Source organism: Geodermatophilus pulveris (assembly GCF_900188375.1).
Lineage (GTDB): Bacteria > Actinomycetota > Actinomycetes > Mycobacteriales > Geodermatophilaceae > Geodermatophilus > Geodermatophilus pulveris.
The window spans coordinates 112,748-168,323 of record NZ_FZOO01000008.1 but is presented as its reverse complement, the minus strand read 5'-3'; the positions used below and the strand labels follow the sequence as shown (position 1 = coordinate 168,323).

Annotated in this window: 58 protein-coding genes (2 of these 58 cut by a window edge); 27 read left to right on the top strand and 31 right to left on the bottom strand. The window is 77.2% G+C overall.

Features of this window, described 5'->3' with window-relative positions:
* Together CHB98_RS16390 and CHB98_RS16385 are read right to left on the bottom strand one after the other, a co-directional pair.
* Nucleotides 1-2,531, bottom strand: the 5' portion of a protein-coding gene (locus CHB98_RS16390) for a bifunctional acetate--CoA ligase family protein/GNAT family N-acetyltransferase (protein ID WP_089306663.1). 220 nt of this gene lie to the left of the window's left edge; the window shows 2,531 of its 2,751 coding nt (coding positions 1-2,531); its start codon is at nt 2,529-2,531; its stop codon lies off the left edge, out of view.
* The gene (locus CHB98_RS16385; RefSeq protein ID WP_089306662.1) at nt 2,524-3,705 is read right to left on the bottom strand and encodes an acetoin utilization protein AcuC; all 1,182 of its coding nucleotides are present in this window, start codon (nt 3,703-3,705) and stop codon (nt 2,524-2,526) included. Before CHB98_RS16385 ends, CHB98_RS16390 begins: the two co-directional genes overlap by 8 nt.
* A gap of 141 nt (nt 3,706-3,846) precedes the next feature.
* Here CHB98_RS16385 and CHB98_RS16380 point away from each other — a divergent pair, with 141 nt between their 5' ends.
* Both CHB98_RS16380 and CHB98_RS16375 read left to right on the top strand, forming a co-directional pair.
* A complete protein-coding gene (locus CHB98_RS16380; protein WP_089306661.1) occupies nt 3,847-4,554 on the top strand; it encodes an iron-dependent transcriptional repressor DtxR in 708 nt (235 codons plus the stop codon).
* A 31-nt stretch (nt 4,555-4,585) separates the two neighbouring features.
* Nucleotides 4,586-6,658, top strand: coding sequence for a S9 family peptidase (locus tag CHB98_RS16375; protein ID WP_245821258.1), 2,073 nt, complete (start codon nt 4,586-4,588; stop codon nt 6,656-6,658).
* Between the two features lie 7 nt (nt 6,659-6,665).
* On the opposite strand, the gene CHB98_RS16370 is transcribed toward CHB98_RS16375, so the two are convergent.
* From CHB98_RS16370 to CHB98_RS16360, 3 genes are all read right to left on the bottom strand, one after another.
* Nucleotides 6,666-7,736, bottom strand: coding sequence for a DUF4192 domain-containing protein (locus CHB98_RS16370; protein ID WP_089306659.1), 1,071 nt, complete (start codon nt 7,734-7,736; stop codon nt 6,666-6,668).
* Between the two features lie 92 nt (nt 7,737-7,828).
* Complete coding sequence (locus tag CHB98_RS16365; RefSeq protein WP_089306658.1) at nt 7,829-8,575, bottom strand: hypothetical protein; 747 nt, start codon at nt 8,573-8,575, stop codon at nt 7,829-7,831.
* Nucleotides 8,576-8,631: 56 nt separating this feature from the next.
* A complete protein-coding gene (locus CHB98_RS16360; RefSeq protein ID WP_089306657.1) occupies nt 8,632-8,925 on the bottom strand; it encodes a Dabb family protein in 294 nt (97 codons plus the stop codon).
* An 88-nt stretch (nt 8,926-9,013) separates the two neighbouring features.
* Between CHB98_RS16360 and CHB98_RS16355 the strand changes: the two genes are divergently transcribed.
* Genes CHB98_RS16355 through CHB98_RS16335 form a run of 5 tightly spaced genes read left to right on the top strand, consistent with a single transcriptional unit; the run spans nt 9,014 to nt 13,883 of the window.
* Nucleotides 9,014-10,267 carry a glycosyltransferase family 4 protein gene (locus tag CHB98_RS16355; RefSeq protein ID WP_179224596.1) on the top strand — a complete coding sequence of 418 codons (1,254 nt, stop codon included), beginning with the start codon at nt 9,014-9,016 and terminating at the stop codon, nt 10,265-10,267.
* Entirely contained in the window at nt 10,261-11,013 is a 753-nt protein-coding gene (locus tag CHB98_RS16350; RefSeq protein ID WP_089306655.1) for a class I SAM-dependent methyltransferase, read from the top strand. The genes CHB98_RS16355 and CHB98_RS16350 overlap by 7 nt, the downstream gene beginning before the upstream one ends.
* Nucleotides 11,014-11,035: 22 nt before the next feature.
* The gene (locus CHB98_RS16345) at nt 11,036-12,103 is read left to right on the top strand and encodes a prenyltransferase/squalene oxidase repeat-containing protein (protein ID WP_245821256.1); all 1,068 of its coding nucleotides are present in this window, start codon (nt 11,036-11,038) and stop codon (nt 12,101-12,103) included.
* Nucleotides 12,100-12,951 carry a glycosyltransferase family 2 protein gene (locus CHB98_RS16340; RefSeq protein WP_245821253.1) on the top strand — a complete coding sequence of 284 codons (852 nt, stop codon included), beginning with the start codon at nt 12,100-12,102 and terminating at the stop codon, nt 12,949-12,951. Before CHB98_RS16345 ends, CHB98_RS16340 begins: the two co-directional genes overlap by 4 nt.
* Nucleotides 12,948-13,883 carry a glycosyltransferase family 2 protein gene (locus tag CHB98_RS16335; protein ID WP_089306653.1) on the top strand — a complete coding sequence of 312 codons (936 nt, stop codon included), beginning with the start codon at nt 12,948-12,950 and terminating at the stop codon, nt 13,881-13,883. Before CHB98_RS16340 ends, CHB98_RS16335 begins: the two co-directional genes overlap by 4 nt.
* Nucleotides 13,884-14,054: 171 nt before the next feature.
* Here the strand turns inward: CHB98_RS16335 and CHB98_RS16330 are convergent, their stop codons facing one another.
* From CHB98_RS16330 to CHB98_RS16315, 4 genes are read right to left on the bottom strand one after another with little or no spacing between them, the layout of a single operon-like run.
* Nucleotides 14,055-14,387 (bottom strand): TraR/DksA family transcriptional regulator, encoded by a 333-nt coding sequence (locus CHB98_RS16330; protein WP_089306652.1) that lies wholly within the window; start codon nt 14,385-14,387, stop codon nt 14,055-14,057.
* A complete protein-coding gene (locus tag CHB98_RS16325) occupies nt 14,377-14,994 on the bottom strand; it encodes a class I SAM-dependent methyltransferase (protein WP_245821251.1) in 618 nt (205 codons plus the stop codon). Before CHB98_RS16325 ends, CHB98_RS16330 begins: the two co-directional genes overlap by 11 nt.
* Nucleotides 14,995-15,002: 8 nt before the next feature.
* Nucleotides 15,003-16,289, bottom strand: a complete 1,287-nt coding sequence (locus tag CHB98_RS16320; protein WP_089306650.1) for a YibE/F family protein — start codon at nt 16,287-16,289, stop codon at nt 15,003-15,005.
* A 50-nt stretch (nt 16,290-16,339) separates the two neighbouring features.
* Nucleotides 16,340-16,762 carry an STAS domain-containing protein gene (locus CHB98_RS16315; RefSeq protein WP_089306649.1) on the bottom strand — a complete coding sequence of 141 codons (423 nt, stop codon included), beginning with the start codon at nt 16,760-16,762 and terminating at the stop codon, nt 16,340-16,342.
* 180 nt (nt 16,763-16,942) lie between these two features.
* Between CHB98_RS16315 and CHB98_RS16310 the strand changes: the two genes are divergently transcribed.
* Both CHB98_RS16310 and CHB98_RS16305 read left to right on the top strand, forming a co-directional pair.
* A complete protein-coding gene (locus CHB98_RS16310) occupies nt 16,943-17,440 on the top strand; it encodes an Hsp20/alpha crystallin family protein (protein ID WP_089306648.1) in 498 nt (165 codons plus the stop codon).
* A 91-nt stretch (nt 17,441-17,531) separates the two neighbouring features.
* Entirely contained in the window at nt 17,532-17,894 is a 363-nt protein-coding gene (locus CHB98_RS16305) for a helix-turn-helix domain-containing protein (protein WP_089306647.1), read from the top strand.
* A gap of 9 nt (nt 17,895-17,903) precedes the next feature.
* Here CHB98_RS16305 and CHB98_RS16300 read toward each other — a convergent pair whose 3' ends face one another.
* From CHB98_RS16300 to CHB98_RS21770, 4 genes are all read right to left on the bottom strand, one after another.
* The gene (locus CHB98_RS16300; RefSeq protein ID WP_089306646.1) at nt 17,904-19,010 is read right to left on the bottom strand and encodes an epoxide hydrolase family protein; all 1,107 of its coding nucleotides are present in this window, start codon (nt 19,008-19,010) and stop codon (nt 17,904-17,906) included.
* 17 nt (nt 19,011-19,027) lie between these two features.
* The gene (locus tag CHB98_RS16295; protein WP_089306645.1) at nt 19,028-20,221 is read right to left on the bottom strand and encodes an acetate/propionate family kinase; all 1,194 of its coding nucleotides are present in this window, start codon (nt 20,219-20,221) and stop codon (nt 19,028-19,030) included.
* A complete protein-coding gene (gene pta, locus CHB98_RS16290) occupies nt 20,218-22,299 on the bottom strand; it encodes a phosphate acetyltransferase (protein ID WP_089306722.1) in 2,082 nt (693 codons plus the stop codon). Before pta ends, CHB98_RS16295 begins: the two co-directional genes overlap by 4 nt.
* A 203-nt stretch (nt 22,300-22,502) precedes the next feature.
* Nucleotides 22,503-22,652, bottom strand: a complete 150-nt coding sequence (locus CHB98_RS21770; protein WP_179224591.1) for a hypothetical protein — start codon at nt 22,650-22,652, stop codon at nt 22,503-22,505.
* 341 nt (nt 22,653-22,993) lie between these two features.
* Here CHB98_RS21770 and CHB98_RS16285 point away from each other — a divergent pair, with 341 nt between their 5' ends.
* Nucleotides 22,994-23,224, top strand: a complete 231-nt coding sequence (locus CHB98_RS16285) for a hypothetical protein (RefSeq protein ID WP_089306644.1) — start codon at nt 22,994-22,996, stop codon at nt 23,222-23,224.
* 204 nt (nt 23,225-23,428) lie between these two features.
* Here the strand turns inward: CHB98_RS16285 and CHB98_RS16280 are convergent, their stop codons facing one another.
* The gene (locus tag CHB98_RS16280) at nt 23,429-24,037 is read right to left on the bottom strand and encodes a TetR/AcrR family transcriptional regulator (protein ID WP_218822394.1); all 609 of its coding nucleotides are present in this window, start codon (nt 24,035-24,037) and stop codon (nt 23,429-23,431) included.
* A gap of 63 nt (nt 24,038-24,100) precedes the next feature.
* On the opposite strand from CHB98_RS16280, the gene CHB98_RS16275 reads away from it, so the two are divergent.
* Nucleotides 24,101-25,003: an oxidoreductase gene (locus CHB98_RS16275; protein ID WP_089306642.1), complete on the top strand. Its 903-nt coding sequence runs from the start codon at nt 24,101-24,103 to the stop codon at nt 25,001-25,003.
* Between the two features lie 9 nt (nt 25,004-25,012).
* On the opposite strand, the gene CHB98_RS16270 is transcribed toward CHB98_RS16275, so the two are convergent.
* Nucleotides 25,013-25,942 (bottom strand): M48 family metalloprotease, encoded by a 930-nt coding sequence (locus CHB98_RS16270; RefSeq protein ID WP_089306641.1) that lies wholly within the window; start codon nt 25,940-25,942, stop codon nt 25,013-25,015.
* A gap of 10 nt (nt 25,943-25,952) precedes the next feature.
* The gene (locus CHB98_RS16265) at nt 25,953-26,318 is read right to left on the bottom strand and encodes a BlaI/MecI/CopY family transcriptional regulator (protein ID WP_089306640.1); all 366 of its coding nucleotides are present in this window, start codon (nt 26,316-26,318) and stop codon (nt 25,953-25,955) included.
* A 115-nt stretch (nt 26,319-26,433) separates the two neighbouring features.
* On the opposite strand from CHB98_RS16265, the gene CHB98_RS16260 reads away from it, so the two are divergent.
* The 4 genes from CHB98_RS16260 to CHB98_RS16245 all read left to right on the top strand — a co-directional run bounded on the left by CHB98_RS16260 (nt 26,434) and on the right by CHB98_RS16245 (nt 33,018).
* Nucleotides 26,434-27,966: a cytochrome ubiquinol oxidase subunit I gene (locus CHB98_RS16260; protein WP_089306639.1), complete on the top strand. Its 1,533-nt coding sequence runs from the start codon at nt 26,434-26,436 to the stop codon at nt 27,964-27,966.
* 10 nt (nt 27,967-27,976) lie between these two features.
* A complete protein-coding gene (gene cydB, locus CHB98_RS16255) occupies nt 27,977-28,999 on the top strand; it encodes a cytochrome d ubiquinol oxidase subunit II (RefSeq protein WP_089306638.1) in 1,023 nt (340 codons plus the stop codon).
* Nucleotides 28,996-32,379, top strand: coding sequence for a thiol reductant ABC exporter subunit CydC (gene cydC, locus CHB98_RS16250; protein WP_089306637.1), 3,384 nt, complete (start codon nt 28,996-28,998; stop codon nt 32,377-32,379). The genes cydB and cydC overlap by 4 nt, the downstream gene beginning before the upstream one ends.
* A gap of 78 nt (nt 32,380-32,457) precedes the next feature.
* Nucleotides 32,458-33,018 carry a dihydrofolate reductase family protein gene (locus CHB98_RS16245; protein WP_089306636.1) on the top strand — a complete coding sequence of 187 codons (561 nt, stop codon included), beginning with the start codon at nt 32,458-32,460 and terminating at the stop codon, nt 33,016-33,018.
* On the opposite strand, the gene CHB98_RS16240 is transcribed toward CHB98_RS16245, so the two are convergent.
* Nucleotides 32,994-33,644: a hypothetical protein gene (locus CHB98_RS16240; RefSeq protein WP_089306635.1), complete on the bottom strand. Its 651-nt coding sequence runs from the start codon at nt 33,642-33,644 to the stop codon at nt 32,994-32,996. The genes CHB98_RS16245 and CHB98_RS16240 overlap by 25 nt on opposite strands.
* Nucleotides 33,645-33,661: 17 nt before the next feature.
* On the opposite strand from CHB98_RS16240, the gene CHB98_RS16235 reads away from it, so the two are divergent.
* A complete protein-coding gene (locus CHB98_RS16235) occupies nt 33,662-33,895 on the top strand; it encodes a hypothetical protein (protein WP_089306634.1) in 234 nt (77 codons plus the stop codon).
* 158 nt (nt 33,896-34,053) lie between these two features.
* Here CHB98_RS16235 and rraA read toward each other — a convergent pair whose 3' ends face one another.
* From rraA to CHB98_RS16215, 4 genes are read right to left on the bottom strand one after another with little or no spacing between them, the layout of a single operon-like run.
* Entirely contained in the window at nt 34,054-34,545 is a 492-nt protein-coding gene (gene rraA / locus CHB98_RS16230) for a ribonuclease E activity regulator RraA (protein ID WP_089306633.1), read from the bottom strand.
* Nucleotides 34,542-35,633 carry an isocitrate/isopropylmalate dehydrogenase family protein gene (locus CHB98_RS16225; protein WP_089306632.1) on the bottom strand — a complete coding sequence of 364 codons (1,092 nt, stop codon included), beginning with the start codon at nt 35,631-35,633 and terminating at the stop codon, nt 34,542-34,544. Before CHB98_RS16225 ends, rraA begins: the two co-directional genes overlap by 4 nt.
* Entirely contained in the window at nt 35,630-36,058 is a 429-nt protein-coding gene (locus CHB98_RS16220; protein WP_089306631.1) for a cupin domain-containing protein, read from the bottom strand. Before CHB98_RS16220 ends, CHB98_RS16225 begins: the two co-directional genes overlap by 4 nt.
* Nucleotides 36,055-36,366, bottom strand: coding sequence for a putative quinol monooxygenase (locus tag CHB98_RS16215; RefSeq protein WP_089306721.1), 312 nt, complete (start codon nt 36,364-36,366; stop codon nt 36,055-36,057). The genes CHB98_RS16220 and CHB98_RS16215 overlap by 4 nt, the downstream gene beginning before the upstream one ends.
* A 70-nt stretch (nt 36,367-36,436) precedes the next feature.
* Between CHB98_RS16215 and CHB98_RS16210 the strand changes: the two genes are divergently transcribed.
* Nucleotides 36,437-37,489 carry an Ldh family oxidoreductase gene (locus CHB98_RS16210; RefSeq protein WP_245821248.1) on the top strand — a complete coding sequence of 351 codons (1,053 nt, stop codon included), beginning with the start codon at nt 36,437-36,439 and terminating at the stop codon, nt 37,487-37,489.
* Entirely contained in the window at nt 37,486-38,187 is a 702-nt protein-coding gene (locus CHB98_RS16205; RefSeq protein ID WP_089306629.1) for a GntR family transcriptional regulator, read from the top strand. The genes CHB98_RS16210 and CHB98_RS16205 overlap by 4 nt, the downstream gene beginning before the upstream one ends.
* Before the next feature lie 67 nt (nt 38,188-38,254).
* On the opposite strand, the gene CHB98_RS16200 is transcribed toward CHB98_RS16205, so the two are convergent.
* From CHB98_RS16200 to CHB98_RS16190, 3 genes are read right to left on the bottom strand one after another with little or no spacing between them, the layout of a single operon-like run.
* On the bottom strand, nt 38,255-38,650 hold the full coding sequence (locus tag CHB98_RS16200; protein WP_089306628.1) for a universal stress protein: 396 nt from the start codon (nt 38,648-38,650) through the stop codon (nt 38,255-38,257).
* 10 nt (nt 38,651-38,660) lie between these two features.
* A complete protein-coding gene (locus CHB98_RS16195) occupies nt 38,661-39,368 on the bottom strand; it encodes a response regulator (RefSeq protein WP_245821246.1) in 708 nt (235 codons plus the stop codon).
* Nucleotides 39,365-40,954, bottom strand: coding sequence for a sensor histidine kinase (locus CHB98_RS16190; protein WP_089306627.1), 1,590 nt, complete (start codon nt 40,952-40,954; stop codon nt 39,365-39,367). Before CHB98_RS16190 ends, CHB98_RS16195 begins: the two co-directional genes overlap by 4 nt.
* Nucleotides 40,955-41,129: 175 nt before the next feature.
* Here CHB98_RS16190 and CHB98_RS16185 point away from each other — a divergent pair, with 175 nt between their 5' ends.
* From CHB98_RS16185 to CHB98_RS16170, 4 genes are all read left to right on the top strand, one after another.
* Entirely contained in the window at nt 41,130-42,134 is a 1,005-nt protein-coding gene (locus CHB98_RS16185) for a Bug family tripartite tricarboxylate transporter substrate binding protein (RefSeq protein WP_089306626.1), read from the top strand.
* Complete coding sequence (locus CHB98_RS16180) at nt 42,131-42,640, top strand: tripartite tricarboxylate transporter TctB family protein (protein ID WP_089306625.1); 510 nt, start codon at nt 42,131-42,133, stop codon at nt 42,638-42,640. The genes CHB98_RS16185 and CHB98_RS16180 overlap by 4 nt, the downstream gene beginning before the upstream one ends.
* The gene (locus tag CHB98_RS16175) at nt 42,640-44,244 is read left to right on the top strand and encodes a tripartite tricarboxylate transporter permease (RefSeq protein ID WP_089306624.1); all 1,605 of its coding nucleotides are present in this window, start codon (nt 42,640-42,642) and stop codon (nt 44,242-44,244) included. The genes CHB98_RS16180 and CHB98_RS16175 overlap by 1 nt, the downstream gene beginning before the upstream one ends.
* 117 nt (nt 44,245-44,361) lie before the next feature.
* Complete coding sequence (locus tag CHB98_RS16170; RefSeq protein WP_089306623.1) at nt 44,362-45,360, top strand: glycosyltransferase; 999 nt, start codon at nt 44,362-44,364, stop codon at nt 45,358-45,360.
* On the opposite strand, the gene eutC is transcribed toward CHB98_RS16170, so the two are convergent.
* From eutC to eat, 3 genes are all read right to left on the bottom strand, one after another.
* The gene (gene eutC / locus CHB98_RS16165; protein ID WP_089306622.1) at nt 45,320-46,075 is read right to left on the bottom strand and encodes an ethanolamine ammonia-lyase subunit EutC; all 756 of its coding nucleotides are present in this window, start codon (nt 46,073-46,075) and stop codon (nt 45,320-45,322) included. The two genes, CHB98_RS16170 and eutC, sit on opposite strands and share 41 nt — an antisense overlap.
* A gap of 73 nt (nt 46,076-46,148) precedes the next feature.
* Nucleotides 46,149-47,564: an ethanolamine ammonia-lyase subunit EutB gene (locus CHB98_RS16160; RefSeq protein ID WP_089306621.1), complete on the bottom strand. Its 1,416-nt coding sequence runs from the start codon at nt 47,562-47,564 to the stop codon at nt 46,149-46,151.
* Nucleotides 47,561-49,021, bottom strand: coding sequence for an ethanolamine permease (gene eat, locus CHB98_RS16155; protein ID WP_089306620.1), 1,461 nt, complete (start codon nt 49,019-49,021; stop codon nt 47,561-47,563). The genes CHB98_RS16160 and eat overlap by 4 nt, the downstream gene beginning before the upstream one ends.
* Before the next feature lie 222 nt (nt 49,022-49,243).
* Between eat and CHB98_RS16150 the strand changes: the two genes are divergently transcribed.
* Nucleotides 49,244-49,957: a GAF and ANTAR domain-containing protein gene (locus CHB98_RS16150; RefSeq protein WP_179224589.1), complete on the top strand. Its 714-nt coding sequence runs from the start codon at nt 49,244-49,246 to the stop codon at nt 49,955-49,957.
* A 4-nt stretch (nt 49,958-49,961) separates the two neighbouring features.
* Here the strand turns inward: CHB98_RS16150 and CHB98_RS16145 are convergent, their stop codons facing one another.
* Both CHB98_RS16145 and CHB98_RS16140 read right to left on the bottom strand, forming a co-directional pair.
* Nucleotides 49,962-50,861, bottom strand: a complete 900-nt coding sequence (locus CHB98_RS16145; RefSeq protein WP_089306618.1) for an SDR family NAD(P)-dependent oxidoreductase — start codon at nt 50,859-50,861, stop codon at nt 49,962-49,964.
* 88 nt (nt 50,862-50,949) lie between these two features.
* Nucleotides 50,950-51,363, bottom strand: coding sequence for a hypothetical protein (locus CHB98_RS16140; protein WP_089306617.1), 414 nt, complete (start codon nt 51,361-51,363; stop codon nt 50,950-50,952).
* A gap of 69 nt (nt 51,364-51,432) precedes the next feature.
* Between CHB98_RS16140 and CHB98_RS16135 the strand changes: the two genes are divergently transcribed.
* The 3 genes from CHB98_RS16135 to CHB98_RS16125 all read left to right on the top strand — a co-directional run bounded on the left by CHB98_RS16135 (nt 51,433) and on the right by CHB98_RS16125 (nt 52,831).
* The gene (locus CHB98_RS16135; RefSeq protein WP_089306616.1) at nt 51,433-51,702 is read left to right on the top strand and encodes a DUF2277 domain-containing protein; all 270 of its coding nucleotides are present in this window, start codon (nt 51,433-51,435) and stop codon (nt 51,700-51,702) included.
* 75 nt (nt 51,703-51,777) lie between these two features.
* Nucleotides 51,778-52,317 carry a hypothetical protein gene (locus CHB98_RS16130; RefSeq protein ID WP_089306615.1) on the top strand — a complete coding sequence of 180 codons (540 nt, stop codon included), beginning with the start codon at nt 51,778-51,780 and terminating at the stop codon, nt 52,315-52,317.
* A gap of 37 nt (nt 52,318-52,354) precedes the next feature.
* Nucleotides 52,355-52,831, top strand: coding sequence for a PGPGW domain-containing protein (locus tag CHB98_RS16125; protein WP_179224587.1), 477 nt, complete (start codon nt 52,355-52,357; stop codon nt 52,829-52,831).
* 72 nt (nt 52,832-52,903) lie between these two features.
* Here CHB98_RS16125 and CHB98_RS22510 read toward each other — a convergent pair whose 3' ends face one another.
* Nucleotides 52,904-53,665 carry a hypothetical protein gene (locus CHB98_RS22510; RefSeq protein ID WP_089306613.1) on the bottom strand — a complete coding sequence of 254 codons (762 nt, stop codon included), beginning with the start codon at nt 53,663-53,665 and terminating at the stop codon, nt 52,904-52,906.
* A gap of 89 nt (nt 53,666-53,754) precedes the next feature.
* Between CHB98_RS22510 and CHB98_RS16115 the strand changes: the two genes are divergently transcribed.
* Nucleotides 53,755-55,197 (top strand): glycosyltransferase family 39 protein, encoded by a 1,443-nt coding sequence (locus CHB98_RS16115; RefSeq protein WP_245821243.1) that lies wholly within the window; start codon nt 53,755-53,757, stop codon nt 55,195-55,197.
* An 88-nt stretch (nt 55,198-55,285) separates the two neighbouring features.
* On the opposite strand, the gene CHB98_RS16110 is transcribed toward CHB98_RS16115, so the two are convergent.
* Nucleotides 55,286-55,576, bottom strand: the end of a protein-coding gene (locus CHB98_RS16110; protein ID WP_089306611.1) for an HNH endonuclease. Its footprint extends 957 nt past the window's final position; only the last 291 of its 1,248 coding nucleotides appear in the window; its start codon lies off the right edge, out of view; its stop codon occupies nt 55,286-55,288.

Sequence of the window (55,576 nt, the reverse complement as noted above, 5' to 3'; positions counted from 1 at the left end):
GGCTCGGAGCCGCGGTAGCCGTCCAGCAGCGGCCAGGCCCGCGGGGCGCGCACCAGCTCGGCGGCGTCCCGGTCGGTCAGCGGCAGGGTGCGGTAGGCGCGGTCGCCGAGCAGGTCGGTGGCCACGCCGCCCAGCCCGAAGCTGACCAGCGCGCCGAAGGACGGGTCGTCGACGATCTCCACGACCGTGGCCACCCCCGGCGCGGCCATCTCCTGCACGATCACCGGATCGCCCGAGGGGATCGCGGCGAACGCCGCGCGCACCGCGTCGGCGTCGTCGAGGTCCAGCCGCACCCCGCCGAGGTCGGAGCGGTGCCGCAGCCACGGCGCGGTGGACTTGAGCACCACCGGGTAGCCGACCGCCTCGGCCGCGGCGACCGCCGCCGCGGCGTCGGTGACCGTGCGGGTGCCCAGCAGGGGGATGCCGTAGGCGGCCAGCAGCGCGATCACCTCCTCGTCGGTCAGTGCCCGCCCGGCGGGGTCCGCGGCCAGCGCGGCCAGGACGACGGCCCGCGCGGCCTGCTCGTCGACGCCCTCCAGGTCCGGCACCTCGCCGACGGGGCGGCGCCGCCAGGCCGCGTACTGCACCACCCGGGCCAGCGCGATGACCGCCCGCTCCGGCGTGGAGAACGACGGCACCGAGCCGCGGGCCGGCGTCCCGTCCTCCTCCGGGACGGTGAGCTCGACCGGCACCCCCTCGCTGGACAGGAACGTGGCCACCACCGGCTTGTCCGCGCCGCCGGCCACCTCGCGCAGCGCGCGGCCGTACTCGGCGGCGCCGCGGCTGACCGGCGGGAGGAACACCGCGACGACGGCGTCCACCGTCTCGTCGTCGACCGCGCTCTGCAGGGCGGCCCGGAAGTCCTCGGCCGAGCCGTCGGCGCCGATGTCGGTGGGCGCCTCGTGGGCCGGCTGCATCCCCTGCTCGAGGACGGCGTCGGTCACCAGCCAGCCCATGGCGGTGGAGTTGCCGACCACCGCGACCCGGTCCCCGGCGGGCAGCGGCTGGTGGGCCAGCAGCGTGCCGACGTCGAACAGCTGCGCCAGCGTCTCGACCCGGATGACGCCGGCGGAGGCGAACAGCGCGGCCACCGACTCCTCCGGCACCGCCACCGACGTGCCGGCCAGCCCCTCGGTCATCCGCACGTGCCGGCCGCTCTTCACCGCGACCACCGGCTTGGTGCGGCCCACCCGACGGGCCAGCCGGGCGAACTTGCGCGGGTTGCCGAAGCTCTCCAGGTGCAGCAGCACGACCTCGGTGGCCGGGTCGGTGGCCCAGTACTGCAGCATGTCGTTGCCGCTGACGTCGGCGCGGTTGCCGGCCGACACGAAGCTGGACAGCCCGATGTTGCGGTTGCGCGCCTGGCCCAGCAGCGCGGAGCCGAGCGCCCCGGACTGGGCGAAGAAGCCCACCCGCCCGCGGCCGGGCACCCGCGGCGCGAGGCTGGCGTTGAGCCGCACCGCCGGGTCGGTGTTGACGATGCCCAGGCAGTTGGGGCCGACCACCCGCATGCCCGAGGCGCGCGCCGCCGCGACCAGCTCCCGCTCGCGGACCCGCCCCTCGGGGCCGGACTCGCCGAACCCGCCGGAGATCACCACGAGGCCGTGCACCCGCTTGCGGCGGCACGCCGCCACGACGCCGGCCACCTCGTCGGCGGGCACGGCGAGCACGGCGAGGTCGACGTCGTCGGGGACGTCCTCGATGCCGGCGTAGGCCGGCACCCCCCGCACGTGCCGGGTGCCGGGGTTGACCGGGTAGACCGGACCCTCGAAGCCCAGGTCCAGCAGGTGCCGCAGGACGGCGTTGCCGATCTTGCCGTCGTCGTTGCTGGCGCCCACCACGGCGACCGACGACGGGGTGAGCAGCCGCGCGATCGACCGGGACTCGCTGCGCTGCTCGCGCTCGTAGGCCACCTGCAGGGCGGTCGCGGTGGGCGCGATCGGGAAGGTGAGGTGGACGACGCCCTCCTCGTAGGAGCGTTTCGGGGTGTACCCGGCGTCCAGGAAGACCCGCACCATCCGGTTGTTCTGCGCCAGCACCTCGGCGACGAAGGTGGTGATGCCGCGCTCCCGGGCCGCGGCGGCCAGGTGCTCGAGCAGCACCGAGCCCAGCCCCCGGCCCTGGTGGGCGTCCTCGACCAGGAAGGCCACCTCGGCCTCGTCGGTGCCGGGGTAGCGGTCGTAGCGGCCGACGCCGACCACCTGGTCGCCGAGGACCAGCACGAAGGCGACCCGGGAGTCGTGGTCGACGTGGGTGAAGTGGTACAGGTCCCGGTCGGACAGCCGCCTCATCGGCCCGAAGAACCGGTAGTAACGGGTCTGGTCCGAGCTGCGGTCCATCAGCCCGACGAGGCGCTCGTCGTCGTCCGGGCGGATGGGGCGCAGGTGCAGCGTGCCGCCGTCGGCGGCGACGACGTCGGCCTCCCAGTGCGCGGGCGGCCGGGGCGCCTCCTGCTCGGCGGGCGGCCCCCCTGCAGGGTCCCGCCGCGGGCCTGCGGGTGGTGGGGGGCAGGGGGGGCCTTGTTCAGTCACGGGGGTCGTCCGGGTCCAGGCCGAAGTAGGGGAACACGGCGGTGCGGGTGCGGGAGATGGCCCGGTCGACGCGGGACTCCGTCGTCGGGTCCCAGTGGGAGAAGCCGGTGTAGCCGCCCTCGGTCATGTGCGTGGGCGGCCGGGCGCGCAGCCCGCGGCGCAGCACGTCCTGCCGCCAGGACTCGGGGATCTCGGTGGCCGGGTCCAGCCGGGCGCCGGCGGCCTCGGCGATGAGGTGGGTCCACGCCCGGGGCACGCAGCGCACCAGGCCGTACCCGCCGCCGCCGAGGGCGACCCAGCGGCCGTCGCAGATCTCGTGCGCCAGGTCGTGCACCGCCCGGTAGCTCGCCCGCTGCCCGTCGATGGTGAGCCCGAGGTCGGCGAGCGGGTCCTCGTGGTGGGCGTCGCAGCCGCACTGGGTCACCAGCACCTCCGGCCGGAAGGCGCGCAGCACGCTGGGGACGACGGCGGAGAAGGCCCGCAGCCACCCGGAGTCGTCGGTGCCGTTGGGCAGCGCCAGGTTGACCGCACTGCCCAGCGCCCGCTCGGGGTCGCCGCACTCCTCGGGGAAGCCGGTGCCGGGGAACAGGGTCAGCGGCGTCTGGTGGACGCTCACCGTGAGCACCCGGGGGTCGCCGTAGAAGGCCGCCTGCACGCCGTCCCCGTGGTGGACGTCGAGGTCGAGGTAGGCGACGCGCTGACGGCCCTGGTCCAGCAGCCACTGGATGGCCACCGCGGCGTCGTTGAAGACGCAGAAGCCCGACGCGCGGTCGCGCATGGCGTGGTGCAGCCCGCCGGAGATGTTGACCGCGTGCTGCGACCGGCCGGTGTGCACCCGCTCGGCGGCCAGCACGCTGCCGCCGGTGATCAGCGCCGCGGCGTCGTACATGCCCGGGAAGACGGGGTTGTCCGCCGTGCCGAGGCCGTGGCCCACGTGCGGGTCGGTGGGGGCGCGCCGCACCGCGTCGAGGTAGGCCGGGTCGTGCACCAGGGTGAGCAGGTCGACCCCCGCCGGCGCGGGCTCGAGCACCTCCAGCCGGTCGGTGGCCAGGACCCCGAGGCCGTCGGCCAGCCGCATCGTGAGGTCCAGCCGGACCGGGTGCAGGGGGTGGTCGCCGCCCATCGTGTAGCCGAGCAGCGCGTCGTCCCAGACGACCGCGACCGAGTCACTCACGGGACACTCCTGACGCTGACGGCGCTGTCGCCGGGGACGCTACCGCCGGCGCCCGCGGGGCGTGCCGGCGAGCGCGGCCTCCGCGTGGAGGGGCGCGGTCACTCTCCCCCGATACCATCGGGCACGACACGGAGGAGAGCTGTGAACGACCTCATCGACACCACCGAGATGTACCTCCGGACGATCTTCGAGCTGGAGGAGGAGGGGATCGTCCCCCTCCGCGCCCGCATCGCCGAGCGGCTGCACCAGAGCGGCCCGACGGTCAGCCAGACGGTCGCCCGCATGGAGCGCGACGGCCTGCTCACCGTCGAGGGCGACCGGCACCTGCAGCTGTCGGAGTCCGGGCGCCAGCTGGCCACCGCGGTGATGCGCAAGCACCGGCTCGCCGAGTGCCTGCTGGTCGACGTCATCGGCCTGGACTACGCCGACGTGCACGAGGAGGCGTGCCGCTGGGAGCACGTCATGAGCGAGGCCGTCGAGCGCAAGCTGCTCACCCTGCTGGGCAACCCGACGGTGTCCCCCTTCGGCAACCCGATCCCCGGGCTGGACGCGCTCGGCGGGGAGACCTCGGCGGTGCTGGACTCCCTGACGCTGCTGTCCACCACGGCCACGCCCGAGGGCCGCCGGGTGGAGATCAGGCGGATCAGCGAGCAGCTGCAGGAGGACAACGAGCTCATGCGCCAGCTGGCCGCCCAGGGCCTGCGGCCGGGCATGACCGCCGTCGCGCAGCTCACGGCCGGGTCGATCAGCCTGGACGGCGCCGTCCTGCCGGCCGGCGTGGCCCAGCACGTGTTCGTCAGCGCCCTCGACGAGGAGCTCACCCCCGTGGAGGCGGCCCCCCGCCTGTGAGCGCGCCCACCCGGCTCCTACGGTGGGCCGGGTGAGCGAGCCGATCGGCGCCGAGACCGCCGCCCCCGCCGACCCCTTCGCCGACCTCGCCGCCTTCGTCGCGCTGCCCCGGGTGGGCGGGCTGGCCCTGTCCCCCGACGGGCGGCGGCTGGCGGTCGGGGTGCAGACGCTGGACGCGGACGGGAAGAAGTGGCAGTCCGCGCTGTGGGAGGTCGACCCGCAGGGCCGGCGCCCCGCCCGGCGGCTCACCCGCGGCGCCTCGGGCGAGGCCGCGCCGGTGTGGGCGCCGGACGGGTCGCTGCTGTTCACCTCCGCCCGCCCCGACCCCGCGGCCAAGGCCGACGGCGAGGAGCCGAAGCCGGCGCTGTGGGTCCTGCCGGCCGACGGCGGGGAGGCCCGGCCGGTGGTCACCCACCCGGGCGGGGTCGGCGGGGTCGCCGTCGCGGCGGACAGCGGCGAGGTCGTCGTCACCGCCTCGGCGGTGCCGGGTGCGGCCGACGCCGAGGACGACGCCGCCCGCCGCAAGCGGCGCGCGGACGCCGGGGTCACCGCGGTCCTGCACGAGGCCTACCCGGTGCGGCACTGGGACAGCGACCTGGGCCCGGCCACCCCGCACGTGTTCTGGGCCGGCGTGCTGCCCGCCGACCCGGCCGCCGGCGAGCAGCCGGCGGAGGTGGTGCTGCGCGACCTGACGCCGGGCGCCGTCCCGCCGGACGGCGCCGGCGGCGACCTGGACCTGTCCCCCGACGGCCGCACCGTGGTCCGGGTGGAGTCCGTGCCCGACGGCCGGGCCGCGCGGCGGCAGCGGCTGGTCCTGCTGGACACCGCCGGCGGGGACACCCGGGTGCTGGTCGACGACCCGCAGGCCGACGTGTACGCGCCGCGCTTCTCCCCCGACGGCCGCGCCGTGGTGTGCGTGCGGGAGTCGCTGTCGAGCTGGGAGGAGCCCCCGGACCACACCCTGCTGCACGTCGACGTGGCCACCGGGGAGACCCGCGACCTCACCGCCGGTTTCGACCGGTGGCCGTCGGCGCCGCAGTTCGCCGCGGACGGGACGACGGTGTACTTCCTCGCCGACGACGGCGCGCGGCACGCCCTGTTCCGGGTGCCCGCCACCGGGGGCGACCCGGTGCGGATGACCACCGACGGCGCCTACAGCGACCTGCAGGTGGCCCGCGACGGCAGCGCCCTCTACGCGCTGCGCTCGGCCTACGACGAGCCCCCGACCCCGGTGCGGCTGGACCCGGAGGCGACCGGCCAGCACCCCGCGCCGCTGCCCTCCCCCGGCGGGGCGCCCGCGCTGCCGGGCACCCTGCACGAGGTCGAGGCCACCGCCGCCGACGGCACCCCGGTGCACTCCTGGCTGGTGCTGCCCGAGGGCGCCTCGGCCGACCGCCCGGCGCCGCTGCTGCTGTGGGTGCACGGCGGGCCGCTGATGAGCTGGAACTCGTGGTCCTGGCGCTGGTGCCCGTGGGTGATGGCCGCCCGCGGCTACGCCGTCCTGCTGCCGGACCCGGCGCTGTCGCAGGGCTACGGGCAGGACTTCGTCCGCCGCGGCTGGGGCGAGTGGGGCGGGGCGCCCTACACCGACCTGATGGCGGCCGTGGACGCCGCCGTGGCGCGCCCGGACGTCGACGGCTCGCGCACGGCGGCGATGGGCGGGTCCTTCGGCGGCTACATGGCCAACTGGATCGCCACGCAGACCGACCGGTTCGCCGCGATCGTGACGCACGCCAGCCTGTGGGACCTGGACTCGTTCGTGGGCACCACCGACATGGCCTCCTACTGGGAGAAGGAGTGGGGCGACCCGGTGCACCGGCCGGAGCGCTACGAGCGGAACTCCCCGCACCGCGCCGCCGACGCCATCCGCACGCCGGTGCTGGTCATCCACGGCGACCGGGACTACCGGGTGCCGATCGGGGAGGCGCTGCGGCTCTGGTACGACCTGCAGAAGCGCGGCGTGCCCTCCCGCTTCCTCTACTTCCCCGACGAGAACCACTGGGTGCTGCACCCCGGCAACCACCGCGTCTGGTACGAGACGGTGCTCGCCTTCCTGGCCGAGCACGTGCACGGCGAGCAGTGGCGGCGCCCCGAGCTGGTGTGAGGACGGCTCACCCGGCGGCCCACAGCGCGTCGGTGCCGGCGGCTGCCGCGGCCACGAGGTCGCGCAGCTCGCGCGGGGGCAGGCAGGCGTCCAGCCCCTGGACGAGCAGCCGCGCCAGCCGGTAGGCGGGCCGGCTGTCCAGCGCCCGCTGCAGGGCGATGCCGGCCATGGCGCCGTCCCCGCGCAGCCACGCGCTCACGGCCAGCAGCGTGGCCGGGGCGGCGTCCAGCGGCGCCGGGGCGCGGCGGGTGCACTCGGTCCACAGCAGCTCGGCGGCCGGGGCGTCCTCCCCGAGCGCCAGGCCGAGCGCCCGGTCACGCACCCGGACGTCGGCCAGCGCCCACAGCACCCCGGCCACCTGGCGGTCCGGCAGCGGGCGCCCGCCCGGCCCGCAGCGGCGCAGCGCCGCCAGCACCGCGTCCCACGAGCGGCGGGCCTCGCCGTCCGGGTCGTCCCGGGCGGCGCGGACGCGGCGGTCGACCAGCCGCCAGGTGACCGCCTCCATCGCGGCGCGGGCCGGGCCGCCGACCGGGGCGATCCGGGTCTCGAGCTCCCCGCGGTGGCCGGCCACCACCTGGCCGGCGGCCACCGAGGCGGCGGCGAGCGCGGGCACGCCGCCGGGCAGGGCCGTGCCGGCGCCCGGGGCGCAGCAGGGCTCCGGGCAGTCGTAGGACCACCAGCGGCCGCCGCGGACGAGCAGGGCGTCCCGGACCGGGATGCCCTCCGCGGCCAGCGCGACGACGACGTCGTGCACCACCCCGCGGTGCGGCAGCCCCGGCAGCGGGTCCCCGCCGGGCAGCACGTCCCGGTCGTCCGGCGACTCGGAGACGACGGCGACCACGGCGGCGGCGGGGGCCTCGGTGGCCACCCGGCGGGCCAGGTCGGAGGCGACCCCCGGCGAGCCCGCGCGGCCGGGCAGGTCGGCGCGCGCGGTGAGGCACACCCGGGTGCCGGTGTCCCCGCCGAGGGCGACGACCACCACGGACTCGTGCGGGTGGAAGCCGATCAGGTGGGGCAGCGCGGTGAGGATGTCGGCGGGATCGGAGAGGCGCACCAGGGGGCGCGTGGGGTCGTCCATGCGCCGACCGTGGTGCCCGTCCGGCCCCCGCAGGCGCCGTGACGGGGATCTGTGGACCGGCGGGACGGCTGTGGACGCCCCCGCGGGGGGTGTCAGTCCTGCGCAGCCACGGCCTGCTGGAGCAGCGCGGTGAACGCCGCGCGGTCCGGCTCGGCGCCGGTGCGGTCGCCGGTGGCCAGCGCCAGCACCCGGTCGCCGTCGCGCACCAGCCCCAGGAGGCCGGCGCCGGTGACCGGGGCGCCGTCCGGCCCGGTCGCGGCGACGGTCACCGCGACGCCCACGGAGTCGTCGCCGAGGTCGGGGACGTCGAACGCGGTCAGGCCGACCGTCGCGGTGCCGTGCCCGGGGGCGGTGACCTGCACCTGCGGGCACTGCCCGACCAGCGCGGGGACCTCGCCGACCAGCCCGGCGGCCGGGCCGGCCACGGCGAGCAGCTCGGCGGTGTAGGTGCTGCCGGAGACGGCGACCTGCGCGGCGACGTCTTCCGCGGCGGGGCCCTCGGCGGCGGCCGGCAGGGCGCGGAGCACGGCGGCGCACGCCTCCGGGGTGACCTGGACGTCGGCCGGCAGCCCGGCCGGCAGCACCGCGGCCCGGGACAGCAGCTGCTGCCCGCTGACCGGCAGCACCCGGGCGCCGGGCCCGAAGGCGTCGGCGGGCAGCAGGCCGGCGGCGAGGTCGGCGGCGGGCGTCGCGGCCGCGGCCTCGACCGACGGCGCGGGCGCGCCGGTGGCCGCGGCCTCCCGGACGTCGGCGCCGGACGCGCAGCCGGTCAGCACCGCACCGGCCAGCAGCCCCGAGGCGAGCAGGGCGGTCCGGCTGGCACGGTGCGATCGCTTCATGCGCCGACGGTAACCCCGCCGTGGCGGCCCGGCCGGTAGCCGGCCGGGGTCCTGGTCTAGACCTCGTACTGGACGGCGGTGCGCGCGGCGAGGATCGGGGTGACGTGGTCGGCGATCACCTGCAGGTGCACCGGGTCCTCGGCGTAGCGCCGCCAGGCCTCGACGTCGGGGAAGTCGGCGACCAGCGCGGTGTGCGCGTTGCCCGGGCGCAACCCGGCGTCCGGGCCGACCGCGAAGGCGGTCATCCCGCCGACCTCGTCGGGCAGCCGGCGCAGGGCGGCCAGGGTCTGCTCCCGGCGCTCCTCGTCGGCGTCGTCGGACCAGGTGAACAGGACGACGTGGCGCAGCACGGCCGCGATCCTGTCAGGCGCCCCGCCCCCGCGCAGCCCAGGGCTCCTCGCGCCGGGCGCTGCCGGCCCCTGGCTAGAGTCGCCGACCATGGGACGGCCGTTGCGCATCGCACTGCTGTCCTACCGGAGCAGGCCGCACAGCGGCGGGCAGGGCGTGTACGTGCGGGCGCTGTCCCGCGAGCTCACCGCGCTGGGCCACGCGGTCACCGTGGTCAGCGGGCAGCCCTACCCCGAGCTGGACGACGGCGTGCCGCTGACCCGGCTGCCGAGCCTGGACCTCTACCGGGAGCCCGACCCGTTCCGCACCCCGCGGCCGTCGGAGTTCCGGGACCGCACCGACCTGCTCGAGTGGGCGACGATGTGCACCGCGGGCTTCCCGGAGCCGCGCACGTTCAGCCTGCGGGCGGCCCGGCTGCTGCTCCCCCGCGCCGCCGAGGTCGACGTCGTGCACGACAACCAGAGCCTCGGGTCGGGCCTGCTGCGGCTGGTCCGCGCGGGCATCCCGACGGTGGCCACCGTGCACCACCCGGTCGCCGTCGACCGCGGCCTGGAGCTGGCTGCCGCCCCCTCCCTGCGCCGGCGGCTGACGCTGCGCCGCTGGTACGGCTTCACCCGCATGCAGGCCCGCGTGGCCCCGCGGCTGGACGGGGTCACCACGGTCTCGGAGAGCTCCCGCCGCGACATCGAGACCCACCTCGGCGTCCCGGCCGGGCGGGTCCGCGTCGTCCCGGTGGGCATCGACCCGGCCGTGTTCACCCCGCCGCCCGCGGGCCGGCCGCGCGACCCGGACTCCGTGGTGGTCACCACCAGCGCCGACGTGCCGCTCAAGGGCCTGGTCCACCTGCTGGAGGCGGTGGCCAAGCTGCGCACGGAGCGGCCGGTGCGGCTCACCGTCGTCGGCACCGCGCGGCCCGGCGGGCCGGCCGGGGCGGCCCTGGACCGGCTGGCCCTGCACGACGCCGTCCGCTTCACCGGACCGCTGCCGGAGGCCGACCTGGTCCGGCTGCTGCAGTCGGCCGCCGTCGTCGCCGTCCCGTCGCTGTACGAGGGCTTCTCGCTGCCCGCGGTGGAGGCCATGGCCTGCGGCACCGCCCTGGTCACCACCGACGCCGGCGCGCTGCCGGAGGTGGTGGGCACCCAGGCGGGGCTGCGGACCCGCGCCGGCGACGTCGACGAGCTGACCGCGGCGCTGCGGCTGGTGCTGGAGAACCCCTCGCTGGCCGAGCAGCTCGGCCGGGCCGGGCGGCGCCGGGTGCTGGCCTCCTACACGTGGCGGTCCACCGCCGAGCGGACGGCGGACTGGTACGCCGAGGTGCTGGAACGGACCCGCGGCCGGTGCTGACGGTGGACTACGACCGGCTGGACGTGCGGCCGGGCACGACCGTCCTGGACCTCGGCTGCGGTGAGGGCCGGCACGCCTTCGAGGCGCACCGGCGCGGCGCCCGGGTGGTCGCCCTCGACCGGGGGGCCGCCGAGGTGGCGACGACGAAGCGCTGGCTGGGCGCGATCGCGGCGGCCGGGGAGTCCCCGGCGGGCGCCCGCTACGAGGTGGTGCGCGGCGACCTGCTGGCGTTGCCCCTCCCCGACGCCAGCGTCGACCGGGTGATCGCCGCGGAGGTCCTCGAGCACGTCCCGGACGACGCGACCGCCCTCGCCGAGATCGCCCGGGTGCTGCGGCCCGGCGGCACCGTGGCGGTCACCGTCCCGCGGTACGGGCCCGAGCGGGTCTGCTGGGCGCTGTCGGACGCCTACCACGCCAACGAGGGCGGGCACGTGCGCATCTACCGGGGCCACGTGCTGCGGGCCCGGCTGGCCGCGGCCGGGCTGGTGCCCGGGGCCCAGCACCACGCGCACGCGCTGCACGCCCCGTTCTGGTGGCTCCGGTGCGCCGTCGGCGTCGACCGCGAGCCGGCCGCCGTCCGGGCCTACCACCGGCTGCTGGTCTGGGACCTGACCCGGCGCCCGTGGCCCACCCGGGTCGCCGAGCGGCTGCTGGACCCGGTGCTCGGCAAGAGCCTCGTGGTCTACGCGCAGAAGGCCGCCGGCACCCCGGCCCCGGGACGCGAGCGGGAGCGGACCGCTGTCTGAGCCGCTCCCCGAGCTGCCCGGCGTGCTGAGCGGGGAGCAGGTGCGGGCCACCGTCGCGGCCATCGCGGCCGAGCAGGAGTCCGACGGCGCGCTGCCGTGGTCGCGCGGCGGGCCGCTGGACCCGTGGGACATGGTGGAGGCGGCCATGGCCCTCGACGTCGGCGGCGAGCACGCCCGCGCCGGGGCGGCCTACCGGTGGCTGGCCCGCCGGCAGCGGCCGGACGGGTCGTGGGCGGCGGAGTACCGGGACGGCGCCGAGGTGTCCCCGGGCGCCGCGGAGAGCAACCACGCCGGCTACCTCGCCGTCGGCCTGTGGCACAGCTGGCTGTGCACCGGCGACGCCGAGCTGGTCGCCGGCACCTGGCCGGCCGTGCGGCGCGGCCTGGACCTGGTGACCCGCATGCAGCTGCCCGGCGGCGCGGTCGGCTGGGCGCTGCGCCCGGACGGCACCGCCGACGACACCGCGCTGCTCACCGGCAACGCCAGCCTGTACCAGGCGCTGCGCTGCGGCGTCGCCCTCGCCGGCCTGACGGGTGAGCCGCAGCCGGACTGGGAGCTGGCCCTCACCGGGCTGGGCGCCGCGCTCCGCGACCGGCCGGAGGCGTTCGCCGACCGGTCGCGGTACTCGATGGACTGGTACTACCCCGTGCTCGGCGGGGCGGTCACCGGCGCCCCGGCCGACGCCCGGCTGGCCGCGGACTGGGACCGGTTCGTCGTCCCCGGGCTGGGCGCCCGCTGCGTCGCCGACCGGCCGTGGGTGACCGGCGCGGAGACCTGCGAGCTGGCGCTGGCGCTGGCCGCCGCGGGCCGGCCGGACGCCGCCCTCGAGCAGGTGGCCGCGATGCAGCACCTGCGGGCCGGCGACGGCTCGTACTGGACCGGCTACGTCTGGCCGGACGACGCCCGCTGGCCGGTGGAGCGGACGACGTGGACCGCGGCCGCCGTCGTCCTCGCCGCCGACGCGCTGTCCGGCGCCACCGGCGCGTCGGGGCTGTTCACCGACCCGGGCGCGCTGCCCGCCGCCGGGACGGAGACGTCACAGGAGCCGGCCGGTTGGCTGCCCGGCGCCGCGGGCAGAGGGAGGCCGTGAACGCCCCCCGGCCCGGCGACGTGGCCGTCGTCGTCATGAGCCAGAACCGCCGCGAGGACCTGCTGGCCACGCTGCCGCGCCACGAGGCGCCCGTGGTGCTGGCCGACAACGCCTCGACCGACGGCACCGTGGACGCGGTGCGCGCGGCCCTGCCCGCGGTCACCGTGCTGCCGCTGGAGCGCAACGTCGGCGCGCACGCCCGCACGCTCGGCGTCGAGCGGGCCGGCACCGAGTTCGTCGCCTTCGCCGACGACGACTCCTGGTGGGCGCCCGGCGACCTCGCCCGCGCGGTGGAGGTCATGCGCGCCCACCCGCGGCTGGCAGTGCTCAACGCGCGGATCCTGGTCGGCCCCGAGGAGCGGCTGGACTCCTTCTGCGCCGAGCTGGCCCGCAGCCCGCTGGGCACGCCGGCCGACCTGCCCGGCCCGGCGCTGCTGGGCTTCATCGCCTGCGGCGCGATGGTGCGCACCGAGGCGTTCCTCGCCGTCGGCGGGTTCGACCCCGTGGTCCGGTTCCCCGGCGAGGAGGAGCGGCTGTCCCTGGACCTCGCCGCGGCCGGCTGGGGCATCGCCTACGTCGACTCCGTCACCGTGCACCACCACCCCTCCACGCGGCGGCACGCCCCGGAGGTGCGGCGGACGGCGATCTGGCGCAGCCGGCTGCTCACCGCCGTCATGCGCCGGCCGTGGCCGGAGGTGTCGCGGCTGGCGCTGACCGCGCTGCGCACCGGTCCGGAGCGGCGGGGGCTGCTGCGCGCGCTGCCGGAGGTGCCGGCCGCGCTGCGCCGCCGCCGGGTCGTCCCCGAGCGGGTGCGCGCCGACCTGCGCGTGCTGGCGGAGGCGGCGTGACCGCCACGCAGCCCCGGCCGCGCGAGGTCGGGACCGGCCGCGACCCGCGGGTGTCGGTCGTCGTCATCACCCACCAGCGCCGCGACGAGGTGCTCGGCGCGCTGGCCCGGCTGGTGGCGCTGCCCGAGCAGCCGCACGTCGTCGTCGTGGACAACGGCTCCACCGACGGGACGGCGCAGGCGGTGGCCGGGCGGTTCCCGCAGGTGGAGCTGGTCGCCAGCCCGGACAACCTCGGCGCGGTCGGCCGCAACGTGGGGGTGGCCCGGGTGGACACCCCCTACGTGGCCTTCTGCGACGACGACACCTGGTGGGACCCCGGCTCGCTGCGCACCGCCGCCGACGTGCTGGACGCCCACCCGCGGCTGGCGGTGGTGACCGCGCGGATCCTCGTCGAGCCCGGCGGCCGGGAGGACCCGATCGTGCCGGAGCTGCGGGACTCCCCCGTGCGCGGCGCCGACTGGCTGCCCGGCCCGGCGCTGGGCTCCTTCCTCGCGGGCGCCTCGGTGCTGCGACGGGAGGCGTTCACCGAGGTCGGCGGGTTCTGCGCGCGGCTGTGGCTGGGCGGCGAGGAGGAGCTGATGGCCGGCGACCTGGCCGCCGCCGGCTGGGAGCTGTGCTACCTGCCGCAGCTCACCGTGCACCACCAGGCGTCGAGGGCCCGCGACTCGCACCGGCGGCGCCGCGACGGCATCCGCAACACCCTGTGGACGACGTGGCTGCGCCGCCCGGTGCGCCCCGCGCTGCGCCGCACCGGCCACCTGCTGCGCACCCTGCCCCGCGACCGGGTGACCGCGCAGGGGCTGCTGGCCGCGGTGCGCGGGATCCCCTGGGTGCTGCGCGAGCGGCGGGTGCTGCCCGCCCACGCCGAGGCCCGCTTCGTCGCACTCGAGCACGCCCAGCGCACCTCGACCGCCCGCCGCTACGTGAGCTGACGCAACCGGGCAGAGGAGGCGATGCACCCGTCCGCGGGGGTCGATCCGCGGGCATTGCCTCCTGTGTCTACGCCTCCCATGCCTACGCCTCCCATGCCTACGCCTCCCATGCCTACGCCTCCCATGCCTACGCCTCCCATGCCTACGCCTCCCATGCCTACGCCGAGCCTGTCAGCGGGCGCAGGTGATGCAGGTGCGCGCCGCGGGGCGGGCGGCCAGCCGCTCGGGCGCGATCGGCCGGCCGCAGGTCTCGCACACGCCGTAGCCGCCGGCCGCCCGCCGCTCCAGGACCGCCTCGACGTCGGCCAGCCGGCGGCGCGCCGAGGCCAGCAACGCGGCGACCTGCTGGCGCTCGAAGGCGATCGTGGCGCCCTCGGGGTCGTGCTCGTCGTCGGCGTTGGACTGCCTCGACGCGTCGACGACCTGGTCGAACTCGCCGGTCAGCGCGGCGATCTGGGCGAGTGCCGCGGCCCGCTCCCGGGCCAGCGGGTCCTCAGTGCTCACGGCGCAGCAGCCGCAGCGAGCCGGTGCCGGGCAGCTCGCTGAACGCCCCCGACGCGAGCACCCGCCGGTAGACGCCGTAGGGGGCCTGCCCGCCGTCGGCGGGGTCGGGGAAGACGTCGTGGATGGCCAGCGTGCCGCCGACGGCCAGCTTGGCCACCCAGGCGTCCTGGTCGCGGCGGGCGGACTCCTCGGTGTGGCTGCCGTCGAGGAACAGCAGCGCCAGCGGGGTGGCCCACAGCGGGGCGACGGCCTCCGAGCGGCCGACGACGGCGATGACGACGTCCTCGGCGCCGGCGTCGGCGATGGTCCGGCGGAACCGCGGCAGGGTGTCCAGCAGCCCGACGGCGGGGTCGACCAGCGCCGGGTCGTGGTACTCCCAGCCGGGCTGGTGCTCCTCGGAGCCCCGGTGGTGGTCGACGGTCACCACCACCCGGCCGGTCTCCCGCGCCGCGGCGGCCAGGTACAGCGCCGACCGGCCCATCCAGCTGCCCACCTCCAGCAGCGGCCCGGGGACGGCGACCGCGCGGGCCGCCGCGTACAGCGCCGTCCCCTCGTCGTCGGGCATGAAGCCGGGCGCGGCGCGGGCGGCGTCCAGCAAGTCGGGCACGGCCTGGCTCACCGGGCGAGCCGGGCGCGCAGCGCGGTGACCCGCCGCTCGGTCGCCGCGCCGGCCGCGGTGCCGGCGGCCGTGGCGAAGAAGGCGCCGGCCACGGTGGTCACCGGCACGGCGAGCACCAGCGCGATGGAGCCGACCAGCGTGCGGATCACCTCCTCGGCCAGGCCTGCGCTGGTGAGGACGACGTCCCACGGCTGGGCGTAGATCTCGAAGAGCATGAGCAGCGGCAGCGAGGCCCCGGCGTAGGCGAACACGATCGTGTAGACGGTGGAGGCGATGTGGTCGCGGCCGACCGCCATGCCGCGGCGGTACAGCTCCCGCCAGCCCATCGCCGGGTCCACCTCGTGCAGCTGCCAGATCGCCGAGGCCTGGGTGATCGTGACGTCGTTGAGCACGCCGAGCCCGGCGACCACCACGCCGGCGAGCACCACGCCGGAGAAGTCGATGGCCGGGTCGAAGGTCTGCAGCTGCACGGTCTCCTCGCTGGTCAGCCCGGTCAGCCGGGCCGCCGCCACCGACACCGCGCCGAGCACGGCCACCAGCGCCAGCCCGAACAGCGTGCCGACCAGCGCCGTCGTCGTCCGCGCGGAGAAGCCGTGCGCCAGGTAGAGGACGACGAACATGATCGCCGCCGAGCCGACCAGGCTGACCAGCGTGGGCGAGGAGTCCCCGAGCAGCCCGGGCAGCAGGAACTGCAGCAGCACGGCGAAGGCGAAGGCCAGCCCGACCAGGGCGGCCAGGCCGCGCAGCCGGGCCACGGCCACGGTGACGACGGCGAAGGCGACGGTGAGGGCGACCATCGGCAGGTCGCGGTCGTAGTCGTAGAAGCCGTACCCCGCCCCGCCCTCGGCCCCGGGGTCCCGGGTGAGCACGAGGACGTCGCCCTCGGCGATGCCGGCGGCGTAGATGTCGGCGGTGAGGTCCAGCCGCTGGAACTCCCCCGCGCCGTCGCCGTCGAGCACCTCGACGACGACGGTGGCGCAGGTGAGCTGCTGGGCCACCTGCCCCTCCCCGCCGGGGACCGAGCAGTCGTAGGGCTCGACGGTGGACACCTCCGCCTCCGGGTAGGTGGTGCCCGGCGGGAGGAACAGCTCGGCGGCCTGCTCGGCCCGGGTCGGCCCGTCGGCGGGCCACAGCACCACCAGGCCGGCGACCGTGGCCAGCCCGACCGGCACGAGCAGCAGCAGCATCAGCCAGACCGCCCGCCGGCGGCGGGCGAGGACCTCCGGGCTCGGCGGCGGGGCGTCCGGGTCGGGACCGTGGCTGTGGGGGTGGCTCGGCGGCACCCGGTCAGGCTAGGAGCCCGCCCTCCGTCCGGGGCGCCCGACACCGCGTCTCAGCCGCCGCCCTCCCGGTCGACCCGGTCGTCGGCGAGGACCGGCTGCTGCTCCACGGTGAAGCGCAGCCACAGGCCGGACAGCTGCAGCGGCCGGGCGACCGCCGCCGGCGGGGAGACCAGCACGACCTCCACCCCGCGCGGCTGGCAGAGCTTCTGCAGCTGCACGAGCACCGCCATGCCGGCGGAGTTGAGGTAGGTGACCCCGCGCAGGTCCAGCCGCACCTGCCGCAGGTGCGGCCGGCCGAGCAGCAGGTCGGTGATGGTCCGCACCAGCGGCCGGCGGGCCTCCCCGGTGAACTCGCCCTGCACGGTCGACGTCGCGACGTCGCCGTCCAGGGCGGTGACCACCTGCGGCTCCTGGTCACCCCGCCCGTGCCGCTCCGGTCCCCCCTGCGCCCGCTGTGCTCCGGTGTCGTCCACGGACCTGTCCTGCCCCGCCGGGCGGGAGATCACGCGCGACGGGGCGGGCCGGACCCGCGGGAACAAACCTGCGCGACAGACGTTTACTCGGGTGCGCGACCGAGGTAATCTCTACTGGCCACTAGAGGTACACCTCGGGCAGCGAACCTGACCAGCACGACACCAGGAGGTTGCACAGCCATGGCCATGCTGACCGCCTACGACCCGTTCGCCGCCACGTCCGCCGCCTTCCGCGCGCTGGACCAGCTCGCCGGCCGGGCCGGGTCGCTGACCGCCCGCCCCCTGTCGGGCATGCCGATGGACGCCTACCGGGTCGGCGACAACTTCGTCGCCCACTTCGACCTGCCCGGCGTCGACCCCGGCTCGATCGACCTGCAGGTCGAGGGCACCACGCTGACCGTGACCGCCGAGCGCTCGGTACCGCAGCTGGAGAACGCGGAGTGGGCGATCGCCGAGCGGCCGTACGGCAGCTACACCCGCCAGCTCGTCCTCGGCCGGAGTCTGGACACCGAGCGGCTGGAGGCGAGCTACCACGACGGCGTGCTGACCGTGAGCATCCCGGTCGCCGAGAAGGCGCGCTCCCGGAAGATCACGGTCACCCGCGCCGACGCCCCGGCGACGGTGGAGCACCGCACCATCGAGGGCGAGTCGACCGGGCAGAAGTCGGTCGAGAGCTGATCGACGGCGCCGCCTGCGAGGGCCGGGTCCGCGCGGACCCGGCCCTCGTGCATCCCGGACGCCCCGTTCGACCCGAGATCGGGGGACCGCCATGACCAGACCCGGACCCGGCGCCGGTGACCCGGTGGGGCGCCTCGACGACCCGGACTACCCCGCGCTGACCATGAGCCAGGCCGCCGCCCTGCTCGGCGTCCAGGCGGCCTTCCTGCGCAGCCTGGACATCGCCGGCGTGCTGCAGCCGCACCGCTCCCCCGGCGGGCACCGCCGCTACTCCCGCCACCAGCTCACCCTGGCCGCGCGGCTGCGCCAGCTGCTGGACGACGGGCACACCCTGGCCTCCGCGGGGGTGATCCTCGGCCTGCAGGACCAGCTGGCCGACGCCCGGGCCGACACCGAGCGGCTGCAGGCCACCGTCGACCGGCTGCAGACCGGCGAGGACGGCGGGGACGGCTGACCGCGGCGGTCAGCGGGCCACCGCCCGGACGAACCGCCGCAGCTCCTCGACGAGCAGGCCGGGCACCTCCATGGCCGCGAAGTGGCCGCCCCGCGGGAACTCCGTCCACGACACCAGGTCGACCGCCTCGGCCACCGCCGCCCGCGGTGGCCGGAACAGGTCGTGCGGGAGCACCGCCACCCCGGTCGGCACGTCCCGCGACCAGCCGGGCACCGGCGCGTGCGCCCGCTCCCAGTACAGCTGGGCCGACGACGGCCCGGTGCGGGTGAACCAGTAGACCGCTGCGTTGGTGAGCAGCTGGTCGACGTCGACCTCGCTCGCCGGGTCGGTCCACTCGGCGAACCGCTCGGCGACCCAGGCGAGCAGCCCGGCCGGCGAGTCGGTGAGCGCCGGCGCCAGCGCCAGCGGCCGGGTGCCCTGCACCTTGGCGTAGCCGGACAGCTCGCGGGCGTACCGCGCCGCCTTCCGCTCCGCGGCCGGGTCGCCGTCGGGGGCCGGCCCGGGCGTCATGGTCACGTGCAGCCCGGCGACGTGCGCGCCGTCGGCGACGGCGAGGTCGCGGCCGACGTGGGAGCCCCAGTCGCCGCCGTGGACGACGTAGCGGTCGTGGCCGAGGCGGGCCACGAGCTCGGCCACCGCGCGGGCCATCCGGGCCGGCGTCCAGCCGCCGTCCGGCGTCGGGCCGGAGAAGCCGAAGCCGGGCAGCGAGGGGACGACGAGGTGCACCGCGTCGGCCCGGTCGCCGCCGTGGGACGCCGGGTCGCTGAGCGGACCGAGCACCCGCAGGAACTCCACCACCGAGCCCGGCCAGCCGTGCAGCAGCACGAGCGGGACGGCGTCCGGCTCCGGGGACCGCACGTGCAGCGCGTGGACGCGGGTGCCGTCGACCGTCGTCACCACCTGCGGCCAGGCGTTGAGCGCCGCCTCCTGGGCCCGCCAGTCCCAGCCCGACGCCCACCTCCCGGTCAGCTCCCGCACCCGCTCGACGGGGATGCCGCGCTCCCCGGCGAGGTGCTGGGCGACCGGCCAGCGGGTGCGCCGCAGCCGGTCGGCCAGGTCGTCGACGTCCGCCTGCGGCACGTCGACGCGGAAGGGGGTCACCTCGGTGCCGGCCACCCCGCGAGCCTGCCCGCTCAGCCGCCGTCCAGCAGCGCGGCGGCCTGCCGGGCCATCTCCAGCTCCTCGTCGGTGGGGACGACGAGGACGGCGACCGGGCTGCCGTCGGCGGAGACCACCCGGGCCGCCCGCGACGGGGCGGCGTTGCGTGCCTGGTCGACCACGATGCCCAGCGTCTCCAGCCCGGCCAGCGAGCGGGCCCGGACGACGGCGTCGTTCTCGCCGATCCCGGCGGTGAACACCACGGCGTCGGTGCGGCCGAGCACCGCCAGATAGGCGCCGACGTACTTGCGGACGCGGTGGCAGAAGACGTCGAGGGCCAGCGCGGCCGCCTCGTCGCCGGCCGCGGCCAGGCGGTGCACCTCGCGCAGGTCGCTGTGCCCGGCCAGGGCCAGCATGCCGCTGGAGGAGTTGAGCGCGCGGTCGACGGCGTCGGCGTCCAGGCCCGCCGTCCGGCGCAGGTGCGCCACCACCGCCGGGTCGACGTCGCCGGAGCGGGTGCCCATGACCAGGCCCTCCAGCGGGGTGAGCCCCATCGAGGTGTCCACGCTGCGCCCGCCGGCGACCGCGGCGGCGCTGGCCCCGTTGCCCAGGTGCAATACGACCACGTTGGTGTCGGCCACCGGGCGGCCGAGAACCTCGGCCGCCCGGCGGGACACGTACGCGTGCGACGTGCCGTGGAACCCGTACCGGCGGACGCCGTGCTCGCGGGCCCACTGCCGCGGCACCGCGTAGGTGTGCGCGTGGGAGGGGAGCGTCTGGTGGAACGCCGTGTCGAACACCGCCACGTGCGGCAGCCCCGGGAACGCCCGCCGGGCGACCTCGATGCCGGTCGCGTTGACCGGGTTGTGCAGCGGGGCCAGCGCCGCGAGGTCGCGGACGGCGGCGAGCACCCCGTCGTCGACGCGGACCGGCGTGGCGAACCGGGTGCCGCCGTGCACGACGCGGTGCGCCACGGCCGTCAGCCCGACGCCGGCGAGGTCCGGCCCGGCGTCGGCGAAGGCGTCGAGGGCGGCCGCCAGTGCGGCGGCGTGGTCCGGCAGCGGGCGCTCGGTCACCCGCGGGACGCCGCCGGGGCCGCGGTGGGTGAGCCGCCCGGTGGGCTGGCCGATCCGCTCGGCCAGCCCGGACGCCAGCGACGTCCCGCCCCCGACGTCGACGACGGCGTACTTGAGCGAGGACGACCCGGCGTTGAGCACCAGCACGGTCACGGCCGGGCCTGCTGTGGAGCCTGCCGCTGGGCCTGGATCGCGGTGATGGCGACGGTGTTCACGATGTCCTGCACGGTCGCTCCGCGGGACAGGTCGTTGACCGGCCGGCGCAGGCCCTGCAGGACCGGCCCGACCGCCACGGCCCCCGCACTGCGCTGCACCGCCTTGTAGGTGTTGTTCCCGGTGTTGAGGTCCGGGAAGACGAACACCGTCGCCCGCCCGGCGACGGCGCTGCCGGGCAGCTTGGCGCGGGCGACGCTGGCGTCCACGGCGGCGTCGTACTGGATGGGACCCTCGACGGAGAGGTCCGGGGCCTGCTGGCGCACCAGGTCGGTGGCCGCGCGCACCCGGTCGACGTCCGCGCCGCTGCCCGACCGCCCGGTCGAGTAGGACAGCATGGCCACCCGCGGCTCCACGCCGAACTGCGCGGCGGTGCGCCCCGAGGAGACCGCGATCGCGGCCAGCTGCTCGGCCGTGGGGTGCACGTTGACCGCGCAGTCGCCGTAGACCAGCACCCGGTCGGCCAGGCACATGAAGAAGACGCTGGAGACGATCGGCACGCCCTCGACCGTCCGGATCACCTCCAGGGCCGGCCGGATGGTGTGCGCGGTGGTGTGCGCGGCACCGGACACCATGCCGTCGGCCGTGCCGAGGGCGACCATCAGCGTGCCGGCGTAGGAGACGTCGACGACCACGTCGCGGGCCTGGTCCATGGGCACGCCCTTGTGCGCTCGGCGGCGGGCGTACTCGACGGCGTTCCGCTCGCGCAGCTCCGGGTCGAACGGGTCGACCAGCTCCGCGCCCTCGACGTCGACGCCGGCGCGGGCGGCCGCAGCGCGGACCTCCTCCGGCGCGCCGAGCAGGGTGAGGTCGACGACGCCGCGGCGCAGCAGCTTCTCCGCGGCGCGCAGGACGCGCTCGTCGGTGCCCTCGGGCAGCACGATCCGCCGGCGGTCGCTGCGCGCGCGGTCGAGCAGCTCGTACTCGAACATCAGCGGCGTCCGGACCCGCGGCTGCGACACCGCGACCCGGTCGAGCAGGTCCGCCCCGTCGACGTGCGCCTCGAACAGCGCCAGGGCCGTGTCCACCTTGCGGGTCGCCTCCGGCGTGATCCGCCCCGGCACGGCGGCCGCGGTGGACGCCGTGGCGTAGGTGTCCTGCGCGGTGAGCACCACCGGCAGCCCGGTGGGCAGCGTCTCGACCAGCTCGAGCACCCGGGGCGCCGGCGGGATGCCGCCGGTGAGGACCACGCCGGCCGGTGCCGGCAGCCCGCCGGACAGGTGCGCGGCGAGCACGCCGAGCAGCACGTCGGCGCGGTCGCCCGGGGTGATGACGACGACGTCGCCGACCAGCCGGTCGAGCAGGTTGGGCAGCGTCATGGCCCCCACGAGCACGCCGGAGGTCTCCCGCGACAGTGTCGCGGCGTCGCCGGCCAGCAGCTCGCCGTCGCAGGCCTCGGCGATCTCGGCGACGGTCGGCGCGGTGAGCACCGGGGCCTCCGGCAGGGCCCAGACCGGCAGGCCGCCGGCGGCCGTGGCCGGTGCCGCGGCGACCTCCCGCGGGTCGACCCGGTTGGCGACCACGGCGACGACCTCGCAGCCGGCCGACCGCATCGCAGCCACCCCGACGTCGGCGGCCGACCGGATGCCGGCCGCCGTCCGGTCGTGCCCGGAGACGACGGCCAGGACCGGGAGCCCCAGGTTGACCGCGATCCGCGCGTTGAGCGCGAGCTCTCCGGCGGCGCCCGCCTCGGTGAAGTCGGTGCCGACGACCAGCACCCGGTCGCAGCGGGCGGCCAGGGCGCGGTAGCGGTCGACGACCTCGGAGACGGCACGGTCCTCGTCGGCCAGGACGTCGGCGTACGGGACGCCCAGGCACGCCTCGTACGGCGGCCGCGGCTCCGGGGACCGCGGCAGCAGCAGGTCGACGACCCGGTCGGCGCCGTCCGCCGCCGTGACCACCGGCCGGAAGACGCCCAGCCGGCCGACCCGCCGGGCGAGCAGCTCGAAGACCCCCAGGGCGACGGCGGACTTGCCCGTCCCCGGCTCGCACCCGGTCACGTACAGCCCGTCGGACACCCGCACCTCCGTCCCGGCGGACGCCCCGTCGCGCACCGCGTCCCACCCGTGGCCGGAGGTCCCGTCCGACCCCTGGTCGGGCCCATCCTCCCGCGCGCGCTGGTCAGGGGCGACCCGTCGCGCGGCCGGTCGACTCGTCGACACGGCGGCAGGTCGACGTGTCGGCTCGACCGCGGGCCGCCCCGCGCGTGCGGGGGGACCGGTCAGGACTTCTTGCCGCCCTTCTTCCCACCCTTCTTGCCCAGCTCGCTCCGGGCGGCCGAGCTCGTACGGGGGTTCTTCTTGCCCTCCTCGTCGGCCTTGGCGTTCGCCTTCTTCGCCGTGTCGCTCCCCTTGCCACTCTTCCCGGCCACGCCGACCTCCCCGTCGAGGACCGCCACCCGGGTCCGGGCGGCGGAGCGCTGCCACTACCCCGGGTGCACCTGCCGCGACACCCCGCGCCGAGGGGCCGACGGGCCCGCTCGACGGCGGCCGGCCGGGCTCCGACGGGGTGTGCTGCGCGCCGCCCAACGGGCGCGCGGTCTCGGTGGGCGACCCGTCCACCGACGTCCCCGCAGGTCGCCCGACCGCGTGACAGCGACTGCGCCACGGACGCCCGCAGGTCAGGCCCGTCGACGCGGACGACGCAGCGACGATCGCGGTCCGGCGGCCGCCGGGTGACTACCGGGACCGGCTCCGGTCGTACTGGATCGAGGTGGACGGCATGCGCGTCGGACGGGTCAGCCGCGGCGCACGAGCCGACCTCACGGTGCCGCCGGGGGTACATGAGGTCAGGGCCACGATCGACTGCACGGGCAGCGAGACGGTGCGCGTCGAGGCGGTCGTCGGCCGACCGGTCCACCTGACCGTGGAGCCGGGAGGCAACGCCTCCCAGTTCTGGCACGTCCTGACGCGTGGGCGTTACCTGCGGCTGTCCGTCGACTGATCGGTCGTCCTCGGGCGGCCTGCTCGGGAGCACCGTGGACAGCACGGCCACTGCCGGTCGGCGACGGTGGGCGCAGCGGCAGCGTTCCGGCCGCTCGGACGGCGCCTCCGCGCACACGCTCGGGCGGGTGGGGCCGCGTCGAGGTGGTCGGCGCGCGGCCGCGCGGGGCACCCTCGGCGGGACGGGACGGGAGCACGAGGCACCTCAGCGCGGGCGGAGGCCGTCCAGCAGGGCGTCGACCGTCCGCTCCAGCAGGCGGTCGACGTCCGCGCCGGGCAGGGCGCCGCTGACCGACAGCGCGGCCACCCCGTGCAGGCCCGCCCACAGCGCGGTGGCCAGGGTCTCCGGGTCCCCCGGGACGACCTCGCCGCGGCGCTGGGCGTCGAGCACCACCCGGGCCGGCCCGGACACCGCGTCGGCCGCGTGCGGCGCCCCGCCGGTGCCCCCGCCGGTGGCCTCGCCGGTGGCCTTGCCGGCGGACATCAGCTCCAGCAGCGCCGATTCCGAGGTGGCGAAGCGGACGTAGGCCCGGCCGAGAGCCAGCACCCGGGACCGCAGGCCGGCGTCCGGCCCGGGGTCGGCGGCGGCCAGCCCGGCGTCCAGCCGCTGCCAGCCGGACGCGGCGAGCGCGGCGAGGAAGGCCCTCCGGTCGGGGAAGTGCCGGCTCGGCGCGGCGTGGCTGACGCCGAGGTCGCGGGCCAGCCGGCGCAGCGACAGGTCCGCCGGCGACCCGGTACGCAGCTGCTCGGCCGCGCGCTCCAGCAGCGCGGCGCGCAGGTCGCCGTGGTGGTAGGGCTGGTCGGGGTGCCGCACGGCGGGCAGGCTAGTCGATGTAGGCATTGCACACATTGTTGGCAGCGACTACATTCACTCACCATGACGAGTCGCTGGACCACCGCCGACATCCCCTCCCAGGCCGGCCGCACCGCCGTCGTCACCGGCGCCACCAGCGGGCTGGGCCTGGTCACCGCCCGCGAGCTCGCCGCCGCAGGTGCGCGCGTCGTCCTCGCCGTCCGCGACACCGGGCGCGGCGCGGCCGTGGCCGCGGGCCTGGCCGGTGACGTCGAGGTGCGCCGGCTGGACCTCGCCGACCTGGCCTCGGTGCGCGCCTTCGCCGAGGCGTGGCGCGGACCGCTGGACGTCCTGGTGAACAACGCCGGGATCATGATGGTCCCGGCGGGCCGCACCGCCGACGGCTTCGAGCTGCAGTTCGGCACCAACCACCTCGGCCCCTTCGCGCTGACGAACCTGCTGCTGCCGCAGGTCACCGACCGGGTGGTCACCGTCGCCTCCGGCGCGCACCGCATGGGCGAGATCTCCCTCGACGACCCCAACTGGGAGCGGCGGCGCTACTCCCCCGAGCGCGCCTACGGCCAGTCCAAGCTGGCCAACCTGCTGTTCACCCTGGAGCTGCAGCGCCGGCTGACCGCGGCCGGGTCCCCCGTCCGCGCGCTGGCCGCCCACCCGGGGTGGTCGGCGACGAACCTGCAGAGCCGCACCGGCAACCGGGCCAAGGACGGCGTCATGGCCGTGGGCAACCGGCTGCTGGCCATGGACGCCGAGCAGGGCGCCCTGCCGCTGCTGTTCGCGGCGACCGCCGACCTGCCCGGCGGCAGCTACACCGGCCCCGACGGCCCGCTGGAGATGCGCGGGTACCCGACGCTGGTCGGCCGCAGCCGGGCGGCCAGCGACCTGGCGACGGCGGCCCGGCTGTGGACCGCGTCGGCCGAGCTCACCGGCACCGACGTCCCGACCACCCTCGGCGCGGCCAGCCGCTGACCGCGTCGCTCACAGCGCCGGGAGGAGCAGCAGCGCGGTCGGCACCAGCAGCAGCAGGCCCGCCGACAGCAGCGCGAGCGCGCGGGCCCAGCCGGGCAGGGGCGCCGGCGGCTGCAGCAGCCGGACCACCCGGTCCCCGACCGCACTGCCGGTGACCGCCAGGGCCCCCGAGGGCACCCCCGCTCCCCCGGCGCCACCGGCCGCCACCACGATGGCGCGGGCCAGCGTGCGCCGGGGCGCGGGCCCGGGGAGCGAGGCCAGCGCGACGTCGTCGGCGCGCATCTCCACCAGCGTGCGCACCGCGGCGTGCGCCCGGGCCGCGGCGGGCAGCACCGGCAGCGCCGCCTCCCAGGCCACGAACGGCAGCAGGTAGAGGTGGTGGTGCTCACGGAGGTGCGCCCGCTCGTGCGCGACGACGGCGGCCAGCGCGGCGTCGTCCAGCTCGGCGACCATCCCCGAGGACAGCACCAGCAGCGGCCGCGCGCCGGGGATGCAGAACGCCACCGGGGCGGGGTGCTCCAGCAGCCGGGCGTCCGGCAGCGCGGCCGGCTGCACCACCAGCTCCAGCAGCTCCCGGTGCCGCCGCCGGGTGCGCGCGGTGCGCACCCAGGACAGCAGCAGCACGCCGAGCAGCTCGGTGGCCAGCACGCCGGCGAGGGTCAGGGTGGTCCAGTGGTCGCCGCGGACCGGTGTCCCGGCCGGCCGGCCGGTGAGCACCGCGCCGAGCGCCTCGGGCAGCGAGGCGCCCCACGGCGCCAGCCCGTGCACCAGCAGCGCGCCGATGATGGACAGGCCGCCGGCCAGCCCGAGCGCCTGCCAGCAGACCAGCGCGACCAGCGGGTCGCGGGGCGGCCAGCCGGCGCGGGCCAGCAGCGCCGGCACCGGCCAGGCCAGCAGCGCGGCCAGCACGGCGAGGGCCGCGGCGGTGGCGGGCAGCATCGGGCGCCGGTCAGGCGGTCGGCTCGCCCGGGCCGGCGGCGGCCAGCAGCGCGCGCAGCAGCCTCGCCTCGTCGGGGTCGACGCCGCCGACGAAGCGGGCGAGCACCGCCTGCCGGTCCCCGGCCTGCCCGAGCACCTCGTGCATGAGCTCGGCGGCGTGGTCCTCGCGGGTGCCGCGGGCCCGGAAGCGCCGCGGCCGGCCCTCGTCGTGGACGACGAAGCCCTTCTGCTCCAGCCGGGACAGCACGGTGTGCACGGTGGTCAGGGCCAGGCCGCGCCCGGCCAGGCCGTCGCGCAGCTCGGTCGCGGCCAGCGGGCCGTCGGCCGACCACAGCCGGTCCATGACCGCGCGCTCCAGATCTCCCAGCGACGCCACGGGCTCCTCCTGTCCTGCGCATCACACCCGGACTCTTCTACGCCTCGTAGAAGTTACCTTCTACGAGGCGTAGAAAAGGATGCGCCGATCGTACGACGACCAGGGAGGGCCCACCGTGGACGTGCTGGACGTCGCACGCTGGCAGTTCGGGATCACGACCGTCTACCACTTCCTCATGGTCCCGCTGACGATCGGGCTGGGGCTGCTGGTCGCCGTCATGCACACCATGTGGGTGCGCACGGACAAGCCCGAGTGGCTGCGGATGACCCGCTTCTGGGGCCGGGTCTACCTGATCAACTTCGTGCTCGGCGTGGCCACCGGGCTGGTGCAGGAGTTCCAGTTCGGCCTGGCCTGGAGCGAGTACTCGCGGTTCGTCGGCGACGTCTTCGGCTCGCTGCTCGCGCTGGAGGCGCTGCTGGCCTTCTTCCTGGAGTCGACCTTCCTCGGCCTGTGGATCTTCGGCTGGGGCCGCATCCCGAAGAAGCTGCACCTCGCCGCGCTGTGGGCCGCCGTCATCGGCTCGATCGTCAGCGCGTACTTCATCATCGCGGCCAACTCCTGGATGCAGCACCCGGTCGGCGTGGTCACCGACGACGCCACCGGCCGCCCGGTGCAGGTCGACTTCCTCGCCGTCCTCACCAACAACACCGCGCTGGCCGCGTTCAGCCACGCCGTCGTGGCCGCGCTCATGGTCGCCGGTGCCCTGCTGGTCGGCATCGGCCTGTGGCACCTGCGCCGCCGGCGGCTGGCCGGCCTCTCCCCCGACGACGTCGATCACCGGGTGTGGCGCCGCTCGGTGCGCCTGGGCGGGTTCGTCTCGCTGGCCGCCTTCGTGCTCGTCTCCCTCACCGGCGACTGGCAGGGCAAGCTCATGTACGCCCAGCAGCCGCTCAAGATGAGCTCCGCCGAGGCGCTCTGCGAGACCGAGGCGCCCGCCCCGTTCTCGGTGTTCGCCTGGAGCAAGCTCGGCTCCAACGAGTGCGACGACGTCCGCTCCATCACCATCCCCGGGCTGGTGTCCTTCCTCGCCCACGGCGACTTCTCCAGCCCCGTCCCGGGCGTCAACGACCTGCAGGAGCGCTACGCCGAGGTCTACGGCGCGACCTACCCCGACGACCCGTCCCGCTTCGGCGCGCTGGCCGGCGAGGAGGTCGACTACACGCCGCTGCTGGCGGTCTCCTACTGGAGCTTCCGGCTGATGATCGGCATGGGCGCGGTCTCCGCCGGGGTCGCGGCCTACGCGCTGTGGGCCACCCGGGGCGGCCGGGTGCCCACCTCCCGGCTCGGCGTGTACGGCGCGCTGGCCGCCGTCGCCGCGCCCTTCGTGGCCAACGCGACCGGGTGGGTGTTCACCGAGATGGGCCGCCAGCCCTTCGTCGTGTACCCCAACCCCGACGTGCCGGTCGAGGACCAGGTCTGGTTCTTCACCGCCCAGGCGGTCTCCCCCGGCATCACCGCCGCCGAGGTGTGGACGTCGCTGACGCTGCTCACCCTGGTCTACGGCGCCCTCGCCGCCGTCGAGCTGTGGCTGCTCACCCGCTTCGTGCGCCGCGGCGTCACCGGCGGGGACGGCGCTCCTGCCCCGGCCGCCGGCACCGACGACACCCACCGGGACGCCGACGACGACGTCCTCTCCTTCGCCCACTGAGGAACCCACCGTGGACCTGCAGACCCTCTGGTTCGCCGCCGTCGCGCTGCTCTGGACCGGCTTCCTGCTGCTCGAGGGCTTCGACTTCGGCGTCGCCGCGCTGCTGCCGGTGCTCGGCCGGCGCACCCCCGACCGGCACCTCATGCTGCGCACCATCGGCCCGCTCTGGGACGGCAACGAGGTCTGGCTGATCACCGCCGTCGGCGCGGTGTTCGCCGCCTTCCCCGGCTGGTACGCCACCTGGCTGCCGGCGCTGTACCTGCCGTTCGTCCTGGTGCTGTTCGGGCTGATCGTCCGGGCGGTGGCCTTCGAGTGGCGGCACGCCCACGCCGACCCGCGCTGGGACGCCGCCTGGACCCGGGTGGTCACCGGCGGCTCGCTGGTCGCCGCGGCCGGCATCGGCGCGGCGCTGGGCGCGACCACCCTCGGGCTGCCCATCGGCGCGGACGGCACCCGGGTCGGCGGCGCGTTGTCCGGGCTGGGCTGGCCGGCGCTGCTCGGCGCGGTCGCCGTCCTCGCCTTCTCGGTGGTGCACGGCGCGCTGTTCCTGGCGTTGAAGACCGACGGGCCGCTGCGGGTCGCCGCCCGCCACGTGGCGCTGCGGTGGGCGCCGGTGGCCGCGCTGCCGGTGCTGGCCTGGGCCGGCCTGGTGCACCTGCGGTCCGGGACGCCGGTCACCGGGGCGCTGTGGCTGGTCGCGGCGCTGGCGGTGCTCCTCACCTGGGCGCGGCTGCGAGTCGGCCGGGAGGGCCAGGCGTTCGCCGCCTGGGGGACGCTGCTCGCGGCGGCCGCCGCGACGCTCTTCGGGGCCGCCTACCCGGTCGTCGTCCCCTCGACGATCGACCCCGCGTTCGGCGTCACGATCGCCGACGCGTCGGTCAGCGACTACACGCTCACCGTGATGACCTGGGCGGCCGGCATCGGCCTGCCCGTGGTGCTGGGCTACCAGGCGTGGACCTACTGGGTCTTCCGGCAGCGGCTGACGGCCGAGCCGCAGCACACCGGGCCGCAGCACACCGAGGCGCAGGCGTGAGCTCCGACCGGGGTCCGCTGGGCCCGCTCGCCGGCGTCCCGGGAGTGACCGGGGCGCTCGCCCGCGCCGGGGCCGCCGCGCTCGGCCAGGTCGCCGGGCTGGTGCTGCTCGCTGCCGGCCTGGCGCACGCCGTCGCCCGCGCGGCCGGCCAGGACGACGGCGGGGTCGGGACGCCGCTGCTGGTGGCGGCCGCCGGGGTCGCGCTGCGCGCCGTCGCCGGCTGGGCCGGGGAGCTGCTCGCCGCCCGGGACGCCCGGCGCGCCGAGGAGCGGCTGCGCGCCGCGCTGGTCGCCCGGCTGGCCGCCTCCCCCGCCGCGGTCGCCGCCGCCGGCGGTCCCGGCCCGGCCGCGGTCCTGGCCACCACCCGGCTGGCCGACCTCGGCCCCGCCCTGGCCACCCGGCTGCCCGCGCTGGCCCAGGCGGTCGTCGTGCCCCCCGTGCTGCTCGCCGTCCTGGCCTGGACCGACCTGCTCTCCGCCGTCCTGGTGCTGGTCACCCTGCCGCTGGTGCCGGTGTTCATGGTGCTGGTCGGGCTCACCACCCGGGACGGCACGTCGGCCGCCGCCCGCGCGCTGGACCGGATCGCCGCGCACGTCGCCGAACTGGTCCGCGGGCTGCCGGTGCTGGTCGGCCTGGGCCGGGCCGCCGAGCAGGCCGCGGCGCTCGCCGAGCTGGGCGAGGCCGCCCGCCGGCGCACGACGGCGACGCTGCGGCTGGCCTTCCTCTCCGCGCTGGTGCTCGAGCTGCTCGCCACCCTGTCGGTCGCGCTGGTCGCGGTCACCGTCGGGCTGCGGCTGGTGCACGGCGACCTGGCGCTGGCGGTCGGGCTGACCGCGCTGCTGCTCGCGCCGGAGGCGTTCGTCCCGCTGCGCGCCCTGGGCGCGGCGCACCACGCCGGCGAGGACGCCGCCCTGGCCGCCGCCGAGGCCCGCGCGGTGCTGGGGGCGCCGGCCTCGGGCGCGATGGGCACCGCGCCGGCGCCGTCCCCGGCCGGGTCCCCCGGTGCCGACGACCCGCGCGGTGCCGACGTCGCCCTCACCGGGCTGGCCGTCCGCTTCCCCGGTCGCACGGTGCCCGCGCTGCCCCCGGTCGACCTCGCGGTGCGGCCCGGCGAGCTGGTCGCGCTCCGCGGCGCCAGCGGCTCGGGCAAGTCCACCCTGCTCGCCGTCCTCGCCGGGGTGGCCGACCCGTCCGCGCAGGTCGACGGCACGGTGACCGGCGTCCCGGCCGGCGGGGTCGCCTACGTGCCGCAGTCCCCGCGCACCACCGGCACCACGGTCGCCGACGAGCTGCGCCGGCACGCCGGCTCGCAGCCGGGCGTGGACGAGGTGGTCGGCGAGGCCTACGTCGTCGAGGCGCTGGCCCGCGTCGGCGCGGCCGGCCTGGCCGGCCGCGCCTGCACCACCCTGTCCCCCGGCGAGCTGCAGCGGGTGGCGCTGGCCCGGGCGGTGGTGCGGGTCCGCCGCGGCGCCCGGCTGCTGCTGCTCGACGAGCCGACCGCGCACCTGGACGACGACGCCGCCGCGACGGTGGCCGCGGTGCTGGCCGGCCTGCGCCGCACGGTGAGCGTCCTGCTGGTCACCCACGACCCCGCCCTCGCGGCGCTGGCCGACCGCACCGTCGAGCTCGCGGGCGCCGGCGCCCCCACCGCGGTTCGTGCACACACCGCCGCGACACCCCCCGTCGCCACGACGGCACGTGCACACACCGTCGCGCCGGCTCCGGCCGCGCCGGCCGGGCAGCGCGCCGGGGTGCGCTGGCCGCGGCGGGCGCTGGCGCGGGCGGTGGCCGCGGGCACCGCGTCGGCCGGCGCGGGCGTGGCGCTGACCGCGGTGTCCGGCTGGCTGATCGTGCGGGCCGCGGAGATGCCGCCGGTGCTCACCCTGCTGGTCGCGATCGTCGGCGTGCGGGCGTTCGGCCTGGGCCGGGCGGGCCTGCGCTGGGTGGAGCGGATGACCGCGCACGACGCGGTGCTGCGGCTGGCCGCCGACCTGCGGGTGCGGGTCTGGCGGGCGCTGGCCGCGCAGGGCCTCGCGGCCGACCGGACGCCGGGCTCGGCGCTGGCCCGCGTGGTCGGCGACGTCGGCCTGGTGCAGGACCTCGCGGTGCGCGTCGTCCCCCCGGCGGTGGTCGCCGGCACCGTGACGACGGCGACGCTGGGCGCGCTGGCCCTGGTCTCCCCCGCCGCCGGTGCGGCCGCGGCGGCGGTCCTGCTCGCCGCCGTCGCGCTCGTGCTCGCCGCGCACCGGCGGGTCGACGCGGGCGCCGCGCGCGCCGAGGCCGCGCTGCGGGTCGCCGCGCTGCGGGACACCACCACGGTGCTGGAGGGGGCGGCCGACCTGCGGGCGCACGGCCTGGCCGGCCGGACGGCGGCCGACCTGGCGGGGCCGGCCGCGGAGCGCACCGCGGCCGACCGCGCCCGCACCCGGGCCGGCGCGCTGGGCACCGCGGCGGTCGTCCTCGGCACCGGGCTGGCGGCGGTCGCCGCCGCAGCGGCGGGGGCCGCGGCCGGGGTCACCGGCCCGGCGGTCGCGGTGCTCGCCCTCGCGCCGCTCGCCCTGACCGAGCCGCTGGCCGGGCTGGTGACCGCGCTGCAGCGACGCGGTGCCCTGGCCGACGCCCGCGCCCGCCTCGACGCCGTCCTCACCGCGCCGGTGCCGGCCGACCCGGCCGACCCGCTGCTCGTCCCCGCGCCGGTCCGCGGGCTCCGGACCGACGGCCTGGTCGCCGGCTGGCCCGGCGGGCCCGACGTGCTGCGCGGGCTGACCGCGCGGGCTGCGGCCGGGGACGGCTGGCTGGTCGTGCGCGGGCCCTCCGGATCCGGCAAGTCGACCCTGCTCGCCGTGCTGCTCGCCGCGCTGCGGCCGCGCGCCGGCCGGTACGCCCTCGACGGCGTGGACAGCGGCCGGTTGACCGGGGACGGCGTCCGCTCCCAGATCGCCTGGCTGCCGCAGGACGCGCACGTCTTCGCCGCCACGATCCGCGCCAACCTGGCCCTGGCCGCGCCGCGCGGCGAGCTGGGCGGGCCCGGGGGCGGGGCCCGGATGCGCGCCGCGCTGGCCGCCACCGGGCTCGGCGGGCTGCTGGCCGGGCTGCCCGACGGGCTGGACACCCCGGTCGGCGCGGGCGGCACCGCGCTGTCCGGCGGGGAGCGGCGCCGGCTGGCCGCGGCCCGCGCGCTGCTGGCCGACCGGGACGTCGTGCTGCTCGACGAGCCGACCGCGCACCTGGACCCGCCGACCGCCGCCGCGCTGCTCGGCGACCTGCGCGCCGCGCTGGCCGGCCGGGTGGTGGTCTGCGTGACGCACGACGACACCGTGGAGCGGGCCGGTGACACCGTCGTCCGGCTGGGCGCCGCGCGGCCCGCGCCGGTGCACTGAGACCGGTGCACGGAGACCGGTGCACGGAGGACCGGAGACCCTCCCGTCCCGTCGGCCCCCTCGGGCACCCTGCCGGGCATGGACGCGCCCTTCACCGGATCGGTCTTCCTCGGCATGAGCGTCGACGGGTTCATCGCCCGGCCCGACGGCGACCTCGCCTGGCTCACCGGCGGGGACGACGCCGGCGGCGCGCCGGACGACGGGCAGGGCGGCGACTTCGGGTTCGCCGAGTTCGTCGCCGGTGTGGACGCGCTGGTGATGGGCCGGGCCACCTACGAGGTGATCGCGCCGATGGCGGAGTGGCCCTACCAGGGCCGGCCGGTGCACGTGGTCAGCACCACGCTGGAGCGGGGCGCCGACGACCGGATCACCGTGCACGGCTCGTTCGACGACGCGGTCGCCGCGCTCACCGCCGCCGGGTACCGGCGGGTGTACGTCGACGGCGGCCGGCTCGTGCACACGTTCCTCGCCGCTGGGCTGGTCGGGGAGCTGACGCTGTCCCGGGTGCCGGTGCTCATCGGCGAGGGGCACACGCCGTTCGGGCGGCTGCCGGCCGACGTGCCCCTGGAGCACGTGCGCACCCGCACCTACCCCGGCGGGATGGTGCAGACCACCTACCGGGTGCGCGGCGGGGGCTGAGCCGCGGGCACGTGCACCGGGATCTCCGGGCCCAGCCGGGCGCCCCGCAGCAGCCGCAGGTCGTCACCGGACCAGAAGCTGCCCGGGTCGTAGGCATTGCGCGGGCGGCGGGCGTCCAGCAGGCCCATCGCGGTGTAGGTGGTGGCCACCAGCTCCGCGCAGTACACCGCCTCCGCCGACGTCCCCCGGCGCAGCCGCCCGGTCAGCCACCCGCGGGCCAGCGCCGGGGTGGTGGGGAACGGCCGCCCGTCCAGCCGGGCGATCGTGCGCAGGACGGCGTCCTCCATCACCGGGGTCACGCCGCCGTCGTCGGCCGGGCCGACCAGCTGGCGCAGCCAGGCACGCTGCCCGTAGCGCTGCCGCCAGGTGCGGACGGCGTCGGCGAGGTCGTGCAGCTGCACCCCGCGCTGGTGCGCGCCGGTCCACACGTCGGGCAGCGAGCGGCCGAGCTCGGCGTGCCAGAGCAGCGGCGGCAGGTCCTCCAGGACGACGGCCATGCCCACGTGGTTGACCGGGGCGTTGGTGAGCGTCCGGATCGCCCGGTCGGCCGGCGAGCGGCCGCGGAACACCCAGACGTCGCCGGTGCGGGTGAGGTCGACCGCCTCGTCCAGGGTCAGCTCGGGCACGGCGCTACGGTGGGGCGGTGCGCCCGTGGAAGCTGCTGGGCCTGGCCGGCCTGGCCGGTGTCGCGGCGACCGGGGCGGTGCTGGCCCGCGGCGAGCGACAGCGCCGGGCGCACACCCCCGAGGAGATCCGCGCCCGGCTGCGCGAGCGGCACGCCGCGCTGGCCGACGCCCCTGGGCCCGCGTCGCCCGCCGCGCCGGCCCCCGGGCGCGGGGGCCGCCTGACCCGGCTGCTGCGCCGCCGCGGGGTGTGAGCCAGCCGCGCCGCGCCCATGCCCCGGGGGGTGCCCGACGACTCCCCCGCGCCCACCGCGGGCTCCCGCGACCCGCGCGGCCGGCGGACGACCACGGAGAGCGTCGGTGAGCGGCACCTCCACCGGAACGCCACGACCGCGGCTCGACACAGGGCTGCTCAGTCCGGCGGCTCCGGCAGGACGACGACGCCGTCGCCGTCCGCGCACAGCCACTCCCCCTCGCGGAACACCACCCCGGCGAACACCACCGGCACGCCGGCCTGCCCGGAGTGCAGCCCGCGCTGGCTGCGGCGCGGGTAGGCCGCCAGCGCGCGGACCCCGAGCGGCTGGGCGGCCAGCTCGTCGGCGTCCCGGATGCAGCCGTACACGACGATCCCGGCCCAGCCGTTGGCCGCCGCGGAGACCGCCAGGTTGCCGCCGACCAGCCCGCAGCGCAGCGAGCCGCCGCCGTCGACGACGAGCACCCGGCCGTCCCCGGGGCCCTCGACCGCGGCCTTCACCAGGGTGTTGTCCTCGAACACCTTCACCGTGGCGATCGGCCCGCAGAAGGCCGGCCGCCCGCCGAAGGACCGGAACACCGGGTCGCACACCTGGGCCTCCGGGTGCGCGTCGCAGAGGTCGGTCGTGGCGGGCGGCCGGGCGGCGGTCATGAGGCCAGCCTGGCGGGCCCGGCGGCGATCCGCTCGACCACGGCGTCGGTGAACCCCGCCGTCGAGGCCGACCCGCCGAGGTCGCGGGTGCTGATCCCGTCGCGCACGGCGTCCCGCACGGCGTCCTCCACCCGCACCGCGGCGTCGGCGGCCCGTGCGTCGCCGTGCCGGGTGCCCAGCCAGTCGAGCAGCATCGCCGCCGACAGCACCATCGCGACCGGGTTGGCCAGCCCCCGCCCGGCGATGTCCGGCGCGGAGCCGTGCGCCGCCTGGGCCATGGCCCGGTCGTCGGAGGCGTTCAGCGACGGCGCGGTGCCCAGGGACCCGGCCAGCTCCCCGGTCAGGTCGGACAGGATGTCGCCGAACATGTTCTCGGCGACGACGACGTCGAAGTCCGCGGCCCGGCGCAGCAGGTGCACCGTCATCGCGTCCATGTGGGCCTCGTCGACCGTCACGTCGGGGTACTGCTGCGCGACCTCCAGGCAGACGCGCCGGAACAGGCCCGAGCTCAGCGGCAGCACGTTGGCCTTGTGCACCACGGTCACCCGGGAGCGCCGGCGCCGGGCCAGCCGGAAGGCCGCGTGCGCGACCCGCTCGACCGCGCGGCGGGTGAAGACGCCCATCGCGATCGCGACGTCCGGGGTGGGCATGTACTCGCCGGTGCCGGCGTGGGTGTTGCGGTCGGCGTAGAAGCCCTCGGTGTTCTCCCGGACGACCACCAGGTCGGTGTCCGGCGCGAGCGCCGCCCCGCCCGCGAACGCCCGGGCCGGGCGGATGTTGGCGTACAGGTCGAAGTGCGTGCGGATGGCGCCGCTCGGGTTCAGCCGGGACCGGAACGGCTCGGGGTAGGCGGCGCTGTCGTGCGGGCCGAGCAGCCACCCGTCCAGACCGGCGAGCGCCTCGAGCGTGCTGTCCGGGACGGCGCTGCCGTGGGTCCCGATGGCGGCGGCCCCCAGGGGCAGCTCGTCCCACTCGACCGGCTCGGCTCCGACAGCGGCCATGGCGGCGTCGACGGCGCGCACCGCGGCGGGGACGACCTCCGGGCCGATGCCGTCGCCCAGGAGGACGCCGAGGCGGTAGGCGCTCATGCCGGGGTCGCTCCCCTGTCGGCGTCGGACAGGTGCTCGACCGTCTCGCCGGTCGCGGTGATCGTCCGGGTGACGTCGCGGCCGCCGTAGACCCAGTAGATGGTCATCGGGCCCGCGCCGCGGTTGCGGAAGCAGTGCGGCACCCCGGCCGGCACCCAGGTGGCCTCCCCGGCGACCAGGTCGAACTCGTCGTCCCCCACGACGGCGGTGGCCTCGCCGTCGAACACCAGCACCGTCTCCTCGACGTTGTGCGAGTGCAGCGGGATGCCGGTGCCGGGCGCGAACACGGTCATCCCGGTGGTGACCGTGTTGGTCGCGCAGTTCCACCTGCCCACGAACGGGATCGTGGTGACCCCGTTGCCGCGGTCGAAGCGCTCGATCCCGTCGGGCCGCAGCACCAGCGACGGCGGCACCGGCCGGCTCATGCCGACTCCCCGGTCGTGTGGCTGACCAGCAGCTCGCCGGGGGTGTTCACCTGACCCGCGACCACCTGCTCCGCGACCTGCCGCCACCGCGCGAAGTGCGCGGACGCCTTGTGCGCGGCGAAGGCGTCCGCGTCGCGGTAGAGCTCGTAGAGCACGAAGCGGTCGGGGTCGTCGGCGACCGAGCAGACGTCGAAGCGCAGGCACCCCGGCTCCTCGCGGACGGACGCCGCCGCGTTGGCGGCCATGCCGGTCAGGAACTCATCCCGCCGGCCCGGTCGCACCTGCATCTGCACCACCAGGCTGAACACCGTGGTCCTCCCCGTCGTTGTGTGCCAAGCTGTATACAGCTCAGCACACATCACGGCGGGGAGGCAAGCGGTGGACCGGATCGCGCCGGAGCGGCTGCGGGCGTTCGGCACGGGGGTGCTGACCGCCCTCGGCGTGCCGGCGGACGACGCCGCGCTGGTCGCCGGCAGCCTGGTCCAGGCCGACCTGTGGGGGCACCAGTCGCACGGCCTGCTCCGGCTGCCCTGGTACGCGGCCCGGCTGCGCTCCGGCGCGATGCGGGCGGTCACCGCGCCGGCGGTGCTCGCCGACACCGGCCCGCTGGTGCTGCTCGACGGCCGCGACGGCATCGGCCAGGTGCTCGCCGACCGGGCCCGCGCGACGGCGACCGAGCGGGCGCGGACCCACGGCGTCGGCGTCGCCGGCGTCCGCAACTCCGGCCACTTCGGCACGGCCATGTGGTTCACCCGCCGCGCCGCCCGCGACGGCTTCGTCGCCCTGCTCACCACCAACGCCAGCCCGGCCATGGCGCCCTGGGGCGGCCGGGAGGCGCGGGTCGGCACCAACCCGTGGTCGATCGCCGCGCCCGGCCCGGACGGGCGGGTGCTCGCCCTCGACATCGCCAACACCGCGGTGGCCCGCGGCAAGATCCACCTCGCGCACAGCCGCGGGGAGCCCGTCCCGGCGTCCTGGGCGCTCGGCCCGGACGGCGCGCCGACCACCGACCCGGCCGACGCCCTGCGCGGCGTCGTCCTGCCGATGGCCGGGCACAAGGGGTACGCGATCGCGTTCATGATGGACGTGCTGTCCGGCGCGCTGACCGGCAGCGCCGTCGGCACCGGCGTCCACGGGCCCGCCGAGCCGGAGGCGCGCAGCGGCGCGGGCCACCTGTTCCTGGCCCTGGACCCGGCCGCCTTCGGCGACCCCGCGGGCTACCACGCGCGCGTGCGGCAGCTGGTCGAGGAGGTGACGTCGGTGCCGCTGGCCCCGGGCGCCGAGCGGGTGTCCACCCCCGGCGAGGTCGAGGACCGCGCGGAGGCCGCCGCCCTGGCCGCCGGGGGCATCGCCCTCGCCCGGGACGCGCTGGCCGCGCTGCGGCGGCTCGGCGGGGAGACCGGCGTGCCGTTCCCGGGTGGGCGGCCGTGACCGCCGGGGACGACGGCGCCAGCCTGGCCGACCGGGTGCACCGGCGGCTGCGGGAGGAGATCGAGCTCGGCGAGCTGGCGCCGGGGACGCCGCTGTCGGAGCTGTCCCTCGTCGCGCGCACCGGGGCGTCCCGCACGCCGGTGCGCGAGGCGCTGCGCCGGCTGGCCGCGGAGGGCCTGGTCGACCTGGTGCCCCGGCAGGGCGCCCGCGTGTCCCGGGTGTCCGCGCGCAGCGTGCGGGACCTGTTCGAGTTCCGCGCGCTGCTGGAGCCACCGGCCGTGCGGCAGGCCACCGCGGCGGCCGCGGCCGACCCGCAGCTGCACGGGGTCTTCGCCGGCATGCGTGAGGGCTTCGCGCGGATCCAGCGGCAGCCGCCGTCGCCGGCGCGGTCCCGGGCGTTCTACGAGCTGGCCGACCGGTTCGACTGGGCGGTGGTCGGGGCGACCCGCAACGAGCACCTGCGCCGCACCATCGCGGAGCTGCGGCCGCACACCGCGCGGCTGCGCAACCTCTCCCACCTCGACCCCCGGCGGGTGGAGGTCTCCGTCGGAGAGCACCTGGCCGTCTGCGACGCGCTGCTGGCCGGGGACGCCGACGCGGCGGCCGCGGCGACCGCCGGGCACCTCGAGCTCAGCCTGCGGACGATCTTCCGCAACCTGGCCGAGGCCCCCGGCGACGCCCTCGACGTCCTCGGATGAGGTGTGGAACGGCCCTGCCGCAGGGCCCCGCCCCGAGCCTGCGAGGGGTGGGGGGCGGCGGGGTCCGCTAGTACTTGGCCTTGACCGCCAGGACGGGGCAGTGCGCGTCGAGCAGGATCCGCTGGGCCCGGCTGCCGGTGATCAGCTTCCCGGTGGCGGTGCGCCGGCGCAGGCCGATGACGATGAGGCTGGCCTTGACCCGCTCGGCGGCGTCCACGACCTCGTCGGAGGCCTCGTGGCCGGCCACCCGCTGCTCGATCTCGTACACCACGCCGGCGCGGTCCAGCTTGGCGCGGACCTCGTCCAGCGCCCGCTCGGAGGCGAACCGCGCGTCGGCCAGCACGTCGCCGCGGGCGCTGTTGAGGACGTGCAGGGGCTCGTTGCGCAGGCTGGCCTCGGCGATCGCGGCGTCCAGCGCGGCCTCGCCCTCGGGGGTGGGCACGTAGCCCACGACGATGGTCATGGGCGACAGGCTAGGCGGGCCGGTGGGCGGCCCGGAGGGTGAACCGCCGCTCCGGGCGCCCGGCGGTGCCGTAGCGCTGGCGGACGTCGGCCTCCTGCCGGGCGACCAGCTGCTCGAGGTAGCGGCGGGCGCTGACCCGGGCCAGCCCGGTCACCTCGCTGCACTGGGTGGCCGACAGGCCGTCGGCGCCGGCCTCCTGCAGCGCCCCGCGCACCAGCTCCAGCGTCTCCGGCGCGATCCCCTTCGGGGTGACCGGCGCCGTCCGGCCCCCGCCGCGCACGCCGGCGAAGACCCGGTCCACGTCGGCCTGCCCGGCGTCCTGCAGCGTGGCCAGCTCGGCGCGCAGCGCGGCGTACTCGCGCAGCCGGGTCTGGAAGGTCTGCCGGTCGAAGGGCTTGACCAGGTAGTGCAGGACGCCGCCGTGCAGGGCGCTGCGGATGCTCTCGGCGTCCCGCGCGGCGCTGATGACGACCACGTCGACCGGCGCGCCGCCGGCCCGCAGCCGGCGCAGCACCTCCAGGCCGGTCATGTCCGGCAGGTAGACGTCGAGCAGCACCAGGTCCGGCCGCAGCCGGGCCACCTCGGCGAGCGCGCCGGCACCGGTGGACGCCGTCCCGACGACCGTGAAGCCGTCGAGGGCGGCCACGAACCCGGCGTGCACCCGGGCGACCATGAAGTCGTCGTCGACGATGAGCACCCCGATGTCACGGGCGGTCACGCGTCCACCAGGGCCGGTCCGGCGGGCAGCCGCGCGGTGAACACCGAGCCGCCGGCCGAGCTGGCGGTCACCTCCCCGCCGCGGCGGGTGCACACCAGGTGCACCAGGGACAGCCCGATGCCCCGCCCGCCGGGCACCGCGCCGTCCTTGGTGGACACCCCGCGCCGGAAGACCTCGGCCTCCATGCCCGGCGGGACGCCCGGGCCGGAGTCGCGGACGACGACGTCCACCTCGCCGTCGACCAGGCCCAGGCCCACCTCGACCCAGCGCTGCTCGGCGCTGGCGGCGGCGTCCACCGCGTTGTCGACCAGGTTGCCGACGACGGTGGCGACGTCCGCGCTCAGCTCCGGCGGGAGGGCGGGCAGGCCGGAGTCGGGGGCGACGCGCAGCTCCACGCCGCGCTCGGTGGCCTGGCTGGCCTTGGCGACGAGCAGCGCGGCCAGCGCCGGGTCGCGCACCGCGGCGGTGACGGCGGCGCCGAACTCCGAGCGGCTGCTGCTCACCCGGTGCACGAAGCGCACCGCCTCCTCGGCCTCCCCGAGCTCGATGAGGCCGGCGATGGTGTGCAGCCGGTTGTCGAACTCGTGCGCCTGGGCCCGCAGCGTGTCGGTGACGTGCCGGGTGAGGTCGAGCTCGCGGCGCAGCTCGAGCAGCTCGGTGCGGTCGCGCAGCGTGGTGACCGAGCCGATCGGCCGGCCGCGGCTGCGCAGCGGCAGCCGGTTGACCACCAGCACCCGCCCGGCGCTGCCCAGCGCCCGGTCCCGCTCGACGCCGGGCGAGGTGAGCGCGTCGGCCACCTCGCCGGCCACGCCCAGCTCGGCCAGCGTGCGGCCCAGCGCGTCGCCGGGGATGCGCAGCAACCGGATCGCCTCGTCGTTGACCAGCGTGACGCGGCCCTGCAGATCCAGGCCGACGACGCCCTCGCGGATGCCGTGCAGCATCGCGTCGCGGTGCTCGGCCAGGCCGGCGATCGCCGCCGGCTCCAGGCCGAGGGTCTGCCGCTTGACCCGCCGGGCCAGCAGCAGCGAGCCGCCGATGCCGATGGCGCTGGCCAGCCCCAGGTAGGTGAGCAGGTTGGGCGCCGCCACCGCCAGCCCGCCGAGCACGCCGGGGTAGGGCCGCTGCACCGCCACGAACCCCTGCACCGCGTCGCCCCGCGCGGAGTAGACCGGGGCCATCGCGACCGCGGCCCGGCCGTCGTCCACGTCGACGTCCCCGGTCCAGGACCGGCCCTCGAGCACCCGGCTGGCGCCCAGCTCGTAGCGGTCCCCCAGCAGGCCGGGGTCGGCGCTGGCCAGCACGGTGCCGTCGGCCGCGGCGACCACGACGTCGCCGGAGCCGGAGGTGCTGCGGCTGTTCTCCGCCGCGATCCGGACGTACTCCAGCAGGCCGTCGGCCATCGCCTCCCGGGTGGCCCGGGCGTTGGCCAGCGTCTCGGCGACCTGCAGGGCGCGGCGGCTCTCCACCTCCTCGGCGCGGGAGGTCGACTGGGCGACCGTGACCGCGGCGACGCCGACGAGGACGGCGCAGACGATGACCACCTGCAGCGCGAGCAGCTGGCCGGCGAGCGAGAGCCGCCGGGTCACGGGCCCTCCTGGGGGTCGGGGACGGGACGGCCATTCCACCCCGGGCCGCCGCGGCCGACCGCCGGGGACACAACGACCACAAGGTCCGATGCGGACGCAAGCGTGACACGCGCCACGGCCGCTGCGACGGTCCCTGCGAGCGGCGGACACCCGCCCGACACACAGGAGGCACGACATGCGCACTGCTCCCCTGCGGAGTCTCACGGCGGGCGCCCTGGCCGCCGGGCTGCTGCTGACCGGCTGCGGCACCACCGCCGAGGGCGGCTCGGCGGCCGGTGGCGCGGCCGACGGCCCGGTCAGCGGCCTGCGGCTGCTGGTCCCCAACTCGCCGGGCAGCGGCTACGACACCACCGCCCGCGCGGCGGCCCAGGTGATGGAGGACGAGGAGCTGGCCCAGGGCATCGAGGTGTTCAACCTCGAGGGCGCCGGCGGCACCGTGGGCCTGCAGCGGCTGGTCAACGAGGAGGCCAACGCGGACATGCTCATGCAGATGGGCCTCGGCGTCGTCGGCGCGCAGTACAGCAACCGGTCCGAGGCGACGCTGGACCAGACCACCCCCGTGGCCCGGCTGATCGAGGAGGCCGAGGCGATCGTCGTCCCCGCCGACTCCCCCTACCAGACGCTGGACCAGCTGGTGCAGGCGTGGAGCGCCGACCCCGGCACCGTGCCGGTCGGCGGCGCCTCCAACCCCGGCGGCCCGGACCACCTGACCGCGATGCTGCTCGCCCAGGAGGTGGGCGTGGACCCGACGGCGGTCAACTACATCGCCTACGACGGCGGCGGCGAGTTGCTGGCCGGCATCCTCGGCGGGCAGATCGCCGCGGGCGCCACCGGCGTCGGCGAGGTGGCCGAGCAGGCCTCGGCCGGCGAGGTGCGCATCCTCGGCGTCACCACCGAGGAGCGGGTGGAGGGCGTCGACGCGCCGACCCTCACCGAGCAGGGCGTGGACCTGGTCTTCACCAACTGGCGGGGCATCGTGGCCGCCCCGGGCATCTCCGCCGAGGAGGCCCAGCGGCACGTCGACCTGGTCACCGAGATGCACGCCAGCGAGGCCTGGCAGCAGGTGCTCGAGGAGCAGGGCTGGACCGACGCCTTCCTCGCCGGTGACGAGTTCGGCGCCTTCATCGACGAGGAGAGCCAGCGGGTGCAGGGCGTCCTGGGTGAGCTGGGGCTGGCGTGAGCTCCCCCTCGACCGGTCTCCGGGGACGGGGCCGCTCCGAGTTCGGGGTGGCCCTGTTCCTGGGCGGGCTCGGCGTGCTGGTGATCGTCCAGGCGGCGCTGCTGGAGGAGAGCCTGATCGTGCGCGGCCCGGTGGGGCCGCGGACGGTGCCGCTGCTGGTCGGCGGGCTGCTGGTCGTCGTCGCCGCCGTCCTCGCCGTCGACGTGCTGCGCGGCGGCCGGGGCGAGCCGGAGGGCGGTGAGGACGTCGATCTCACCAGCGGCAGCGACTGGCGGACCATCGCGCTGCTGGCCGCGGCCTTCGTCGCCAACGCGCTGCTCATCGAGCCGCTCGGCTGGCCGGTGTCCGGCGCGATCCTCTTCTGGGGCTCGGCGTTCGCCCTCGGCAGCCGGCACCCGGTGCGCGACCTGGCCATCGCCGTCGTGCTGTCGGTCGGCAGCTGGTACCTGTTCGTGCTCGGCCTGGGCATCGCCCTGCCGGTCGGCGTGCTGCAGGGGATCCTCTGATGGGCGCCTTCAGCGAGCTCGCGAACGGGTTCGCCACCGCGCTGACGCCGGAGAACCTCATGTTCGCGCTGCTCGGCGTGCTGCTGGGCACCGCGATCGGCGTGCTGCCCGGCATCGGCCCGGCGATGGCCGTCGCGCTGCTGCTGCCGCTGACCCGCAGCCTGGACGCCACCACCGCGCTGATCATGTTCGCCGGCATCTACTACGGCGGCATGTACGGCGGTTCGACGACGTCGATCCTGCTCAACACCCCCGGCGAGAGCGCCTCGGTGGTCACCGCCCTCGAGGGCAACAAGATGGCCCGCTCCGGCCGAGCCGCGCAGGCACTGGCGACCGCGGCGATCGGCTCGTTCATCGCCGGCACGATCGCCACCCTGCTGCTGGCCCTGCTCGCCCCGACCGTCGCCGACCTCGCCGTCGGCGTCGGGCAGGCCGACTACTTCGCCGTCATGGTGCTGGCCTTCATCGCGGTGACCTCGGTGCTGGGCAGCTCCCGGGTCCGCGGGCTGGCCGCCCTGGGCCTGGGCCTGACCATCGGCCTGGTCGGCATCGACCGCAGCTCCGGGCAGCAGCGGCTGACCTTCGGCGTCCCGGAGCTGGCCGACGGGATCGACGTCGTCGTCGTCGCGGTGGGCCTGTTCGCCGTCGGCGAGGCGCTGTGGATCGCCGCGCACCTGCGCCGCCGCCCGGTCGAGGTCATCCCGGTGGGCAACCCGCGGATGAGCCGGGAGGACTGGCGGCGGTCGTGGAAGCCGTGGCTGCGCGGCACCGCGATCGGCTTCCCGTTCGGCGCCGTGCCCGCCGGCGGGGCGGAGATCCCGACGTTCCTCTCCTACGTCACCGAGAAGCGGCTGAGCAAGCACCCGGAGGAGTTCGGGCACGGTGCCATCGAGGGCGTGGCCGGACCGGAGGCGACGAACAACGCCTCCGCCGCCGGCGGCCTGGTGCCGCTGCTCACCCTGGGCATCCCGGTCACGGCCACCGCGGCGGTGCTGCTGGCGGCGATCACCAGCTTCGGCATCGAGCCGGGGCCGCAGCTGTTCGACAACGAGCCGGAGCTGGTCTGGGGCCTGATCGCCAGCCTGTTCATCGGCAACACCGCGCTGCTGCTGCTCAACCTGCCGCTGGCGCCGGTGTGGGCCCGGCTGCTGCGGATCCCGCGCTCGTACCTGTACGCGGGCATCCTCTTCTTCGCCAGCCTGGGTGCCTACGCGGCCAACGCCTCGCCGTTCGACCTGTTCCTGCTGCTGGTCATCGGCGCGCTCGGCTTCATGATGCGCCGCTACGGGCTGCCGGTGCTGCCGGCCATCATCGGGGCGATCCTCGGGCCGTTCGCCGAGGAGCGGCTGCGCACGGCCCTGCAGATCAGCAACGGCGAGCTGTCCGGCCTGATCACCCCGTTCTCGGCAGTGGTCTACACCGTCGTGCTGCTCGTGCTGCTGTGGCCGCTGGTCCGCCGGCTGCTGCCGCGCCGGGGGCTGCACGTGCCGGTGCTGGACGACGCGGTGCACGAGATCGAGGAGGCGCACCACCACCACGGCACGACCGACGCCGTGTCGGTGGAGACCCGCAGCCGTCCCGAGGAGGACCGGCCCGGCCGCTGAGCGTTCCGGCCACCGAGCCCCGGCCACCGCGCCCGGGGGGCGACCGCGGACCCGCGGCCGCCCCCCGGGCGCGGCGCTAGGGTGGGGCCCGTGCCCCCGCCGGACCGCCGCTGACCGGTGCGGTCGGACCTCGACGACGTCGACGTCGTCTTCCTCGCCTGGCGCGAGCCGCCCGGGCTGCTGGAGCGGCAGCACGCCGCCGTCGCCGCGGCACTGCGCCCGCACTGGCGCGGCCGGGCGGTGCTGGTGGAGAACGGCGCGGCGCCGGCCACCGCGGCCGCCGCCCGGGCGCAGCTGGCCCGCTACCCGCACGCGGAGCCGACCGTGCTGTGGTCGCGGCGCAACCTGGGCTTCGCCCGCGCGGTGGACCTCGGCCTGGACGCCTGCCGCGGCCGCTACGCCGCGCTGCTCAACTCCGACGGCCGGCCCGACCCGGACATGCTGCGGGTCCTCGCCGCCGAGCTGGACGCCGACCCGTCCGCGGTCGCCGCGGCGCCGGGGGTGCACGGGCCCGGGGAGGAGTCGCCGCCCGCCGGGCCGGCGCACCCCGTCGAGCAGCTCAGCGGCACGGCGGTGCTGCTCCGCCGGGCGGAGTTCCTGGCCGCCGGCGGCTTCGACCCGCTGTACTTCTTCTACAACGAGGACGCCGACGCCTCCCGCCGGCTGCGCGCGGCCGGGCACGTGCTGCTGCGGGTCCCGGCCACCCGGTTCACCCACGACCGGTCGGGCCGGTCGGCCGCGGGGGTGTTCCTGCGCGAGTGGCACCACGCGCGGACCGCGCAGGTGCTGGTGCACCAGTACGCGCCCTCGCTGCCGCGGGAGCTGCCCCGCTTCGCCGTCCGGCGTGCCCGCGCGGTGGCCGCGCACCTGCGCGACGGCGACCGGCCGGGCGCCGCGGGCATCGCGCTGGCCACCCTGGAGCTGCCCCGCGGGCTGCTCGCCGCGGCCGCCCGCCGCCGCCGGCCGTGGGACGGCGACCGGCTGGCGGCCTGGCTGCGCACCGCCCGCCCCCGATGTGGCCCCGTCCAGGGGCCCGCCCCGAGCCTGCGAGGGGTGGGGGGGACGGGGTCCTTCTTCAGTAGGCGCCCGCCGGCAGGGCGGGGCCCTCGTCCTTGAGCGCCACCCCGGAGGCGCCCAGCTCGCGGGCCGCGGTCAGCAGCGCGGCCACGGTGTCGGCGGCCTGCCCGTAGGACAGCCCGTGCGGCGGGCGGACGTTGGAGACGCAGTTGCGCTCGGAGTCGATCCGCCCCGGCCGCGGGTCCCAGGTGAGGTAGACGCCGAGGGAGTCCGCCGAGGACAGCCCCGGCCGCTCCCCCACCAGCACGACGACGGCCCGCGCCCCGAGCGCGGCGGCCACCGCGTCGCCCAGCGCCACCCGCGCCTGGGCGGCCAGCACCAGCGGCGCGACCGACCAGCCGGGCAGCCGCTCCAGCAGCGCGCCCACCAGCCCGGCGGCGTGCTCGTGCACCGCGCGCGGGGAGAGCCCGTCGGCGATCACGACGGCCAGGTCGTCCTCGGTCCGGGGCAGCGTCGTGCCCTCCGCCAGCTGCCGGCCGAGGTCGGGGCGCTGCAGGTAGGTGGCCCGGTCCGGGGCGGCGGAGTGCACCTCGAGCAGCTCCCGGTCGCCGAGCGCGGCCCGCACCGCCGCCGGGTCGAGGGGCTGGTGCACCGCGTCCCGGGCCGCGGCGTGCGCGGCGCGGAACTCCAGCTCCCGGGCGGTGGGCAGCGCGTCCCCGGCCCGGCCGAGGGCCACCCGCGCCCGGGTCGCCGACCGCAGCAGCGCCCACGGGTCGTCGCGCACCGGCAGCGGCCGGTCCAGGGCGTCGGTCACGGGTCCTCCTCGCTCGCGCTCGTCGGCCCCGTGCCCGGCGGTGCTGTGCCCCCGCGTGACCTCGCGAGCTCGGTCACGACGCCGCCGCCGCGAGCAGGGCCCGGGCCGCGGGTGCGTCGGCGGTCAGCTCGCGCACCCGGCCGGCGTCGTCGAGCAGGTCCATCCGGGCCAGCCAGACCTCGAACTCCGGCGCCGGCCGCAGCCCGAGCACCTGCCGGGTGGTCAGGACGTCGGTGAACGACAGCGACTGGTAGTGCAGCATCACGTCGTCGGCCCCGGGGACGGCGATGAGGAAGGTGCAGCCGGCCGCGCCGAGCAGCAGCATCAGCGCATCGGTGTCGTCGCCGTCGACCTCGGCGTGGTTGGTGTAGCAGACGTCCACCCCCATGGGCAGGCCGAGCAGCTTGCCGCAGAAGTGGTCCTCCAGCCCGGCGCGCAGCACCTGCCTGCCGTCGTAGAGGTACTCCGGGCCGATGAACCCCACGACGGTGTTGACCAGCAGCGGTGCGAAGTGCCGGGCGACGCCGTGGGCGCGGGCCTCCAGGGTCTGCTGGTCGACCGGGCGCCCACCGATGCCGCGGTGCGCGTCGGCCGACAGCGCCGAACCCTGCCCGGTCTCGAAGTAGGTCACGTTGTCCCCGACCGTCCCGCGGCCCAGCGCCAGGGCACCGGCGCGGGCCTCGGCGAGCAGGTCGAGGGTGACGCCGAAGCCGCGGTTGGCCCCCTGGGTGCCGGCGACGGACTGGAACACCAGGTCCACCGGGGCGCCCTGCTCCAGCGCCCGCAGCGTGGTGGTCACGTGCGCCAGCACGCAGGACTGGGTGGGGATGCCGTACCGGGCGATGACCTCGTCGACCAGCTCCAGCAGCGCGACCGTGCGGGCCGGCGAGTCGGTGGCCGGGTTGATGCCGATGACGGCGTCCCCGCTGCCCTGCAGCAGCCCGTCGACGATGGACGCCGTCACGCCCAGCGGGTCGTCGGTCGGGTGGTTGGGCTGCAGCCGGGAGGCCAGCGTGCCGGGCAGGCCGAGGGTGCTGCGCAGCCCGGTGACCACCCGGGTCCGGCGGCCGACGGCGACCAGGTCGGCGTTGCGCATGAGCTTGGAGGTCGCCGCGACCATCTCCGGCGTGAGCCCGGGCGCGAGGGCGCTGATGGCCGCCTCGTCCCCGGCGGCCGCCCAGGCCAGCAGCCGGTCGCGGAACTCCCCCACCGTCAGCGACGCGACCGGGGCGAACGCGGCGCGGTCGTGGGTGTCCAGGACCAGCCGGGTGACGTCGTCCTCCTCGTAGCCGACCACCTGCTCGTCGAGGAAGGTGGCCAGCGGCAGGTCGGCGAGCACCGTCTGCGCGGCGACGCGCTCGGCGGCCGACGCCGCCGCGCAGCCCGCGAGCACGTCGCCCGAGCGCAGCGGGGTGGCCTTGGCCATCAGCTCGACCAGCGTGGGGAACTCGTACGTGTGCCCGCCCAGCGTCGCGCGGCGCGCGCTCACCGGACGTCGTCCCGGGCGTCGGCCAGCAACTCGAACTCCTCCTCCGGCGCGGAGGCCACCAGGTGGTGGCGGCTGTGCAGGGCGAAGTAGGCGAGGAAGGCGGCGTAGGCGGCGAGCGTCCACAGCGCGGCGGTGACGTCGACGAGGAACGTCGCCACCGCGGCGGCGGCGGCCAGCACCAGCGCGACGCCGGTGGTCGCCGTCCCGCCCGGGGTGCGGTAGGGCCGCGGCAGGTCCGGCTCGCGGCGGCGCAGCACGATGTGGCTGACCATCATGAGCACGTAGGAGACCGTCGCCCCGAAGACGGCCATGTTGAGCAGCACCGCGCCCTGCCCGGTCAGCGAGAGGGCGAAGCCGATCGCGCCGGGCACGAGCAGGGCCAGCACCGGGGCCTTGCGCGCGTTGGTCACCGACAGCGCCCGCGGCAGGTAGCCGGCGCGGGAGAGCGCGAAGGTCTGCCGCGAGTACGCGTAGATGATCGAGAAGAAGCTGGCGACCAGGCCGAACAGCCCGGCGTAGTTGACCACCGTCGTCAGGCCGCCGGGGGCGCCGGCGGCGGCCAGCGCGTCGACCGGCGGGTTGCCCGACTCCGCGATCGCCGCCGACCCGGCCGCGCCCGGGGTGAACACCAGCATGAGGACGGCGAGGACGACGAGCACGCCCATCGCCGCGACGATCCCCCGTGGCATGGAGCGGGCCGGGTCGCGGGCCTCCTCGGCGGCCAGCGGCACGCTCTCGACGGCGAGGAAGAACCAGATCGCGAACGGGAACGCCGCCCAGATGCCCAGGATCCCGTAGGGCAGGAACGCCGAGGCGCCGGCGGCGTCGGTGGGCGCGATGTCGAGCAGGTTCCCGGCGTCGAACCGCGGGACGGCGCCGGCGAGGAACACCGCCAGCCCGGCCAGCGCGACGACGGTGACGGCGAACATCGCCTTGAGCGCCTCGCCGACGCCGAGGAGGTGGATGCCGACGAACAGCGCGTACACCGCGAGGTAGACCCACCAGCCGTCGGTGATGCCGAACAGCCCGAGGGACTCGACGTAGGCGCCGATGAACGTGGCGATCGCGGCCGGCGCGATCGCGTACTCGATGAGGACGGCGACCCCGGTGGCGTAGCCGCCCCACGGGCCGAGCGCGCGCCGAGCGAAGGTGTACCCGCCGCCGGCGGTCGGCAGCGCGGAGCCCAGCTCGGCCAGCCCGAACACCATCGCGGTGTACATGACCGCCATGAGCACGGTGGCGACCAGCAGGCCGCCGAAGCCGCCTTCGGCCAGGCCGAAGTTCCAGCCGGCGTAGTCGCCGGAGATGACCGCCGAGACGCCGAGGCCGGCCAGCAGCAGCCAGCCCGCCGTCCCGGTGCGCAGCCGGCGCTTCTCCAGGTAGCCCTCGTCGACCCGCTCGGCCTCGACGCCGGCGCGGCGGGCCGGGGTCGTGCGGGCGGTGGGTTCGGCGGTCATGGCGGCTCCCGCGGTCGGCCCGCCGGGGTGCGGGGAGGGCCAGCGTCGTCCGACGGCCGGGCGCGGTCAACGGCCCGCGGCGGCGCAACACGGCGTTCACCGGCGCGTACGCGCGGCGACTCACGCGCGGGACGGCCGTCGTCCCGCGGACCGGCCGCCGCCCGGCCGGTCTGGGCGACACTCGCCGTCGGCACCGGGTGCGGCGGACGGAGGACGGCAGCGGTGAGCCAGGCAACGGACGCGGGCGACCTGCTCGCGTCGCTGGCCTCCGGCGGCGACCTGGGCTCCTTCCCGGGGGACCTGGTGCACCTCACCGCACGGCAGGTGCCGCACGCCGAGGCCTGCGGGCTCACCCTGACCCGCGCCACCAGCGGGGTCACCGTGGCCAGCACCGGCCCGCTGGCCGACCGGGCCGACCAGCGGCAGTACCGGCTGGACGTCGGGCCGTCCCTGGAGTCGATGCGCACCGGCACCGTCGTCCGGGTCGAGGACATGGCCACCGAAGGGCGCTGGGACCCCTACCCGGCGCAGGCCGTGGAGCTCGGCGTGCGCTCCTCGCTGTCGCTGCCGCTGGACGTCGAGGGCCGCAGCGCCGGCGCGCTGAACCTCTACGCCACCGAACCGGGGGTGTTCACCGCCCAGGACGAGTCCGTCGCGGCCGGCTGGGCGGAGCAGGCGACCGGCGCGCTGACGGTCGCGCTCCGGATCGCCGACAGCGACGACCGCGCCGACCGGCTGACCGGCGGCCTGGACACCCGGGCCACCATCGGGCAGGCCGTCGGCCTGCTCATGGCACAGGAGCGCTGCACCGCGGCCGCGGCCTTCGACCTGCTGCGGATCGCCTCCCAGCGGCGCAACGTCGAGCTGCGCGACATCGCGGCCGGGATCGTCGGCGCGTTCGAGGAGGGGCTGGCCGACCGCCCGGGCCGCTGGTGAGCGCTCAGAGGCCGTGCCAGCGGCCCTCGGTGGCGTTGCCCTCCGGCACCGAGCGGAAGACGTTGCCCTCGGTGGACGGCGTGCGGTGGTCGTCGGCGAGCGCGAACACCCGCAGCAGCGGCCCGACGAGCGCGTCGTAGACCGCCGGGAACAGCCGGAAGCCGAGGATGACCACCGGGTTGGCGAACCCGGACTGGACCAGCCGCCGCGGGTGCTCCAGCCGCGCCACCACCGAGCGGGCCACCCGCTGCGGCGAGTAGATCGGGATGGGCGGCCGTCCCTTGATCCCGATGAAGCTGCCCGCCTGCGCGTAGATCGGGGTGTTGACCCCACCCGGGGCGACGGCGGAGACGTGCAGGCCCGGGACGTCGCGGGTCTCCTGCTGCAGCACGCGGATCAGGCCGAGCTGCCCCCACTTGGCGGCGATGTAGCTGCCCATCAGCGGGGTGGCCACCGAGGCCAGCAGCGAGCTGACGACGACGAGGTGGCCGGCCTCCTGGCGGCGGAAGACCGGCAGCACCACGCGGGCGAGGTTGGCGGTGCCGTGCAGCGAGGTGTCGACGACGCGCTCGTAGACCTCCTTGGGCACGTCCTCGATCCGGCCGTAGGCGACCACCTGGGCGGAGTGGATGACGGCGTCGAGGCGGCCGAAGCGGGCGACGGTGCCCTCGACGGCCGTGCGCAGCGCGTCCTCGTCGAGCACGTCGGCGGGGCAGACCAGCACCTCGGCGGCGCCGGCCTCCCGGGCCTCGGCCGCCGTGTCCTCCAGCGCCGCGCGGCCGCGGGCGACCAGGACCAGCCGCGCGCCGCGGCCGGCCAGCAGGTGCACGGTGGCCCGGCCGATCCCGCTCGAGGCGCCGGTGACGAGGGCGGTCAGGGGCTGGGACGGCGCGGCCGGCGGCATGCGGCTCCTCGGGTCGGGGGGGCGGTGGACGCGCGGGGCAGGTCGTCCTGCGCATCGGTGTAGCCGCCCTACCCTCGGGCTCGGCGGCTCATGCGGGCAGGACGTCGTACAGCCAGCCGGGCCCGGTGACGGCCGCGCCCGCGGGCAGCCGGGCCCGCAGGCCGCGGTCGGCGGTGACCACCACCAGGTCGCGCCCCTCCCCCGCGACGCGGGCCGCGACGGAGGCGAGCGCGTCGTCCCCGCTGCCCGGGGCGCGCACCACGGTGACGCCGTCCGGGGCGGGGACCGCGCGGGCCGCACCCTCGACGACCGCCACCACCTCGGCGCACCGCAGCGGGTCACCGCCCGCGGGTGCGGGCACCGTCCGGCCCGGCAGCGCGGCCAGCCGGGCGAGCAGGCGGGCAGTCGCCCCGGCGCGGTCGCGCCACCAGCCGTCGGGCCGGGCGCCCACCACGTTGGCGGCGTCCACCAGCAGCACGGCTCCCGCGTCCTCCCCCGGCACCCGCCCATCCTCACCCCCACGGGCCGCGGCGCTCCCCGGGCGGCACCGCGCGCTCCTACGCTGCGGCCCATGTGCCGCAACATCCGGCCGCTGGCCAACTTCGCGCCGCCCGTCACCGACGCGGAGGTGCACGCCGCAGCGCTGCAGTACGTGCGCAAGATCAGCGGGACGGCACGGCCGTCCCGGGCCAACGAGGAGGCGTTCGACCGCGCCGTCGCCGAGGTCGCCGAGGCCTCCGCCCGGCTGCTGGCCGCCGTGGTCACCACCGCGCCGCCGCGGGACCGCGAGGTGGAGGCGGCCAAGGCACGCCGGCGGGCGGCGCTGCGGTACGGCACCTGAGCCAACGGAGTGTGAACGCGGGATGCGGGGTAGAGCGGCCCGGAGCCCAGTTCACATCTCCGGAGGAGCACCACCATGGCGCGCAACACCCTGTCCCGCTCCTTGCACGACGTCGGCCTCGCCGCCTGGTTCGGCGGCACGCTGGCCAATGCCGTGGCCCTCAACCCGGCCGCCGGTGAGGCCGGCGGGGCCTCCGACGCCGGCCGGGTCGCCAACGCCGGGTGGGACCGGTGGACGCCGGTCAACGCCGCGGCCATCGGCGCCCACCTCGTCGGCAGCGTCGGCCAGCTGATCGCGCACCGCGCGCGGGTCTCCCAGCAGGAGGGCGTGGCCGGCATGAGCACGGTGAAGACCCTGCTGACCGCGGCCGCACTCGGCGTCACCGCCTACAGCCGGGCGCTGGGCAAGGTCGTCTCGGACGCCGGAGGCACCCCGTCCCGCTCGGGCACCAAGCCGAGCAAGCGGGCCCGGGCCGAGGTCGCCGAGGCGCAGGCCAAGCTCGACCAGCTGCAGTGGGTGATCCCGGCGCTGACCGGGGCGCTCGTGGTGGTCAGCTCCTATGCCGGGGAGCAGCAGCGGCCCAGCGAGGTCGCGCGCGGGCTCACTGCCCGCTGACCGTCCGCGCGCGACCCGCCCCGAGCCAGGAGGACCCGTGACCCACGCCGTCGACACCCCGGACGCGTCCGCCCCCAGCACGTCCGCCCGCGGCGGCGCCACCCGGTGCGCCGACTGCACCGACGGGCTGGGCCGGCCGCGGCCGGTCGCGCCCGGCTCGTGGCGGGACCGCGTCCGGCAGAAGCCGGGCCTGGGGATCGCCTACCGGGTCGCGGTCTTCGTGGCAGGGCTGCTGCTCGTGCTGCTCGGCCTGGCGCTGACCGTGCTGCCCGGGCCGCTCACCATCCCGCCGATCCTGGTCGGGCTGTGGGTGTGGTCGACGGAGTTCGAGTGGGCGCGGCGGTTCTTCCTGGCCTTCCGCCGCAAGGCCCGCGACACGTGGGCGCACGCCCGGCAGCACCCGGCCAGCTCGGCGGCGGTGACCGTCGGCGGCCTGGTGGCCGCCGGTGTCGTGTTCTGGGCGGTGGGCCACTACGACCTGGTCGCCCGGCTGCTCGGCGTCGTCGGGGGCTGACCCACCAGGACCGGCCCGATCCGGCCCGGCGGACCGCACCACGGGGTGCGGTCCGCCAGGCCGGTCGTGGCCTCAGGCCCGGTCGCGGGACACGTCGTCCGGGTCGGGGGTGCGGAACGGCGGGTCGCCGGCCGGCTCGCCCGACCCCGCCGCCTGCGGCTGGCCCTCCTCGGGCCGGTCGGGCTCCTCGCCGCCCACCCCGAAGCCGTCGGCCGGTTGCGGGCCACCGGCTCCGGGGTCGGCCGCGGGGATGCCGTCGGCCTCCTGGCCGAGGTTGGGTTCCATGGGGGTCCACATCGACACGTCGTCCTCCTGACCGCGCTGACGGATGGGCGTGCCGGGGGTCCTACCCAGCTGCCGCGGCGGGCACGGTGCCAGTGGGGGTGAACGGAGCGTGAACGACGGCCCCGGCGCTCGGCCCAGGGCCGCGCAGATCGCGTCGGCGACGGCGTCGGGGGCCTCGTGCTCCCAGAAGCGCAGCACCCGCCAGCCGGCGGCCCGCAGCACCGCGTCGGCCCGCCGGTCACGGGCGGTGTTGCTCGCGGCCGCCGTGCAGGGGCCCGCCGCGAGCCTGCGAGCGGTGGGGGGCACGGTGGTCCTTCTGCAGAAGCAGCCGTCGAGGAAGACGACCAGCCGCCGCCCCTTCCAGACGAGGTCACCGCGGGCCCGGGTGGCCGCGCACGGGCGGACGTCGACCCGGTAGCGGACGCCGCGGGCGTGCAGTCGCCGGCGGACCGCGAGCTCGTGCGCGGTGTCCCGGCGCGGCTGGCGCCGGAACCGCCGGGCGACCGTCTCCGACGACGGTGCCGGGCTCGGCCCGGGACCTGACGCCACCCCTGCCCTCCCCTGCCGTGGGGTGCGGACGCTACGGAGCACGGGTGACAGCCCGGGGGCGCGGGGAAGGGTCGCCTAACCTGCTGGGCGTGAGCGCGACGGTGGAACGGGTGTCCGCACCCCGGGGACCCTCCGCCGCACCGCCGTCCCGCCGCTGGTCGGCGGTGGAGCTGGTGCCGCCGCTGGCCGTCGTCCTGCTGGGTGCGGTGCTGCTGGCCCCGGGGCACGGGCTGTGGTTCGACGAGCTGTTCACCGCGGAGGTGGGCCGCCGCTCCTACGCCGAGATCCTCACCGCGGTCGTCGAGGGCCGCGGGACCACCAGCTACCTGGCCGACGTGCCGCCGTCGTACAACGCGCCCTGGTACCTCGTCGTGCACACCTGGATGTCAGTGCCCGGCCTGGGCGGGGACACCTCGCTGCGGGCCCTGTCGCTGCTGGCCACGGCCGGTGGGCTGGCCCTGGTGACCCGGTCGGTGACCCGGCTGACCTCGCGGGCGGCGGGGGTGCTGGCCGGCCTGGTGCTGGCGGTCAACCCGCTGCTGCTGGAGCAGGCGGTGGAGGCGCGCCCCTACGGGCTGGCGCTGCTGGCCACCGGCGGGGCTCTGCTCGGGCTGGTGCGACGGTTGCAGGAGCCGCCACGGGGGCTGCTGCTGTTCGGGCTGGCCGGCGCGGGCATGGGGCTGGCGCACTGGTACGCGCTGACGGTGCTGGCCGGCTTCGTCGCCGCGGCGCTGCTGCTGCGCGGCCGGCGGGCGCTGCCGGTCGCCCTGGCCGGGGCCGCTGCCGCGCTGCCGGCGGTGGGGCTGGTCGGCGTGAATCTGGTCAACGGCAACGGTGACCGCAACGCCGACTGGCTGCCCGACACCGGCGGGAGGCTGGCCGACCTCGCGGTGGGGGCCTGGGCGGGCGGGCTGGCCCCGTTGCTCGCGCTGACCGTCGGGCTGGCCGTGCTGGGTGCGCTGCGGGGCACCGGGGTGCGGGTGGTGGGCGCCTGCTGGGTGGTCGTGCCGCTGGTGCTGCTGCTCCTGGCCGAGCAGCTGCGGCCGGTGTACCTGCCGCGCTACCTGCTCGCCGGGCTGCTCGGGCTCGGGGTGCTCGCGGCGGTGGGCGCGCTCACCGTGCCGCGGCCCGCGCGGGCGCCGGTGGCCGGGTTTCTCGTGGCCTGCTCGCTGGTGGCGGCCGTGCCGCTGTTCGACCGCGGGCCACGCGAGCGGGCCGACGACGTGGTGGCGCTGCTGGCCGAGCGGCAGCGCGCCGGCGAGCCTGTCGTGGCCGCGGACCTCCGCTCGGCGACCGGCCTGGACCACTACGTCCGGACGTCGGCCCCGCAGCTCCGGCCGGACCTCGTCCTGCCGCCGGACGACGCCCGGCCGCCCCAGGAGCGGGTCTGGCTGGTCCGGCAGGTGGTGGGCGGCGAGGTGGTTCCCTCCGACGACGACGCGATCCTCCTAGATGCCGGCCTGCGCATCACCGCGGTGTACGAGTTCCCCGCGTCGCACACCGAACTGGTCGTCCAGCTGTGGGAGGCCTGACTCGGACGCAGGGAGTCGGCAGCCGGTGGGCGCGCACACCGGGCCGCACGACCGGGGTGGTCGTGCGGCTCGATGTCGGGTGCTGCGTTCAGGCGGCGCTCACCAGGGGTGGTCCGGTGTTGGTCGGTCCGGCGCCTCCTGGGCCGGTGCGGATCTCGGTGCCGTCCGGCCGCCAGGTGTGCCATCGCCCGTCGGGTCGTCGTTGGACGCGGAAGCCGTGGTGCAGCTTGGTGTGGTGCCGCTCGCAGAGCAGCGCGGAGTTCTCCACGGAGGTGTCCCCGCCGTTGGCCCACTCGAGCACGTGGTGGACGTCGCACCACCAGGCCGGAGCGCCGCAGCCGGCGAAGACGCAGTGCCGGTCGCGGCGTTCCACGGCCCG

Coding starts and splice junctions, on each gene's coding strand:
- CHB98_RS16270 (WP_089306641.1), bottom strand. CDS start 25,942: ATGCTGCCCGCCACCGCCGCGGCCCTCGCCGTGCTGGCCGCGCTGCTG.
- CHB98_RS16355 (WP_179224596.1), top strand. CDS start 9,014: ATGGGACGGCCGTTGCGCATCGCACTGCTGTCCTACCGGAGCAGGCCG.
- eat (WP_089306620.1), bottom strand. CDS start 49,021: ATGACCGCCGAACCCACCGCCCGCACGACCCCGGCCCGCCGCGCCGGC.
- CHB98_RS16135 (WP_089306616.1), top strand. CDS start 51,433: ATGTGCCGCAACATCCGGCCGCTGGCCAACTTCGCGCCGCCCGTCACC.
- CHB98_RS16220 (WP_089306631.1), bottom strand. CDS start 36,058: ATGAGCCGGCCGGTGCCGCCGTCGCTGGTGCTGCGGCCCGACGGGATC.
- CHB98_RS16145 (WP_089306618.1), bottom strand. CDS start 50,861: ATGCCGCCGGCCGCGCCGTCCCAGCCCCTGACCGCCCTCGTCACCGGC.
- CHB98_RS16175 (WP_089306624.1), top strand. CDS start 42,640: ATGGGCGCCTTCAGCGAGCTCGCGAACGGGTTCGCCACCGCGCTGACG.
- CHB98_RS16245 (WP_089306636.1), top strand. CDS start 32,458: ATGGACGCGCCCTTCACCGGATCGGTCTTCCTCGGCATGAGCGTCGAC.
- CHB98_RS16275 (WP_089306642.1), top strand. CDS start 24,101: ATGACGAGTCGCTGGACCACCGCCGACATCCCCTCCCAGGCCGGCCGC.
- CHB98_RS16365 (WP_089306658.1), bottom strand. CDS start 8,575: ATGAAGCGATCGCACCGTGCCAGCCGGACCGCCCTGCTCGCCTCGGGG.
- CHB98_RS16200 (WP_089306628.1), bottom strand. CDS start 38,650: ATGACCATCGTCGTGGGCTACGTGCCCACCCCCGAGGGCGAGGCCGCG.
- CHB98_RS16185 (WP_089306626.1), top strand. CDS start 41,130: ATGCGCACTGCTCCCCTGCGGAGTCTCACGGCGGGCGCCCTGGCCGCC.
- CHB98_RS16370 (WP_089306659.1), bottom strand. CDS start 7,736: ATGGACGACCCCACGCGCCCCCTGGTGCGCCTCTCCGATCCCGCCGAC.
- CHB98_RS16225 (WP_089306632.1), bottom strand. CDS start 35,633: ATGAGCGCCTACCGCCTCGGCGTCCTCCTGGGCGACGGCATCGGCCCG.
- CHB98_RS16305 (WP_089306647.1), top strand. CDS start 17,532: ATGACCAGACCCGGACCCGGCGCCGGTGACCCGGTGGGGCGCCTCGAC.
- CHB98_RS16130 (WP_089306615.1), top strand. CDS start 51,778: ATGGCGCGCAACACCCTGTCCCGCTCCTTGCACGACGTCGGCCTCGCC.
- rraA (WP_089306633.1), bottom strand. CDS start 34,545: ATGACCGCCGCCCGGCCGCCCGCCACGACCGACCTCTGCGACGCGCAC.
- CHB98_RS16310 (WP_089306648.1), top strand. CDS start 16,943: ATGGCCATGCTGACCGCCTACGACCCGTTCGCCGCCACGTCCGCCGCC.